At 48.1% G+C, this 57,671-nt stretch carries 50 protein-coding genes, 1 tRNA gene and 2 pseudogenes (2 of these 53 only partly in view); 27 read left to right on the top strand and 26 right to left on the bottom strand.

The features are described from left to right. Positions 1-307, top strand: the 3' portion of a protein-coding gene (locus tag OXH18_RS16480) for a calcium-binding protein (RefSeq protein ID WP_268608196.1). 482 nt of this gene lie to the left of the window's left edge; 307 of the gene's 789 nt are visible here — the last part of the coding sequence; its start codon lies off the left edge, out of view; it ends in the stop codon at positions 305-307. 246 nt (positions 308-553) lie between these two features. Next, positions 554-2,197, top strand: a complete 1,644-nt coding sequence (locus OXH18_RS16485; protein ID WP_268608197.1) for an alpha-amylase family protein — start codon at positions 554-556, stop codon at positions 2,195-2,197. Between the two features lie 30 nt (positions 2,198-2,227). Here OXH18_RS16485 and OXH18_RS16490 read toward each other — a convergent pair whose 3' ends face one another. Beyond that, complete coding sequence (locus tag OXH18_RS16490) at positions 2,228-2,422, bottom strand: hypothetical protein (RefSeq protein ID WP_268608198.1); 195 nt, start codon at positions 2,420-2,422, stop codon at positions 2,228-2,230. On the opposite strand from OXH18_RS16490, the gene OXH18_RS16495 reads away from it, so the two are divergent. The 3 genes from OXH18_RS16495 (at position 2,422) to OXH18_RS16505 (ending at position 3,789) form a co-directional block, all read left to right on the top strand. After that, positions 2,422-2,670 (top strand): hypothetical protein, encoded by a 249-nt coding sequence (locus OXH18_RS16495; RefSeq protein ID WP_268608199.1) that lies wholly within the window; start codon positions 2,422-2,424, stop codon positions 2,668-2,670. The genes OXH18_RS16490 and OXH18_RS16495 overlap by 1 nt on opposite strands. A gap of 116 nt (positions 2,671-2,786) precedes the next feature. Beyond that, a complete protein-coding gene (locus OXH18_RS16500) occupies positions 2,787-3,089 on the top strand; it encodes a hypothetical protein (protein WP_268608200.1) in 303 nt (100 codons plus the stop codon). A 475-nt stretch (positions 3,090-3,564) separates the two neighbouring features. Then, a complete protein-coding gene (locus OXH18_RS16505; RefSeq protein ID WP_268608201.1) occupies positions 3,565-3,789 on the top strand; it encodes a hypothetical protein in 225 nt (74 codons plus the stop codon). A gap of 462 nt (positions 3,790-4,251) precedes the next feature. Here OXH18_RS16505 and OXH18_RS16510 read toward each other — a convergent pair whose 3' ends face one another. After that, positions 4,252-4,785, bottom strand: coding sequence for a GNAT family N-acetyltransferase (locus OXH18_RS16510; protein WP_268608202.1), 534 nt, complete (start codon positions 4,783-4,785; stop codon positions 4,252-4,254). 97 nt (positions 4,786-4,882) lie between these two features. After that, positions 4,883-5,674 (bottom strand): IS5 family transposase, encoded by a 792-nt coding sequence (locus tag OXH18_RS16515; protein WP_268607476.1) that lies wholly within the window; start codon positions 5,672-5,674, stop codon positions 4,883-4,885. 511 nt (positions 5,675-6,185) lie between these two features. Between OXH18_RS16515 and OXH18_RS16520 the strand changes: the two genes are divergently transcribed. After that, positions 6,186-7,106 (top strand): carbonic anhydrase, encoded by a 921-nt coding sequence (locus OXH18_RS16520; RefSeq protein WP_268608203.1) that lies wholly within the window; start codon positions 6,186-6,188, stop codon positions 7,104-7,106. Between the two features lie 48 nt (positions 7,107-7,154). Here OXH18_RS16520 and OXH18_RS16525 read toward each other — a convergent pair whose 3' ends face one another. Continuing rightward, positions 7,155-8,867, bottom strand: coding sequence for an HAD family hydrolase (locus tag OXH18_RS16525; protein ID WP_268608204.1), 1,713 nt, complete (start codon positions 8,865-8,867; stop codon positions 7,155-7,157). Between the two features lie 29 nt (positions 8,868-8,896). Next, positions 8,897-9,148 carry a hypothetical protein gene (locus OXH18_RS16530; RefSeq protein WP_268608205.1) on the bottom strand — a complete coding sequence of 84 codons (252 nt, stop codon included), beginning with the start codon at positions 9,146-9,148 and terminating at the stop codon, positions 8,897-8,899. Between the two features lie 1,052 nt (positions 9,149-10,200). Here OXH18_RS16530 and OXH18_RS25555 point away from each other — a divergent pair. The 4 genes and pseudogenes from OXH18_RS25555 to OXH18_RS16545 all read left to right on the top strand — a co-directional run. After that, positions 10,201-10,386: pseudogene (locus tag OXH18_RS25555) on the top strand (hypothetical protein); the annotation flags it as partial. 154 nt (positions 10,387-10,540) lie between these two features. Then, positions 10,541-11,053, top strand: a complete 513-nt coding sequence (gene fldA / locus OXH18_RS16535; protein WP_268608206.1) for a flavodoxin FldA — start codon at positions 10,541-10,543, stop codon at positions 11,051-11,053. A gap of 182 nt (positions 11,054-11,235) precedes the next feature. After that, positions 11,236-11,508, top strand: a complete 273-nt coding sequence (locus OXH18_RS16540; protein ID WP_268608208.1) for a hypothetical protein — start codon at positions 11,236-11,238, stop codon at positions 11,506-11,508. 147 nt (positions 11,509-11,655) lie between these two features. Continuing rightward, positions 11,656-12,174, top strand: a complete 519-nt coding sequence (locus OXH18_RS16545; RefSeq protein WP_268608210.1) for a hypothetical protein — start codon at positions 11,656-11,658, stop codon at positions 12,172-12,174. A gap of 89 nt (positions 12,175-12,263) precedes the next feature. Here OXH18_RS16545 and OXH18_RS16550 read toward each other — a convergent pair whose 3' ends face one another. Continuing rightward, positions 12,264-13,214, bottom strand: a complete 951-nt coding sequence (locus OXH18_RS16550) for a cobalamin-binding protein (protein ID WP_315874742.1) — start codon at positions 13,212-13,214, stop codon at positions 12,264-12,266. A gap of 454 nt (positions 13,215-13,668) precedes the next feature. After that, complete coding sequence (locus tag OXH18_RS16555; protein WP_268608212.1) at positions 13,669-15,819, bottom strand: polyribonucleotide nucleotidyltransferase; 2,151 nt, start codon at positions 15,817-15,819, stop codon at positions 13,669-13,671. Between the two features lie 351 nt (positions 15,820-16,170). On the opposite strand from OXH18_RS16555, the gene OXH18_RS16560 reads away from it, so the two are divergent. Next, the gene (locus OXH18_RS16560) at positions 16,171-17,268 is read left to right on the top strand and encodes a hypothetical protein (protein ID WP_268608213.1); all 1,098 of its coding nucleotides are present in this window, start codon (positions 16,171-16,173) and stop codon (positions 17,266-17,268) included. A gap of 57 nt (positions 17,269-17,325) precedes the next feature. Here the strand turns inward: OXH18_RS16560 and coaE are convergent, their stop codons facing one another. Both coaE and cobA read right to left on the bottom strand, forming a co-directional pair. After that, positions 17,326-17,904 carry a dephospho-CoA kinase gene (coaE, locus tag OXH18_RS16565; protein ID WP_315874743.1) on the bottom strand — a complete coding sequence of 193 codons (579 nt, stop codon included), beginning with the start codon at positions 17,902-17,904 and terminating at the stop codon, positions 17,326-17,328. 124 nt (positions 17,905-18,028) lie between these two features. Continuing rightward, positions 18,029-19,699: a uroporphyrinogen-III C-methyltransferase gene (gene cobA / locus OXH18_RS16570; protein ID WP_268608215.1), complete on the bottom strand. Its 1,671-nt coding sequence runs from the start codon at positions 19,697-19,699 to the stop codon at positions 18,029-18,031. A gap of 457 nt (positions 19,700-20,156) precedes the next feature. Here cobA and OXH18_RS16575 point away from each other — a divergent pair, with 457 nt between their 5' ends. Together OXH18_RS16575 and OXH18_RS16580 are read left to right on the top strand one after the other, a co-directional pair. Next, positions 20,157-20,666: a superoxide dismutase family protein gene (locus OXH18_RS16575; RefSeq protein WP_268608216.1), complete on the top strand. Its 510-nt coding sequence runs from the start codon at positions 20,157-20,159 to the stop codon at positions 20,664-20,666. Positions 20,667-20,873: 207 nt separating this feature from the next. Next, positions 20,874-22,151, top strand: coding sequence for an ATP-grasp domain-containing protein (locus tag OXH18_RS16580; protein ID WP_268608217.1), 1,278 nt, complete (start codon positions 20,874-20,876; stop codon positions 22,149-22,151). 121 nt (positions 22,152-22,272) lie between these two features. On the opposite strand, the gene OXH18_RS16585 is transcribed toward OXH18_RS16580, so the two are convergent. From OXH18_RS16585 to OXH18_RS16610, 6 genes and pseudogenes are all read right to left on the bottom strand, one after another. Continuing rightward, positions 22,273-23,628: a helix-hairpin-helix domain-containing protein gene (locus tag OXH18_RS16585; protein WP_268608218.1), complete on the bottom strand. Its 1,356-nt coding sequence runs from the start codon at positions 23,626-23,628 to the stop codon at positions 22,273-22,275. A gap of 46 nt (positions 23,629-23,674) precedes the next feature. Further along, positions 23,675-23,827: pseudogene (locus tag OXH18_RS16590) on the bottom strand (Uma2 family endonuclease); the annotation flags it as partial. A gap of 138 nt (positions 23,828-23,965) precedes the next feature. Beyond that, positions 23,966-26,578 carry a DNA polymerase III subunit alpha gene (locus OXH18_RS16595; protein ID WP_268608220.1) on the bottom strand — a complete coding sequence of 871 codons (2,613 nt, stop codon included), beginning with the start codon at positions 26,576-26,578 and terminating at the stop codon, positions 23,966-23,968. A 279-nt stretch (positions 26,579-26,857) separates the two neighbouring features. Next, on the bottom strand, positions 26,858-27,391 hold the full coding sequence (locus OXH18_RS16600) for a shikimate kinase (RefSeq protein WP_315874744.1): 534 nt from the start codon (positions 27,389-27,391) through the stop codon (positions 26,858-26,860). 387 nt (positions 27,392-27,778) lie between these two features. After that, positions 27,779-27,940 (bottom strand): metallothionein, encoded by a 162-nt coding sequence (locus OXH18_RS16605; protein WP_268608222.1) that lies wholly within the window; start codon positions 27,938-27,940, stop codon positions 27,779-27,781. A 412-nt stretch (positions 27,941-28,352) separates the two neighbouring features. Next, complete coding sequence (locus tag OXH18_RS16610) at positions 28,353-28,790, bottom strand: ChaB family protein (RefSeq protein WP_268608223.1); 438 nt, start codon at positions 28,788-28,790, stop codon at positions 28,353-28,355. A gap of 451 nt (positions 28,791-29,241) precedes the next feature. Between OXH18_RS16610 and OXH18_RS16615 the strand changes: the two genes are divergently transcribed. Then, positions 29,242-30,087 carry a threonine/serine exporter family protein gene (locus OXH18_RS16615; RefSeq protein ID WP_268608224.1) on the top strand — a complete coding sequence of 282 codons (846 nt, stop codon included), beginning with the start codon at positions 29,242-29,244 and terminating at the stop codon, positions 30,085-30,087. 366 nt (positions 30,088-30,453) lie between these two features. Here the strand turns inward: OXH18_RS16615 and OXH18_RS16620 are convergent, their stop codons facing one another. Further along, on the bottom strand, positions 30,454-31,617 hold the full coding sequence (locus OXH18_RS16620; RefSeq protein WP_268608225.1) for an NDP-sugar synthase: 1,164 nt from the start codon (positions 31,615-31,617) through the stop codon (positions 30,454-30,456). A gap of 309 nt (positions 31,618-31,926) precedes the next feature. Beyond that, a complete protein-coding gene (locus OXH18_RS16625; RefSeq protein ID WP_268608226.1) occupies positions 31,927-33,321 on the bottom strand; it encodes an amidohydrolase in 1,395 nt (464 codons plus the stop codon). A gap of 228 nt (positions 33,322-33,549) precedes the next feature. Here OXH18_RS16625 and OXH18_RS16630 point away from each other — a divergent pair, with 228 nt between their 5' ends. The 5 genes from OXH18_RS16630 to OXH18_RS25210 all read left to right on the top strand — a co-directional run bounded on the left by OXH18_RS16630 (position 33,550) and on the right by OXH18_RS25210 (position 37,183). Continuing rightward, the gene (locus OXH18_RS16630) at positions 33,550-33,933 is read left to right on the top strand and encodes a RidA family protein (protein ID WP_268608227.1); all 384 of its coding nucleotides are present in this window, start codon (positions 33,550-33,552) and stop codon (positions 33,931-33,933) included. 316 nt (positions 33,934-34,249) lie between these two features. Continuing rightward, complete coding sequence (locus tag OXH18_RS16635) at positions 34,250-35,017, top strand: cysteine hydrolase family protein (RefSeq protein ID WP_268608228.1); 768 nt, start codon at positions 34,250-34,252, stop codon at positions 35,015-35,017. Between the two features lie 112 nt (positions 35,018-35,129). Further along, entirely contained in the window at positions 35,130-35,579 is a 450-nt protein-coding gene (locus tag OXH18_RS16640; RefSeq protein ID WP_268613199.1) for a cupin domain-containing protein, read from the top strand. Positions 35,580-35,756: 177 nt separating this feature from the next. After that, a tRNA-Arg gene (locus OXH18_RS16645) sits at positions 35,757-35,829 on the top strand. Between the two features lie 253 nt (positions 35,830-36,082). Then, a complete protein-coding gene (locus tag OXH18_RS25210) occupies positions 36,083-37,183 on the top strand; it encodes a bifunctional transcriptional activator/DNA repair enzyme AdaA (RefSeq protein ID WP_290428415.1) in 1,101 nt (366 codons plus the stop codon). Positions 37,184-37,431: 248 nt separating this feature from the next. Here OXH18_RS25210 and OXH18_RS16660 read toward each other — a convergent pair whose 3' ends face one another. Next, positions 37,432-38,211 (bottom strand): ZIP family metal transporter, encoded by a 780-nt coding sequence (locus OXH18_RS16660; protein WP_268608229.1) that lies wholly within the window; start codon positions 38,209-38,211, stop codon positions 37,432-37,434. 80 nt (positions 38,212-38,291) lie between these two features. Next, positions 38,292-40,259: an excinuclease ABC subunit UvrC gene (uvrC, locus tag OXH18_RS16665; RefSeq protein WP_268613200.1), complete on the bottom strand. Its 1,968-nt coding sequence runs from the start codon at positions 40,257-40,259 to the stop codon at positions 38,292-38,294. 583 nt (positions 40,260-40,842) lie between these two features. Here uvrC and OXH18_RS16670 point away from each other — a divergent pair. Continuing rightward, positions 40,843-42,702 carry a chloride channel protein gene (locus tag OXH18_RS16670; protein WP_268608230.1) on the top strand — a complete coding sequence of 620 codons (1,860 nt, stop codon included), beginning with the start codon at positions 40,843-40,845 and terminating at the stop codon, positions 42,700-42,702. Positions 42,703-42,744: 42 nt separating this feature from the next. Here the strand turns inward: OXH18_RS16670 and OXH18_RS16675 are convergent, their stop codons facing one another. From OXH18_RS16675 to OXH18_RS16685, 3 genes are all read right to left on the bottom strand, one after another. Continuing rightward, positions 42,745-43,299 carry a glutathione S-transferase family protein gene (locus OXH18_RS16675; RefSeq protein WP_268608231.1) on the bottom strand — a complete coding sequence of 185 codons (555 nt, stop codon included), beginning with the start codon at positions 43,297-43,299 and terminating at the stop codon, positions 42,745-42,747. A gap of 49 nt (positions 43,300-43,348) precedes the next feature. Beyond that, complete coding sequence (locus OXH18_RS16680; protein WP_268608232.1) at positions 43,349-43,813, bottom strand: hypothetical protein; 465 nt, start codon at positions 43,811-43,813, stop codon at positions 43,349-43,351. Positions 43,814-43,932: 119 nt separating this feature from the next. Beyond that, positions 43,933-44,151: a hypothetical protein gene (locus OXH18_RS16685; protein ID WP_268608233.1), complete on the bottom strand. Its 219-nt coding sequence runs from the start codon at positions 44,149-44,151 to the stop codon at positions 43,933-43,935. 327 nt (positions 44,152-44,478) lie between these two features. On the opposite strand from OXH18_RS16685, the gene pruA reads away from it, so the two are divergent. Next, positions 44,479-47,481 (top strand): L-glutamate gamma-semialdehyde dehydrogenase, encoded by a 3,003-nt coding sequence (pruA, locus tag OXH18_RS16690; protein WP_268608234.1) that lies wholly within the window; start codon positions 44,479-44,481, stop codon positions 47,479-47,481. 352 nt (positions 47,482-47,833) lie between these two features. Here the strand turns inward: pruA and OXH18_RS16695 are convergent, their stop codons facing one another. Further along, positions 47,834-48,844 (bottom strand): CAP domain-containing protein, encoded by a 1,011-nt coding sequence (locus tag OXH18_RS16695; protein ID WP_268608235.1) that lies wholly within the window; start codon positions 48,842-48,844, stop codon positions 47,834-47,836. A 668-nt stretch (positions 48,845-49,512) separates the two neighbouring features. Next, positions 49,513-50,523, bottom strand: coding sequence for a cysteine synthase A (gene cysK, locus OXH18_RS16700; RefSeq protein ID WP_268608236.1), 1,011 nt, complete (start codon positions 50,521-50,523; stop codon positions 49,513-49,515). A gap of 193 nt (positions 50,524-50,716) precedes the next feature. Between cysK and OXH18_RS16705 the strand changes: the two genes are divergently transcribed. From OXH18_RS16705 to OXH18_RS16730, 6 genes are all read left to right on the top strand, one after another. Continuing rightward, the gene (locus OXH18_RS16705; protein ID WP_268608237.1) at positions 50,717-52,234 is read left to right on the top strand and encodes a S10 family peptidase; all 1,518 of its coding nucleotides are present in this window, start codon (positions 50,717-50,719) and stop codon (positions 52,232-52,234) included. Positions 52,235-52,519: 285 nt separating this feature from the next. Further along, positions 52,520-52,993, top strand: coding sequence for a hypothetical protein (locus tag OXH18_RS16710; protein WP_268608238.1), 474 nt, complete (start codon positions 52,520-52,522; stop codon positions 52,991-52,993). A 358-nt stretch (positions 52,994-53,351) separates the two neighbouring features. After that, positions 53,352-54,836, top strand: a complete 1,485-nt coding sequence (locus OXH18_RS16715; protein WP_268608239.1) for a TonB-dependent receptor plug domain-containing protein — start codon at positions 53,352-53,354, stop codon at positions 54,834-54,836. Between the two features lie 13 nt (positions 54,837-54,849). Beyond that, complete coding sequence (locus OXH18_RS16720) at positions 54,850-55,047, top strand: TonB-dependent receptor (protein WP_268608241.1); 198 nt, start codon at positions 54,850-54,852, stop codon at positions 55,045-55,047. Between the two features lie 28 nt (positions 55,048-55,075). After that, positions 55,076-55,513: an ABC transporter substrate-binding protein gene (locus OXH18_RS16725; RefSeq protein WP_268608242.1), complete on the top strand. Its 438-nt coding sequence runs from the start codon at positions 55,076-55,078 to the stop codon at positions 55,511-55,513. An 8-nt stretch (positions 55,514-55,521) separates the two neighbouring features. Next, positions 55,522-56,136, top strand: coding sequence for an iron-siderophore ABC transporter substrate-binding protein (locus tag OXH18_RS16730; protein ID WP_268608243.1), 615 nt, complete (start codon positions 55,522-55,524; stop codon positions 56,134-56,136). 74 nt (positions 56,137-56,210) lie between these two features. Here the strand turns inward: OXH18_RS16730 and OXH18_RS16735 are convergent, their stop codons facing one another. Both OXH18_RS16735 and OXH18_RS16740 read right to left on the bottom strand, forming a co-directional pair. Further along, positions 56,211-57,530, bottom strand: a complete 1,320-nt coding sequence (locus OXH18_RS16735; protein WP_268608244.1) for a S41 family peptidase — start codon at positions 57,528-57,530, stop codon at positions 56,211-56,213. Between the two features lies 1 nt (position 57,531). After that, positions 57,532-57,671, bottom strand: partial view of a sensor histidine kinase gene (locus OXH18_RS16740; RefSeq protein WP_268608245.1) — the 3' end only. Its footprint extends 1,384 nt past the window's final position; the window shows 140 of its 1,524 coding nt (coding positions 1,385-1,524); its start codon lies beyond the right edge, outside the window; it ends in the stop codon at positions 57,532-57,534.

Here is a 57,671-nt window from a genome sequence, read left to right on the forward strand (position 1 = left end):
GGCAGATATCTTCAACCTGTTCACCAACTATACAGGCGGGCGGCAAGCTAGAACTCCATCTGCCCGCCCTGGTGCAACCACAGGTGATCAGTCCTTCGCCATCATCAATGACTTTAGTGCTGCTGATGGTGATGCTCTCAATCTGCGCGATCGAATTAGCTCGTATCAGTTCATTCGTGGCAACTTCCGTGATAGAACATCGCGATCAATTTCAGACACGTTCATTCTCAGCCAGAATGGAAACAATCTGGTTGCTGTTGTCGTTGATGCCACAGTCACGGCGACAACTGTTGGGCAGGTAGCGTAGATACATCGATCGAGGGGAATAGGGAGTAGAGAATAGGGAATAGGGAGGGACTGCAACCTGACCGATCGCCCATTCCCAGTTACCGACCACCCATCACCAAACACTAAAAACAAAGCAAACTACAGGTTCTCTAATAAAGTTCTCTGTAGTTTGCCTTTTCCTATTTGTTTGCAAATACACCCGTTGATAGAGTTACCCTACTGGGGTGTAACGGTAGGATGTCACTGCCGTTACGGAGACGCGATCATGATAGACCTCTGGTACAAAGGCGCTGTCATCTATTGCCTGGATGTAGAAGTGTACATGGACGGAAACGGAGACGGTGTTGGTGACTTTGTAGGACTGATCGATCGCCTCGATTACATTGCCGGTCTGGGGATTAACTGCATTTGGCTGATGCCGTTCTACCCCACACCCAATCGCGATAACGGCTACGACATCACCGATTATTACAACGTTGATCCGCGACTCGGAACCCTAGGTGATTTTGTAGAGTTTACTCGCCAAGCCTCGCATCGTGGATTGCGCGTCATTGTGGATTTGGTGGTCAACCACACATCTACCGATCACCCTTGGTTTCAAGCGGCTTGTAAGGACAAAAACTCGAAGTATCGTGACTACTACGTTTGGGCAGAGGAAAAACCCGAAAATGCTGAAGAAGGCGTGATTTTTCCAGGCTATCAAGAAAGTACATGGACGTATAACGAAGAAGCTGGAGCCTATTATTTTCACCGCTTCTATGACCACCAGGCAGATCTGAATGTGGCAAATCCCGAAGTGCGCGAGGAAATTTACAAAGTGATGGGATTTTGGCTGCAATTGGGTGTGTCAGGCTTTCGGGTAGATGCGGTGCCGTTTTTGATTGAGCTAGAAGGAATTAAAGATACGGCCGAGGCCAAAGATCCGCTGCTGTTCCTGAAAGAAATTCGCAATTTTCTGTCGTGGCGTCGGGGTGATGCCATCGTTCTCGCTGAAGTGAATGAGCCGATGGATAAGATCGCTGACTACTTTGGCGATGGCGATCGAATGCAGTTGTTATTTAGTTTCTTAGGCAATCAAACCTTAACGCTGGCCCTGGCTCGGGAAGAAGCAACACCCTTAATAGAGGGCTTGAAGGCACAGCCTGTGCCACCTGATGTTGGTCAATGGGCATATTTTGTTCGCAATCATGATGAACTAACCTTAGACAAGCTTTCAGACGCAGAACAGAACGAAATTCTGCAACGTTTTGGACAAGATAAAGAACAAGTTTGGATCTACGATCGCGGTATTCGTCGGCGGTTTCCGCCGCTCGTTGACAACGATCCCCGGCGAATTCGGTTAGCTTATAGCCTCATGTTAACCCTGCCCGGCACGCCAGTTTTGTTCTATGGTGAAGAGATTGGCATGGGCGATGATTTATCGATCGAGGAACGCAACGCCATTCGTACCCCAATGCAATGGTCAGACCAACCCAACGGCGGGTTTTCAACGGCTGATTCAGACAAACTGGTGCGATCGGTAATTAACGAAGAACCTTATGGTTATCAGCAGTTAAATGTGATTGCTCAACGTCGCGATCCGGGTTCACTGCTCAACTGGATGGAACGCGCCATTCGGATGCGTAAAGAATGTCCAGAGTTTGGCTGGGGGCAGTGGGAAATTATTGAAACTGATAATCCTGCCGTGTTTGCCCATCGCTGTGAGTGGCGCAAAGGGACAGTCATTGCTCTCCATAACCTATCGAGTCAGTCTTGTGTCGTCAGCCTTCAACTGAAGGACGAGGATGCAAATTGCTTAACAGATGTTTTGGAAGATCAACCTTATGAAGGCGTTGAGCAAGGCTGTCATGACATTGAGCTAGAGGGCTATGGCTACCGCTGGTTTCGCGTTGGGGGCGTGCACTTATAAGTCTGTAATCCAACACGCTGTGCCCTGCAATTAGCTCAACTCCTCATCGGTTGCAAGAACGCTTGCTTCTACCATACGATAATAGTCGTCAACGCTGAGTAAGCGCAAATCTGCAACAGTCACAATTTTTTGCCTTCTACTAAGCTGTTTAAGCAATTCTTTTACCTTGCCCTCGGTTTCATGATACTTCAACGAATTGACATCCCCCGCGTTGGTGATGCTCATTGGGTGAAATTTCGGGCAAAATGGCGTTAACGGGCGCAAGGAGCCAAGCAGCGATGAACGAGGGGACGATCGTGCAACTATCCGCCTACCCGGGTTGGATTGTTGGCGTCAGCTATGGCGGCAACGATCGCTACTTATCTTGGGTAATCAGTCCAGACTTGCACGTGCTGTGCGATCGGCGTACTTATGAAACGAGTAATGCGGCCATGTTAGCAGGACGATCGTTTGTAGAGAGTCGCCTATCCTAAATTTGGCTTTAACTAGCCTGTTGAATGAACGATTCGTTTGCTGCTCAAGCTTTTGCATAATCTTCGCCACAGTTGCCGATAAGTCTGTATCTTGTCATCGCAAAGTGGTGAACCTTATGAAAACCAAGCAAGGCATTTTAGTCCATCCTTCATCCAGATTCGCAGATGATGTTGGGTACAAAGGTCACGCTTTTCAATCGGAGCGGGGTCCACCCATGATCAGTGGTTACAAAGAAACCGATCGTGGCAAGGAAAGCAATCACACACTATCTATCACTTCTCTACCAGAAAACCGATTGCCTCTAATTAACGTTACGGGTGAAGCAGAAGTAGGCAAAACCGTAGCAGTCAATACCCGAACTCACGCGATTGATGTAGCTGACTTGAATCTATGGGCGATACTGGATTCGAACCAGTGACCCCATCCGTGTGAAGGAAGGAGAAATAGGCTTAAAAGCCTTGTGCATAAGGATTTAATTTTGACTATGCCCACTTCATAGTCATCTCATAGTCAGAACCGATCGAGGTAAATTTTGAATTGTATAACCGAATACAAAAAATAATTTTAAAGTTATTTTCTTTGAACAATCCAAAAAACAGCAATAGTCACCCCATAGTCACGGATTGACTCAATCGATCGAACTCGCTACTCTGCTTTGTTATGGGCAAATGATTTGTTTGCCCTGATGTTGTTTGAATCTCCCTCAGAAGTCTAGCGAGGCTAGGCAAAGTTACCAGCGATGCCTGAGCCTCTAACCCCAGACTGTGACCTTTAAGCGCAGGACAGTCTGAAGCTGTGAATGATCGTAGATCATTTATGGCAGCTAGACTCACAGTTACCAGAAGGGTAACTAGACTTCTGAGTTTCCTACTTACACAAACTCAGGAGTGACTATGAGTGAAGAAAATCCCATCTTAAGTGGGTTAAATGCGCCATGTACACCCAACCGAGAACCTGTCAAAGTCGTGCTGATGAGTTCTCCAGCAGGTGTTAGAGAAGCCATTCATCAGTTGCATGATGCCAGGTTTCGAGAAGCAACTACCTGGAGTCCGCTGCTACCGACGCCGGAACCCGGCATCGTTATGAGCATCAATACGCACTATCGAATCACAAGTTAAACAGTTTGAGTTCAAACATGGATGAGGCTAGGCGGTAATTCACCTAGCCTTTTCTTGTGTCTATAGAAAATAAATGATTTATTAAATGTTTTATTTGTCAGGTACACAGAACCAAGGAGACGATCGCTCTGCACAAGGGTAAAGCAGCCCATGTACATCTTGGCTTGCAGTTAACCTGCGATTGGTTCTGGTGCAGTCGGTTCATCGGTAACGATCCAACTGTGAACAAAAGTCTGATCAGATGACATGTCTTAGTTTGGTTTAGTAAGAGAGGTTTCGCAAAATAAATGATTTAATAAATTATTTATTTTGAAAAAACGTACTGGCTAATTCGTCTATTACCATCACCGATCGCTCAATGAACGTTGTGGAACAGCCCATCGCCTCAACAACGTGTCACATCCGATCGCTCCATGGTCTTTTCGGAAGGGGCGATTGCTTACCAATTGCTGCTTTGAGTTCTTACTTGCTCACTGCATAGCAATAGCAGTCTCGTGGCTCTTTAGACATATTTGGATGAATGAACCACCGCTTTAATATACCTTCTCTATGCATTCCAACTTTCTCCATTACCCGCACTGATGCGGAATTTTCGACATCACAAACCGCCCAGACCCGATAAATCTCATCTTGCTCTAATGCCCAATCTGTCAATACTTGGACGGCTTCTGGCATATATGCTTTACCCCATTCTGATCTCGCAAGAACATATCCTAAATCTGCTTTAAAGTTATTGAAGCGAATTTCTACCATGCCAATGAGTTGAGCATCTTTCTTACGAATCAGAACATAAGGAAATGCAGATGCATCAGCCCACACTGAGACACATCGGCTGAGCCATTTATGGGTTTCTTCAATCGATTGATGAGGTTGCCAACCTGTATATTTAGCTACTTCTGGATCTTGCGCATACTGCTTGAAGATTAATGCTGCATCTTCAGCAACTGGTTGCCTTAAGGACAAGCGTTGAGTTTCAAAAGATAGTGGCGGTTTCATACACACTCCTCTATTTTCAATCTCAACTTGCAGATTACTATGCTCTCTACCTTCAATGAACCTAAGAGGGTGTTTGAAAAGATTTGAGGTGTCAAATTTATGCCAACCGCCTCACCATAATCCGAATCATGGCAAGGTAGATCAAGGTTTCTGATGTCTCTGGTAATAATTCATAGTCTCTGACCAACCGTCTGCATCCCATTAGCCAACCAAAAGTTCGTTCTACCACCCACCTCTTTTTGAGCAAGCTAAAGCCTTTGGTTTGCTCAGGTCGCAGTACAACTTGCACAATCCAACGACAAACATCCATCACCCACATCAGAAAAGGGGCGCCATCGAACCCGCCGTCTACCCAAATGGTGATTAAGCGTGAAACCTTTTTCTTCATCCGTTTGACTCGTTTGAGGACACGTTTGCCCCCTTCGCGTTCCCCCAGGTTTGCCGCACTCACAAACACCCGCAAAACCAGTCCTAACGTATCCACCGTTAAAAATCGTTTGCGTCCTGTAATCAGCTTGCCTCCATCAAAGCCAACTTGTTGATGAACTCCTGCTGCACTCTTGATGCTTTGGCTATCGATGATCGCTTCTGATGGACTAGGATAGCGTTGCGCATCGATGCGAACCCACTGGTGCAACTGGTCATGAATGGAAATCCAGGTGCCGTCCAATCGCCAGTTGCGGAAGTACGTGTACACCGTCTGCCAGGCTGGGAAATCACCAGGTAAAGAACGCCAACGACAGCCTTCAACCAGAACATAGAGCATGGCATTGAGCACCTCCCACAGGTCAACGCTGCGAGGACGACCACCTGGCTTTGCTGCTGGAATTAATTCACTCAAAACCTCATATTGGGCGCGGGTTAGGTTACTGGGATATGCTTTACTCATCTGACTCACTCAGGGCTGTAGATATTTGCTATTCGCAGCCTACACTGAGTGAGCTTTTTTACGACCTTCCTGGCTTCTCAAACACCCTCTTAAAGCACCGCTAAATCAATAACTCTCGCTAACTTGACCTTAACACTAACGGATGAGCGATCAATTGCCCGTCTACTAATTTGAGCCGTATAACGTTCCCAATCACCCACCGTAGATAACCTCGAACGCTTACAGATAACCAGAAGTGTTGAATCCAGATATAAAACTTTGATTTGACAAGCGTTGGAAATGAAGCTATCGCCAGACGTCATTTTTTAATTAGATGGGGACAGAATACTGCATTCTGCCCCCTTTTTTTGCCGCTTAATCTAACTTTCAACCCTTCTGGCAATCACCATCTATTTCACTAGAGATAACAATCTGTAGTTCCCTGCCGCAGAAGACGTAATTTGGGAGACAATGTAAGGATGGCAGCCTAGACCAAAAGCGGCCATCACTGTTTTGGCAAGGGGAAGGGATTATGAGAAAACTGATTAAAGGGTTGGAAAAGTTTCGATCGCAATATGTTTCCACTCATTATGATTTGCTAGAGCAACTTTCTCATGGTCAGAAACCCAGGGTTTTGTTCATTACCTGTGCCGACTCCCGCATCGACCCTAATCGGCTGACCGATACAGAATTGGGGGATTTGTTTGTCATTCGCAATGCTGGTAACATCATTCCTCCCTATGGAGCGGCAAATGGAGGCGAAGGAGCCACAGTCGAGTATGCAATTCATGCCCTAGGTATTGATCAAATCGTCGTGTGCGGTCATTCTCACTGCGGCGCCATGAAAGGCTTGCTACAAATTGGCGAACTAGAGCAAACCATGCCACTGGTGTATGATTGGCTCAAACATGCAGAAGCTACGCGAAGGCTGGTGGTAGACAATTACCAAGGCGAGTATTCAAAAGAAGAACTGCTAGAAATCATGGTGGCGGAGAACGTCTTAACCCAAATTGAGAATTTGGAAACCTATCCCGTGGTGCGGGCAAAACTATTTCGTGGCACGCTCAAAATTTACGCTTGGATCTACTTAATCGAAACTGGCGAAGTGCTGGCTTATGATCCGGAAACCCATGCCTATGTGCCACCGCAATATCTGCTTTCGGAAGATGTAGGTGCGTTATCTGGAGACTATGTAGACAGTAATCATCTCCCTCCAGTGGCTTGCACCTTGCCATGGGCACCTGAGAGCGAAGATGAACCAAAATTTAAATCGCCAACTCGTAAACAAGGACAAGAGCAAGTATCTATTGTGACCAATCGAACGGCTGAAGCGAGCCGGAATGGAAACCGTGCTCCAGCCGCCGAACAGCAAGCACAGCCCCATTCCGATCCATTTTCCAATTTGTGGTTGTCTCCGGAACAAGCCGATCGTATCTATCGAGGTAGCCGATAGATATGCACTCTCGACTTGTCTTATTTGTCTATGTTCAGACAGTGAAGGTTAAGCAGGCAGAGTATAGCGTCGATTGATTGCGGCTTTGATTCGATCGCGACTTTCACTTGCAGACAGATCATTCGTCGTTTCAACTTCGGCAGCTTCCTCTGCTAGTGTTTCGTCCTTGACATCATCTCGGAACCAGCGAGAATAATCCTGCTGTCGCAAGTGGTGCAACCAGGTTTCATCGTCCACACCTTCTGCCAATTGCACAAACATCACCAGATTTTGAACCCGGAGGTTTAATTTGGCATCGGGGCCTCGGAAGTAGAAAGATTTGTCCTTACCCAATTCCCCTTCCGCATACTTTCGCGTATGGCGTTGGCGTTCGGTACGGGGTGGCGCAATGTGAAAGCGGAACGGCGGTTCGTCTGTTTGACGAAACCAAGCCAAAACTTCGCCAGCTTCTAATCGATCGGGCAACGGGTCAGGGGGACAGGAACCCAGAGGTTCACAGAAAGCCGCGATCGTTTTATTGGGCGTTTGTCCAACTGCAATGATTGTATTCACCAACTCAAGGGCCGGAACTGCCACATGATCAGGGTGTACAGTAATCATCAGCAAATTTTGGAGGGCTTGCGGTAGTGTCAGCGATGCTGGATTCCAAGAAGCTGGCAGCATATGATGAGCTTCATCCACAACCAACCAGTGCGGTCGTCCGGTGCGGGCCCGCATTTCCAGCAGGGCTGGCAGGAAGCCAGCAAAGAAGGAGGGGCGCTCTTCCAGCTTCACCCCCAGCAAATTGACCACCACATTTTGAGCGGGATTGCTGAGTAAATCGAGCACCTCCGAAATATTAGGCGGTTGCTGCGCGCTTCCTAACACTGTTGAACCAGCAAAATCGTCGTAGTCTCCCTCCGGATCGATGATGCAAAATTGATAGTCTTGTTCAGCTAACCGTTCCAAGATTCCTGTTGCTAAGGTTGATTTGCCGCCGCCTGATGTTCCTGCAATCAGTAAACTTGAGCCATAGGAACGAAGAGACACCTCGCTGTTATCGGCTTTTGTTCCCAGCAGAATTTGATGTCGGGTAATTGAAGGAGCGATCGCTTCCAAATCAGAAGATATTAACTGATCGATCAATTCCACCACGCCTGCACCTCGGCTTGCTTGCGTCACCCAGTCAGCACGTTCCTTCAGCCCAGGCAACGCATTCGCAACCGCAACCGAGCATTCGCAAATATCGAGGAAGGCATGATCATTTTCGGCATCCCCAACGGCTACCACATTGTGCACCGATAGCTCCATGCGATCGAGGGCTGCCTTCAAGCCAGTAGCCTTATTGATGCCTGATGGCAAAACCATGACCGCCCCTTTGTTGAAAATAACTTGCAATTCCAAGCCCAGATCACGAATGGTTTCCAATACAACCGTTTCGTGGGGTTCCCAAGTAGAGACAATAACTCGCCCGACTTCGAGTGGCTCCACGTTGTGGGCTTGAAGAGCTTGAATAAATGCGTCCGACGGCCGATCGCCTAATAACTGTGTTTCGCGAGTGGCTGGGAAATATAACAACGCACCATTCTCTGCTACAACACAGTCAAACCAATCTATGTGGGGAAATACCTGCTCTAGATCATCGAGATGACGACCTGTAACCAGAAGCAGTTTGCGTCCGGATTCTCGCAAACGCTTAAGCGCGTCTAAGGTTTCTGGATCAACTTGACCATGGGTGGCCAACGTTCCGTCATAATCGGTTGCAAGGGCAAAGTAGCGCATAGTTAGAACTTTCTATAGTCAGAAATTTTTTACAGGTCACTAGGGGAATCAGGAGCAACATCAATTCCCGTTTCTTGACGATCGCTGGCTGAATGAATCAAATCTTCAAATCGATTAATTTCAATACCGAGATGTTCGCCAGCCTGATGTAAGGCTGCTTCAAAGGCGGCAATATCTTCACCATAGCCACAGCGAGAAGCAGCAATTTTTATACCTTTAGGACTATTTGCCCTTGCACAATCAATCAATTCAGAACCCGTTAGGGGTGCCGTTGAAGCCATAAGGTCTCCTCGATTCTAGATATCTTTGGGTGGCATAAATAGAAATAACTTGTTACCTAGTTTTAGACTACTAACCAGATTTTTCAACAGATGTTTAAGTCATCTTCTGATTAATGAACCTAGGTTAGAAATAGATTAAAAAACTGTAACTATCATTTCTTCTGACTCGCGAAATATTTTTGGGTAATATAGCTCAACCAGTAGATAGACTTTGTTTAAGTAGGTCGATCGAGTAATCTACAAAAAAAAGACCATTTCTATGATTAGAATAGATTGATTCGTAAACTTGCTCAAATTACTTCTCAATCTTGTTTAACTTCAACCCGCTGTACAAGGTTTAGCACAAAGTGTTTCTACTGTTAGAGTCAATAACCTCTTAGACTGAGTTAAGAAGTTGGCGTGGCTGAATTCAAATAGAATTGAGCGATCTTGATCTCGACTGTCAGAGAGTTTTGCGAAATGCCCTGACGTGATTCATCCAATCAGCAACGCTCAGAAGTTAAAGCAAAATTGATGTAGACAAATGCTAATCATTGCCATTATTTAACGACCGAGAAGCCTACATCCAGATCTGACTTTCAAAAAGATGAGCCGATCGCACTATCCCAGTTTTGATTAAAAACACGCGGCGCTGCTGAACAAAAGGCAGTCCTCACCCTAGCCCTCTTCCAAAGCAGAGGGAACAACAGGTCTGGCTCCCTTCTTCCTGGGGAGCAGGGTTGGGGATGCGGGCAATTCATCCTGCATTCAGCAACGCCAAAGCGCGCTTCATCAGGGATCTAGCTAAGTTTAAGGAAATGTGGGCACGTTTTGCTTAGCGCCCAACAAAACGCGCCATTTTTACAAAATTTAACTCTGAGTTAATGACAAAGACTTGCAATTAATGCTTTACTTCAACACAGGAGCTTATTGCACAAGATTCGCAATAAGTGCGGCCGCCTATGAAGACCACTCGCTGGATTAAAACTCAGTGGCAGGACTTAAAACACCCAAAGCGCTGAGAACTATGAAGCGTTGCTATTCACTCTGACGACTGTTCATGATGAGGAACCATTCATGCAAACCCACGTAATCCGAAGGTCAAGTACGACTGGTGGGCAGATAATGGCCGGTTTGCTAAGCTTAACAACTAATTATCTGGATTGTTTATTTCTATGTCTGTAGCCCAAGCGTCCATAATCACGTTTTGGGCTGGAGCCTTTACACTCTTTGAAATCTCTCAGCAGGATTTGGAGGTAGCAGATAGATGACAGGTCGTGAGCACCTATGAGATTGATTTTAGATGAATTAAACGAACTTTACACGTAGTATAAGTTGAATGGATAAGCTAATTAAAATAGCACAAAATTTGATGCGCTACTTTGATTAAATTTCTGCAAATAGGGAGGCATTATGGCGGCGATAGGTTTATTTTTTGGAACTCAAACTGGAAACACTGAAACAATTGCCGAGATGATTCAAAAGGAATTTGGTGGTGATGATATTGTGGAATTGCATGATATTTCAGGTGCAGACCCCAGTGATTTTGCAGATTACGCTTGTTTGATTATTGGTTGTCCCACCTGGAATGTAGGAGAATTGCAAGCTGACTGGGAAGGCTTCTATGACGAGCTAGACACGATCGATTTCAGTGGCAAGAAGGTCGCGTATTTTGGTCCCGGCGATCAGATTGGCTATTCAGACAATTTTCAGGATGCCATGGGTATCTTGGAAGAGAAGATCTCACAGCAAGGAGGAACGACAGTTGGACATTGGCCGATCGACGGCTACGATTTCAACGAGTCGAGGGCAGTTAAAAGCGGCAAATTTGTTGGACTAGCGCTAGACGAAGATAACCAGTCTGAGCTTACCGAGGAGCGAATTAAAACCTGGGTGGCACAACTGAAAAATGAGTTTGGAATTTAAAGAGTGTAATCTGTTGTAGGTTTAGATGACGGTTGATCCCCCTTGTAACGAAGGTAGAGGGGGATCTCAACGGCTTTGTTGTTACGTGTTAACAATGCTGAATTGCCATTTTTCTGTTTAAGCACAATCATCATGGTAGTATGCCAGCTCAAATCACCCAGGCAATCACAGAATTATGTTGCATGACTGCAATTTGGTTACTCTTAGTCGGTCTGTTTTGGGCTATAGGTACAGCTTACCAAGACGGAATTCAACGACTGAAGCAGTTACATCGGATTCCATGCCACCGCTGTCTTTTTTTCACAGGTGAGTATCATTTAAAGTGTACAGTTCATCCGTTTAAAGCCCTCACGGAAGATGCGATCGATTGTTTAGATTATGAGCCAACGTCTCAACGTCCTGCGGCAATCTGGACTGCTTGTTCTAAATCTTGCTCTAAAGCCGGCAGACAATAACCTCACTTGTTATTGACTCAAGTTTGATAAAACAGAAAAGCCCACAAGTAAATTTATTCGGGTTGCGTAGCAAAATAGCTTAGTCGATCTATTATAGGTTCGCAGCACCTTGCATTTACTCGCTTGAGTCTCTTAAGGAGTATGCCAATGTATTCCACTGTTGAAACTTTGAGATCAATCAACTCGAAACCATTCTCTAGCACTCGATTCAGCATTATGACCCTTTCTGCCTGTGCGGGGATGCTACTGCTAGGGCTATCTCGTCCTGCGCAGGCAACTCCTGCTTCGGTGGTTAAGGAGACCTTCTGTGCTGTGCCGACTGACCTGTCTGCTCGTCCAGCGTCCGTTAGCCTTGCTCCAATCACCGATCGCTCTCTCATTGCCTCAATTAGTGGCGCAACTGAAGCAGCGACTGAGTATCCGATGATGGATTTCAGCGCGGCCGAAAGTGATGCGGCAGTGGCATTGTTTGGTTGTGACTGTTTACCCTGTATCAATGCCCTGCGGCAATTGCGCAATCAATCGTTTGCTCAAATGGTGATACAGTCCGGTACCCTACAAGCAAGTAACCAGGGGCATTGTTGGTCATCGCTTCAGCAACGCCGTTCTTCGCAGGAAGTAGAAGATGTCTTGCAGCAACTAGAGGCAATCGAGATGAATTCTTAGTTAGCAGCAATTTTTTGGGGGCGATCGACTGAGCCCCCTTCCAATTTCCTGCTCATCAAGATTTCGTTCGCCATTCAATGAAATAGCCATTAAATTAACACGAAAGGGTTCGCGGCAAACTGACGGTAGGCAGTACCGCTATATCCAAATTGAAATCGATTGGGATGCAAGATTTCAGCCAAAATTTCCAGCGAATTCACCAAGCGCGGACCTGGTCGGTTGAAGTACTGATTGCCATCGGTGACATAAACTCGCTCGGACTGTACGGCTTGCAAACTCAACCATTGTGGGTGCTGTAAAAGCTGCAAGGCTTCCTGGTGCGACCGATCGAGATCAAACCCACAGGGCATAATCACAATCACCTCTGGATTGGCTGCCACCAAATCATCCCACTGCAACCAAGGCGAATGTTGCCCGATCATACCAAATTGGTTAATCCCTCCTGCTAATTGCACCAATTCAGGGATCCAATTGCCCGCTGCCATCAAGGGATTGATCCATTCAATACAGGCGACAGTGGGGCGATCGGACTCAGCCAGACGATCGGTAAACGTTGTGCAAGCCTCCACCCGTTGATTGACAGCCGTGAGGGAATCAAACGCGCTGACGCCGAACAGAGACGCCACTCGTTCTACATCCTGCCACACAGCCATGAGGGTATTGGGCTGAAGCGAGAGAATTTGTACAGAGGCATGAGTCAGCGTCGAAACGGCTTGTTCTACATCCGTCAAGCTAACAGCGCATACATCACACTGAGCTTGGGTCAGAATATGGGTCGGTTGCAGAGTTTCCAGCACATCGGTTTTCACCTGGTACACACTAAGGGCGGATTGCAGGAGATCGGTAACGCGATCGTGAATTTCGCGGCTTGTTCCTTCAGGGTTAAATTTAGGAGCCGTGCAAACTGGCAGTGACTGCACGACAGGGGGATAGTCACACTCATGAGAGCGCCCAACTAGCAACTCGGTGAGTCCCAAAAATGCCACAATTTCTGTTGCACTGGGAATCAGCGAAATAATTCGTCGATCGGGCGTTTGCATGATTCTCTCCTGCACAATGCTTATGGCTGGAATTACCTCTTCACTACCATGCAGCAAAACTTCGATCAGATCAACCAACGCAGGATAGAGGATGTGCAACTATCTTTCCCTCACCTTCCTAACCCCCCTCTTCCCAATAGGAAGCTAGAAGCCGGGCTGAGGATGAGAGCGATGCACAGGATTCCTCCACCTCTGTTAAACAATGGCAACACCCTGCCGCCTTGACATAGAAACTTGACAACTTGACATAAAAAATGGGGCAATTGCCCCGATTGTAAATGGCATGGCTGCTGAATCGAGATCTGAACCGGGCTGCCTCTCCCTCACCCGAGCCTCTCAACCAGCGGGGAAGCGCTCCGGCTCTCTGCTTCCGAAGGGAGCAAGGTGGGGGATGAGGGCAACTCTGACGTGAATTCAGCCACGCCGTAAATTTCTATAGTTCCTGTCCTCGATGCTAGGTTGTCACCGCCGATCGTGCTGCCGCAGCTTCATCAGGATGAATGCCCAGCCGAGTGAGGTTAATGCGACCGCGACTGTCAATTTCTCGCACTTTCACAATCACTTCATCGCCGATCGCTACTTCATCTTCCACTTTGCCAACGCGATAGTCGGCCAGTTGCGAGATGTGAATCATTCCTTCTTTGCCAGGCAAGAACTCGACAAACGCCCCGATCGGAATAATCCGCGTTACGCGCCCCACATAAACATCGCCTGCATTCAGTTTGCGGGTCATGCCTTCAATGATGCCGCGTGCTTGTTTGGCCTTACTGCCGTCTACGGCTGAAATTGTCACAGTTCCGTCGTCTTCAATATCAACCTTTGCTCCTGTTTGTTCAGTAATACCTTTGATGGTTTTGCCACCTGGCCCAATCACTAAGCCAATTAAGTCTGGATCAATCTTGATAGTGAGTAGACGTGGAGCAAAGGGAGATAACTCCGTGCGGGGTTGATCAATTGCCGCCAGCATTTTTTCTAGGATGTGCATTCGCGCCGGACGCGCTTGATTGATGGCATCGGACACAATGTTCATGGGTAGTCCGGTAATTTTCATGTCCATCTGCAAGGCAGTGATTCCCCCATCCGTACCGGCCACCTTGAAGTCCATGTCGCCCAAAAAGTCTTCAATACCTTGAATGTCGGTAAGAATTCGCACTTCCTCTCCTTCTTTAATCAACCCCATCGCTGCACCACTCACTGGTTTTTCGATCGGCACCCCGGCATCCATCAACGCCAACGTGGAACCGCAAACTGACCCCATCGAAGTTGAACCATTGGACGATAGAACTTCTGAAACCACCCGAATCACATAGGGAAATTTCTCTTTAGGAGGAATGACAGGAACCAACGCCCGTTCTGCCAAAGCGCCATGCCCAATTTCGCGCCGACCAGGCGATCGCATCGGTTTTGTTTCTCCGACTGAATACGGTGGCATATTGTAGTGATGCATGTACCGTTTCTCTTCGTCTGGATGCAGATCGTCTAGCTCTTGGGCTTCACCGGGTGTTCCCAGCGTCACGACTGACATCACTTGGGTGAGTCCACGTTGGAACAGGGCACTGCCATGCACTCGGGGCGGCAAGATTCCAGTTCGGCAAGAAATGGGACGCACCTCATTCAGTTTGCGCCCGTCTACGCGCACCCCTTCCTCGATAATTTGCTTGCGCATCAGTTTTTTGGTGATGCTTTTGTAGGTGTTATCCAACGCCTTGGAATCGGAGGAAACCAGTTCTTGAATGGGGTCATCTTCTGGCAATTCAGCGATCGTTGCTTCCAGCGTTGCTTTAACCTCATCTAACGCCTGGTCGCGTTCCGGCTTGGTCAGTTCAAACCGGGTCAGAATTTGCTTCACCGAATCTGTCACCCGTTCGCTGATGAAATTCTCTAGGATTGGTTCAGGAGGGGTCGGCGCTTCTTCAGTCACTGTAATGCCCAACTCGCTGAGCATGTCGCGCTGAGCCTGAATCAAATCGCGCACAACTTCATAGCCAAAATCGATTGCTTCGATAATATCTTGTTCGGGCAATTGATTCGCGCCTGCCTCTACCATGATGACACCATCGGGCGAGCCAGCCACAACCAGATCCAGATCACCCTGTTCAACTTCGTCGTAGGTGGGGTTAATGATAAAATCATCGCCAATCAACCCAACGCGCACCGCTGCCATTGGGCCATGAAAGGGGATTTTGGCTAGCATCACGGCAATAGAGGCTCCCGTGACAGCTAAAACATCGGGCGGCACGCGCTCATCCAACGACAACGTGGTAGCCACGACTTGAATATCATCTCGTAGCCAACTGGGAAACAGCGGTCGCAACGGTCGATCGATCAAGCGACTGGTTAGCGTAGCCCGCTCAGGAGGGCGTCCTTCCCGCCGCAAGAAGCCTCCCGGAATGCGCCCGGCAGCATATAGCCTCTCTTCATAATCCACAATTAGCGGCAGAAAATCGATCCCTTCTCTAGCAGGTGCGCGAGTTGCCGTAACCAAAACGGCTGTATTTTCAGACTGAATCAATACTGAACCGCCTGCTTGAGGCGCAAGCAGACCTACTTTGAGTCGAATATCCCTACCATCAACGGATATTGACTTATCTATTTCTCCTAGCATGAAGCGGTTTATCCTTAAATTAACGTCCTCTTTTCTTCTTCTGTCGCAATCGTAGCATCGATATTCCAGTCCTGATATCGATCGCGCAATAGCTGCAAGCCTCGATAGCAATCTTTGTATTTTTTAACAAAAGTTAACGCTTTTGTGGATTTCAATGCAACTATCAATGTCAAGGAAATAGCGATAACCCTTATTGTGCCTCAGTTTAATCATATTACCAGACTTGGTAAACCCGATAAAAATAGCAATTGCGGCCAAAAAGCTTTAGACTCAACTAGGAATCATTTTCAATTATGATTTTGATTCTTGTGACAGTAATGTTGTTCTCATCTAGGGCTTGGTTAACGCACGGTGGCTTGGCTTTACTTCAAACAGCTTCCTCCCATCATTCGCTGGTTTATTCGTCCGGCGTTGTTTCTCTCACTGGGGCTACATGCCCTAGTGCTGTTGCTACCGCTGTTGCCCGATCGCAGCACTGAATCAGACGCGGATGACTCGATTGAGATGGAAGAAGCTGCTATCAGTCTCACGCCGCTGCCAGCAGAGCCAACCCCATTTCCTACGGTGGCCGATGCCTCGCCGATGCCCACACCAACCCCTGCACCAACCCCTACACTAACCCCTACACCAACCCCGGTCCCGCCCCCAATTCCTACGCCAATTCCTGCGCCCGCACCCACCGCCGAGCCAACGCCTTTAGTTAGTTCTGAATCCCAAGTAGAGGAACCCCAAGTAGAGGCAGATCCAGATTTATCTTCTCCCTCTCCAACGCCGTCGCTGCCACCCCCACAAAATCAAATCGTAGCTCCTTTTACAAATTTTCCTCATTTGCTGGAGTCCACTGCTTGTGGCAACCAAGCACCAGAGGGGTGTCGGCAGGTCAGCGGTAATTTTCGGCAAGTGAGTCAAGCCTTGAGAGAGCAACTGAGGCAACAGGGCTATACCGTGAGTTCTCGGGACGACTTAGAAGAAACAGGGCGACAAGTGTATACCGTGACAAAAGACGATCGCACCCGATATCTCAGTATCATTTCGTCGGATTTGGGTGGAACCTCCTACGTGCTAGCGGCCGAACCTGTCACCCAAACAGAGATTGATCAAATAGGGACCGTACAAGCAGACCTGGAGGCTAGCTTAAGCCAATTGAGCACAGACGCTCCTGCTGCTATAGTGCAATTTGCTTATCCAGAATTTTTCCTAGTGAGCGATCAACCTCGCCCAGAAATCCGTAATCTATACTCTGTGAATGACACAGCACCGATTGCTTTGGTCGATCGGCTAACGCAGACCTTGCAAACCAATGGATTTCAACTATCGCCTATTGGTGAGTATGGAGGCGGCCCTGTCTATGAAGTGAGTCGTCAGGCGTTTCTTGGATATATAAGTATTGCTCCAACTCTCGATGGCAACGGCTCAATTATCGTGCAATGGCACCAATTGCCAGATTAAGATGAAGATGAAAGCAAAGGGAACCATCTCCCCATCTCCCCGTTCCACTGCCTCAGCTTAGTCCATTCTGCAAGCGTGAACTGGCTTCAACAAGGCGTGGTCAATTTCACGAAATAGGCTATCTAAGCTGGAAAAATTATTGATGACTACATCTGCTTGAGCAATTTTTTTCTCGATCGGCATTTGACTGTCAATGCGGGCTTGAATTTGCTCTAGATTTAGCTGATCACGCTGCATTAACCGCTTTCGTTGTTGGTTGGCGTGCGATCGAACGACCCAAATTTCGGTGACTAAATCCGTCATACGTGCCTCGAACAGTAACGGCACTACTAGCACCACCGTTGTTTGGGCTTGGGCAGCCAATTTTTGTAAGTCTGCTTCTATTCGATCGCGCACATAGGGATGAATTCGTTGTTCTAGCCAAAAACGCTCAGCGGAACAGTTGAATACAATGTCACCCAACCGACGGCGATCGAGCGTTCCATCCGATTGAAGAATGCTGGAACCGTAGCGCTCAATGATGTCAGCCAGTACCTGCGAGCCGGGTTCTACGGCTGAGCGAGCATACACATCAGCATCTAGAATAGGCAGGCCGTGTGTTTCTGCCAAATAGCTAGAAACGGTGGTTTTACCCATACCTACGCCACCCGTCAATCCGATAATGCGTTGTGGTTTTTTCGTCGCTTGCTCCGGCTGAAAATGCTGTGTCAAGTTGCCCTCGTTGCCGCTCTATTTCTATAAGTTAAGCACCGTCACCCACCTACTCACCCACCTGATTTACCCACTTTACAATAGCTTGAACTAATCCTTCTAGAGTGTACTCTCCGGCTTCAACATCAACCCGATTCAGCCATTCTCGACATGCATCCGAGGTTTGGGGACCGATCGACGCAACACACATCGTCTCTGCAAGAGGCAGAAGGGGACGCCCTTGGCTAGCTTCCTGTTGCAGCAGGTGATAGAAACATTGCACCGTTTTAGAACTAGCAAAGGTAATGATATCGATCGTCTGTTGTTGCAATGCAGCGATTGTTTCGGCAGTCATTTGCTGGGCACATCCAGACTCGTAAGCCGCCACCTCCACCACATTAGCCCCTTGGTTGGTCAGTTCTCGCACTAAGACATCCCGACCGCCCGATTCTACCCGGGGAAACAAAATGTTGAGTGTTGGCAAGCGATCGCGCTCTGGAAAATGGTCTACTAGCGAATCTGCCACAAAATTAGGCGGAATGAAATCTGGTTGCAGTCCATGCTGTGTTAGGCTAGCGGCTGTTTTCTTACCCACCACTGCAATTTTGATCCCGGCAAGTGCTCGGGCGTCTTTTCCCTGCTCAACGAGGCGTTGAAAGAAATAATCGACGCCGTTTGTCGAGGTCAAAATCAGCCAATCAAACCGATCGAGCGACTCAATGGCGCGATCGAGAGACTGCCAACTTGAAGGTGGGGTAATTTCCAGGGTCGGCATTTCAATAACCCTGGCTCCTTGCTCTTGCAATAACGTGCTAAATTGGCTCGATTGCCCGGCGGCACGGGTGACTAAGATAGTTTTGCCAGTGAGTGGCTTCGAGGACATAGGCGTAGCAGGTAAGGTGAAAGCAGACAAAGGTGAGGACAGGGACAAATCCGCGACATGGGATTGGGAACGATTGGGTGGAGCGAGTACTGTTTGCGAGAACTCAAGCGGAGCGTGTGCTGTCTGGGAGCGTATGGGCTGAAGATAGGGACGCAGTCTTACCACTTCTCCAATCACAATTACACAGGGGGATAAGGCTTGACGGCTAGTTTGCTGCACGATCGTTTCTAACGTGCCTGTCCAAATCTGTTGGTGGGGTTGTCCAGCCCAGCGGATGACCGCGATTGGAGTTTGAGGCGATCGGCCATGGCGTTGTAGTTGGTCTACAATCACCGCTAATTGCTTCGCTCCCATGAGAATCACGAGGGTTTCCAAAACAGCCAAACTTTGCCAATTTAAGGCAGCAGCGTCATGGGCAGTGAGCACCGCAAAGCAGCGGCTGAGCACCGGATCAGTGAGAGGAATCCCGGCTAGCAATGGCGCCGCTAACGCGGACGAAATTCCTGGCACTACTTCAAAGTCACACTCGGCTGCAACTAACGCCTCAATTTCTGCAACACAACGTCCAAAGATGAACGGATCGCCACTCTTTAAGCGCACTACCTGCCGTCCCCGCTGGCAGTACAGCACTAGCAGCCGATTGATTTCAGCTTGAGGTGGGCTGGGTTTGCCGCCGCGTTTGCCTACATCAAGTTTGGAACACGATTCAGGAACCCATTGTAACAGCGCCTCATCGACCAGCGCATCGTATATCAATACATCCGCCTGAGTGAGCAACTGGTACCCCCGCATGGTCAAGTAGTCCACGCTACCAGGCCCTGACCCAACTAGATAAACTTTGCCATTGCCACGTGTCATTGCGAAGGCGGTCTGTCCTTACAGCCTCTCACTATAGCGTTTTGCAGTTGTTTGAACAAACCGCTCAACGTTAGTAGGAATAGAAACGACTGAAGAAAAGCATGGCTGAGTTTAAAAAGAATTCGTTCTCATCCTCATTCTTTGTCATGCTGCATAGAGTTCACCCCACTGCCGGTGGCGCCTCCCCTTGGGAGAGAGAGGTTGGGAGGGCATCATAGTTAACCTCATAGTTAACCTCATAGTTAACCTCACAGAGAATTCGTTCTCAGTCTCAATTCTTGAGCATCTGAACAGAAATCGATCGGTTTGACAACGCTACCCAGTAAAATTAGAGAGTCTTCTCTATACTGCCCCCATGCCACTTATCTCCTTGCTTCGGTCTTCTTTCTGCCGTATTTTTCCAGGAATAACGAAGGCAATTGCTGGTTGCCTCATCGTTTTGATTGGTGGCGCTGTTATGTTCCTTGCGGAGGGGGCGGCGATCGGTCCTGTTCAACTCGCTGCATTGGCAGCCACCGGGCAAGTGATGTTTCAAGGAACGAGTGAAACTAGTGCTGTTTCTGGCATTGCAAAATTGCAAGATACCGAAGCAGGATTGCAAATTACTCTCGATTTAGAAGCTCCGCCTGGTGAACATGGATTTCATATTCATGAGTTTGGGAGTTGTGCAGATGCAGGCAATGCCGCAGGGGGACACTATAATCCCGATCGAGTCAAGCACGGGTATCTGCTCAGCGATGGCTTCAGTAATGCTCATGCTGGAGATTTGGGGAATGTTAGGGTGAATAGCGATGGCAAAGCCACTTACACCGCTACGGTTTCAGGGTTGAGCCTCACTCAAGGAAAATATTCGGTGGCAGGACGTGCCATGATTGTGCATGAGAAACCAGATGATTTCGGTCAGCCAACCGGCAACGCAGGGGGAAGACCAGGTTGCGGCACGATTATACTGACCTCAGCTAATTGAGCATTTCAAGAATCGAGCTTTTGGTTTCTTCAAGCTATTTTGATTCTGTCATCGCTTTCATCTTCAATTAGTTTTTCAATCTCTCTCCAAATCATCTCCTTTTTCGGTATAAAATAATCTATCTATTTGTGAAATTTGGTGATTGGTGAGTCAACCAGGATTTGGTAGAGTGCTATGGTATAAATTACATCTCCATCTCAATAGTCAATGACGACTTCTCTGCCGGACTTTCAATTCTTTCAGGGAAATTCCTTGTCTGATCTGTTTACTCAAGATATTGCGGATAAGCGCGTTGCCCTGATCCTAAATTATCCAGCGACAGCCAGTTGGGCAGCCTATCCCAATACGCAACGTTATTTTCTCCAAGATGGTAGTAGTGAGGCGACCAAAACATCGTTTGACAAAGTTTGTCAGAAAGAACCCTGGAAAAATTTGGCGGTATTAGGAGACGCGCTACCAGGTGTGGTCATTCGTTCACCACAAGCGTTGTTGTTGCAATATTGGCGAGATTCTTTTGGCTTTTGCTATCCTCATCTGGAGATCATGGATTGTTCAACGTATTTAGATGACCTCAACCAGAGCGATCGCATCGATCAAGTGATTACGCTGTTCCCATTTGACCAATTGCGACCCGAAAAACACGCGATTGATCCAAATACGCATTATCGATTGCTGAGCAAGGCCACATTAAACGAATTGGGAGTGCCTTGTCCAAACTATCAGACCTACCATTTGGATCAGGTGACGCTCAACCAACTTCAGCTTCCTCAACACTTTCCCTACTTGATTAAAACCTCGCATGGTCTTTCCGGTGAAGGAACCTATATCATCCGCAATACTGGCGATCTTAACTACTGTCTAGAAGAACTGAAAAAATATTTGGACATTCATCTACTAAAAACAATTATTGTCTCAGAGTTCGTCAAGAATGAAATTAATAATTACTGTGTACAATTTTATGTAAATCAGAATGGCGATATTGCATTAATTGGTGTCACTCAACAACTGGTTGATGCAGCGGGTAATTATTTAGGTGGTTTAGTTGACTATAACAATGATCTAAGCAAGTTTCTGGGAATGATTACAGCGGTGGGGCGTTATGCCCATCAACAGGGATATTTTGGTGTCATTGGTTTTGATGTATTAGAAGATCAAGATGAACAACTCTATGCAATCGACGCCAACTTCCGCATCAACGGCTCAACCCCCCTGTGTTTACAGCGCCATCAATTGTTGAAACTCAACAAAGCGATCGCCAAATACTCTAGTAGTTACCGAATGGAGGGAACATTAGACGAAATTCTGACTACCCTCAAATTCCATCTCGATCGCAAAGATTTTCTCATTCTTTCAGCCCTGGAAAAAGTGAAATACGGTAAAATCTACACTGAAATCTACGGCATAGTAACTGGAGAAACTCGAGAGGACATGCAACAGATCGAGCGAAATTTATACACTCAAGGTTTGCATTTGACAAACTGGTGAGTCGCTGGCAACTGGAAACCGCCTGTGCCACTAATGTGGTACTTTGCATCATTTTGCATCACTTGAATGGACTCACAAGATCATTGACGTACCGAAAAAATTCTATAGTTGGCTCTCTTTTTTAGTTGGCTCTCGTCAGAAATGAAGTTTTGGCTTGAAACCCTTCCCGTAATAAGGCATTTACCGTAGACTGATGATCGCGCACACGAAACTGAGCACCAAACCGGACAATTTCTCGCCGATTGCCGCCGTTGATCACTGCTAAGACAGGGACTTTACCCGTGTCTTCTTCACCACGTTGTTCAAGTAATACCGTTCGAAGACGATGTTGTTTGGTGATGTCTCTGGCAATGTCTGGTGCAATCTCTACCATTACCATGCGCACATCATCAATCGGTTCCACATCATCAATGATAAATTGTGCCCGATCGTCGCGGCGATCGACTTTGCCCCAAATCATCAGGCGTTGATCAACTTGCAGATAGTGACCAATGCGCTCAAAGGATTTGGGGAACACCACTGCATCAGCTTGTCCAGTCAGGTCTTCAATTTGCAACACCGCCATTCGATCGCCTTTTTTAGTGACAACGGGCTTGATGCTACTGATCATAACGATCGCACTCAACGTTACGTTATCCGGTTTATTATCTAGATCCCCGATGTTAATGGGAGCTAATACTTTTGCTGCGTGTTGCACTGCCTTTAAAGGATGATCGGAAATATAGAAACCCAACAATTCCTTCTCAAGTTTGAGTTTTTCAGGTGGCGGTAAATCAGCAACAGGGGCAGCTTTAGGAGCACTCTCAAAGCCACTCGTTCCAGTATTGGTGGTGGTTGTGTCGCTACCAAACATCATGTCGAACAAATTGCCTTGTCCAATTTCCCGGTCTTTAGCTCGCGATTGGGCCCAGTCCAATACCAATTCCAGATCATGAATTAATTGATTGCGGTTAGGGGCAATGCCATCAAGCGCCCCACACTGGATTAAGGCTTCCAGAGCACGACGATTGACGGTACGAGGGTCAATGCGATCGCACAAATCCGCAAGCGACTTAAACGGGCCGCCTTCATCCCGTGCTTTGAGGATATTCTCCACGGCTCCCTCGCCCACATTGCGTACTGCTGATAGCCCAAACAAAATACTGCCCGACAACGGCGTAAAATCCACCCCCGAGCGATTGATATCCGGTGGCTCCACAGTGATGCCCATATTCAAGCAGGTGGCAATGTAGCGCTGCACCTTGTCTTGATCGCCTTTGTTGGCGGTGAGCAGGGCCGCCATATATTCCACCGGATAGTGGGCTTTTAAATAGGCAGTTTGATAGGTGACATAGCCGTAAGCGGTGGAGTGCGATTTGTTGAAACAATTAGAGGCAACCAGTCCGTTGGCTAATAAAAAATTATGGTCGATCGATTCAACCCCAATATCATAAACAGGTTGAATGCCAAGTGATTTGCGATCGACAATTTTTACCATTATTCTTTACCTCTAAAGCACTCAAATTTTAACTTGAATAATGAACTTAAAGTGATTGAAAAACAGACTGCATATTCAACACAAAACCAGGTAGAATGTCTTCTCCTGACAAGAATTTGGGATTATCGAGCGTTTCAGTGGGGCGTTGCGATCGATAAATCTCAACCTGTCGATTTTTGGGATCAATTAGCCAACCCATTAGTTTTATTACCGGATCAAGCGCCAGAACAAAGGAACTTTTCATATCTTTCTCCGACTCCTTCATGCGTTGCTACACCCATTGTTGCAGAGACTTACTTAATGAATTGGTGAAAGGCGAGCTTAACCCAGAGCAATGTTAACAACTGGATGCAAGTGGTTTAACAAAACTACCAGAGATGGGCGATCGAACCTCTATTTGCTTTAAGTCTAAACCGCGATTGAAAATTTCATCGATTGGCAGCATTTCTCCCTCTATTGTCATAAATCGATGATCTTTGGTTGCCTGAATGATGGAACCATCTTCTAATAAATATTCAAACAGTTCTTGCTTACCGCGATCGTGCCATTGAGCGATCGGTTGAGCATAGATAAATCCATTGGCATCCACACTGTAAACGGCACAGTTGATCTGCTGTTCCACAATTTTTCCGATCGGTAAGGCTCCGTATTCAACAGTGAGAATTTCAGTTTCGTAACTGAGGCAATACTCGGCAAACTTGACCATTTGCTCAAATAAATTTGCCGCCACTTTCGGAGGAACACCAGTCTTTTTTGCACCTTCGACAAAAATACTTTGGTGCTTTTCCATCTCCTCTTTCTTTTTCTTACCCATCGCCCGCCGCAGCAGATCGGCCTGTCCTAAGGAATAGCCACCCATATCTTGAGCAATCTTCATGATTTGCTCTTGATAGACCATGATTCCGTAGGTTTCACTCAGGATTGACTTTAACAAATCGTGGTCATATTCAATCTTTTCAAGCCCGTGTTTGCGGTTGATGAACTTGGGAATTAGTCCAGCATCTAGCGGGCCGGGTCGATACAAAGCTAGCACTGACGAGATATCTTCTAACCCAGAGGGTTTGAGATCGCGGACAATTTGCCGCATTCCTGAAGATTCTAACTGAAAGATGCCTTCCAGTTCTCCCTTGGCTAACAGTTGATACGCCTTTGAATCATCCATTGGCAAATGATCTAGATCGATCGTCACCTGATGGGTTTGGGCGATTAACTCCACCGTTTTTTGAATCATCGTCAGGTTCTTTAGCCCCAAGAAGTCCATTTTTAATAGACCCAGAGCTTCAATATCTTCCATGTAATATTGCGTAAATACGGCTCCATCCGCGTTACGTTGCAGGGGCACAATTTCATCCAGTCGCTCAGCCGAAATCACCACCCCTGCCGCGTGAATCCCCACACTTTTGTTGGTGCCCTCGATCCGCATAGCCATGTCAATCCAATGCCGCACCTTGGGATCGTTTTCATATTTCTCCTTAAACTCGGGAGCCGGAGTTTGCTCTGAGATCATTACCTTGAGCTTGGTGGGTTTGCCGCGCACCACCGGAATCATCTTCGCCATCCGATCGGACTCTGCATAGGGAATGTCCAGCACCCGCGCTACATCTTTCAGCACCGCTTTCGAGGTCATGCGGTTATAGGTAATGATTTGCGCCACGCGATCGGTTCCGTATTTTTCTGTAACGTATTGGATCACTTCATCGCGACGATCGATGCAAAAGTCAGTGTCAATATCCGGCATTGATTTCCGTTCGGGGTTGAGGAAGCGCTCGAACAGCAGACCGTGATGCACCGGATCAATATTGGTAATCCGCAATGCATAGGCCACCAGTGACCCAGCGGCTGAACCCCGTCCTGGACCTACAGGAATCCCTCGATCGCGGGCAAATTTAATGTAATCCCACACCACCAGAAAATAGGCATCAAAGCCCATCTGGTGCATCATTTGCAACTCATAATCTAACCGCTCTTTATAAACAGGCTCGACATCATCGTAAGATTGCAACTCGAAGCGCTCAACCAGTCCTTGTCGCGTCATTTCTTCCAAGTAGGTAGATACGGTAAAGCCGTCAGGCACTGGATAGTCGGGAATGCGCGGAGAGCCAAGAATTTCGTAGGGTTCGATTTTTTCAGCCACTTCTAGCGTGGTGGCGATCGCCTCTTCAATTACGTCATCCGTTAGGTGATCGCGGAAGAGATAGCGCATTTCCTCTGCCGATTTCAGAAACTCAGTGCCGCTATAGCGCAACCGTTGTTCTTCTACAATTAGCTTGCCCGTTTGAATACAGAGCAAGGCATCGTGGGCTTCTACGTCGTAGCAAGAGGTGAAGTGAGAATCATTGGTGGCAATGATTTTGATCTCTAGTTCGCGAGCAATATTGACCAGTTCCACATTGATAATCCGGTCTTCTACATAACCGTGATCTTGAATTTCTAAATAATAATCCTCACCGAACAAGTCTTTGTACCACTGCGCTCGCTGTCGGGCAATATCAGGGCGGCCTTGCAAAATCGCCTGCGGTACTTCTCCGGCTCGACAACCACTCGTAACGATTAACCCTTCGTGGTATTTTTCCAAATACTCTTTATTAATGCAGGGGCGCGAAAAAATACCCCGCCCTTGTATTCCTTGCAAATGCGAGATTGTGGTGAGTTTAACCAAGTTCTTGTAGCCTTGGGTGGTTTTGGCTAAGACAATTTGATGGTAGCGAGGGCGGCGTTCTTGCTTGGTGATATCGCCGTTGATGACATACATTTCGTTGCCGATGATCGGCTTCACGCCTTTGGCTTTGCATACCTTTAGTAGTTCGATCGCTCCATACATGACGCCATGATCTGTGAGGGCAATCGCAGGCATTCCTAACTCAATCACGCGATCAACTAGTTCTGGTAGCTGACTGGCTCCATCCAGCAAACTGTAGTCACTATGGGTATGTAAACCGACAAAGGACATAGACTCTCTCACACCACACGTAGGGTTGAGATTAGATTAACCGATTTTGCTCACTATATCTAGCGTTTTTTAATCTTTGACGCTAAATGTAACTGACGAAGATTTCAAGCTTTCAATAGAGGTCAGGACGCCGTCGAACAGACAACATTATGGCAGGATACAGTGAGATCACAAGGCGTGACGAAATGTGACTATGACCCAGCAATGCTTACCGGGATAAAGCAGACGAACAACCACTGGCCTGAGTATAACGCAGGTCTTAACGACAAGGGATGGGCCTTAGTTTTTCCAGCTTTGTGAGGCTTGCTCGGAAGATGCGATCGTGGCTTTGAGGACTGAAGGAATTTGCGACAGGATGCGATCGGCAACTTGGGTAGGCGACTCCTGGTCTTCTACGTGAATGTGGAGATCGGCTTGGGCATAGAGGGACTGTCGCTGGTGTAGCAAGTCTGTTAGTTTCTGCCGAGGATTGTCGCCAGCCAGCAAGGGACGAGTGCGATCGTGGCTCAACCGTTGAGAAAGCTGATCAACACCAACATCCAGCCAAACAATTAATCCATGCCGTAAATAGCTCCAGTTCATTTGTTGCAGAACAATGCCACCGCCCGTAGCAATGACTAGCTTTGTATAGGCAGATAGTTCAGCCAAAACTTGAGATTCTAGTTCGCGGAAGGTAGGCTCGCCCAAATTGGTAAAGATGTCAGCGATCGACTGCTCAGCCGCTTGCTCAATCACCGCATCTGTATCAAAGAAGTGATATCCCAACTGCGTAGCTAAAATTTTTCCAACCGTTGATTTTCCCGACCCCATCATGCCAATGAGGTAAAGGTTGAGTCCCTGAAGAAGATTACTTGACAAAACACCGTCCCTAATCACAGCTGCCGCTCAGTACCAGTGCACTTGCGCTTGGACTTATTGTACTGACTCCGACTGCCTTTTGCTTAATCTGGAGAATTGAACCGTGGACATGGCTGAAGGGCAACTCCGACTTGAATGCAGTAATGCCGAAACATGAAAAGGGAGCGATCGGGGTCAATTCAGCCAATTAGACAGCATCAACTTTGCCCGGTCATGCCCCCCAATCTCACGCTCGGCAGTTAGCGTACTCAATCGGCAGGCTTCATCAGTGCACCAATAAATATTCACCGCCTGAACCGATGAATATTTATTGACAGCACCAATCAACCTTCGATCGAGTCCCTAACATCCACAACCTGAGTGACCACAACCGTCGCCACTTTGATGACCATTAGCACAGGCTTCGCTGCAATAGTGCTTACCGTCTTTTTCGATCGCATCACTGAGATTGACGACACACAGACAGGGTTCGCAGGCACACTTCATTTGAGTCACCGTTGTCATGGTGTTACTCCTTGGTAAATTCAGTTCATCTCCATTACTATAACATATGAACATACATTCAGATATAGTAAATTGTATTGTTGCTACATAGAACAACCCTTCGGACCGTTTTTGTGTAGATGTTGAAAACCCTTGCCACGTCGCAAATTTCGACCCTCACCCTCAATCCCTCTCTCAACATGGCAGAGAAACTCCAATTCGGCTCCCCTTGGTCCTTTTGGAGAGCAGGGGTTAGGGGATGAGAGCGTTTTGCACAAAAGTGTCCGGACTATTGACAAAAATAGAAGGCAATCTGCAAATTGCCTTCTAATGCAGAACGAACGTTTGTTAACGCTGATGGTCTCTAGAACATTTTGTGAGCCAATAAGTTACGAGCCAATATATTGTGATTCACATTGTTCATCGGAGTCCACTACGGAGAGGTTTCATGGATGGGGGTGTGCATTCCAGCATTATCTGGCAATCGACGCCACTTGCCGTCTTCTCCCCGCTGATAATGCTCATTCAGTTCGATCGTCTGCCAAGCAACCTGTGCGGCAGTCTGTTCATCATTATTGCTTGCCATGATGCTGTTATAAGCCGCTAGGAAAAGGCGCTGCGCTTCTTCGGGTAAAACCTCTTTCACGTCTTGAGGTAATGTATCCATCGTTAAAGCATTACTGCTTTCCTGACGGGCCATGTTTGACTCATCTGCCTGCATGTTTGGTGGAGAGTTATCCGTTGCCTGCTGATCTTGAGAAGCTTTTTGGCGTTGCTCTACCTGATCTTCAAAACCAATCGTTTGGTCTTGCCGATCGTGATCAGTCTGATTAGTTTGTGCTTGACCAGAACCAGAAGAATTCGCTGTCATGGTATAAATTCCTTTCAAGGCTTTATATGATTTATGTGTTGAAGTTTATGTTAGTTCTAGTTCAATTACTTCACCTCTGTCTAATGAAAGAATGAAAAATTGTGTTCAATTACGATGTGATGCTCAATTCAAAATAGCGTATTACTATCTCAGTCAAAAGACATAGATGCTTCACTGATTGATTCACAATTTAAGACTACATCTATGACAACAGTGTTAACTAAAAAAGTTACTTGATTAGATCATGCGCTTTTTCTTTCTTCTCCCTTGGCTTGAAAGACATCACGTCTTTCCTGAAGAGGTTTGCGATAGAATCAATCGCGCCTCTTCTTGCACAATGGGAGATTAACATAGGAGATCAATGACCGTAGAATTGCGAACGGTTGTGTTTAGGGCTGCACGACATCATTACATACAGTGGTAATCTTTGTAGAAAAAGTAGATCGACGTTATGTCTCCTCGATCGCAACCTGAGCGTGAACCATCAACGGCTGAAGAATCCTTGGCTAGCCCGTTGGGGGCAACTGATCTAGCCGACGTTATGCAAGCCATCATGCGGATTGGGATATTAATGTTGCGCAGTGGCACGGTCAGTTTTCGGGTAGAGCAAGCCATGCACCGATCGGCGAAAGCATTGGGGGCCGATCGGTTGGATGCGTTTGTCACCCTGACGGGCATCATGGCTTCTGTTCACTGCAACAATCAGCACTATACGCAAATCGCTCGCGTTAAAAATGTAGGAGCAGATATGAATCGCCTCAGTGCAGTAGAACGGTTGTCGCAAACCATCCCGCCTCACACGACGGCAGACACCGTTTGCCAAATTCTTGATCAAATTGAAGCGGCACCCCTACTCTATCCCAACCCCTTGAGAATCGTCTTGGTTGCAGTTGCGTGTGGGTGCTTTGCGGTGCTGAATCAGGGTGACGCAATCGAGTGGCTGGCTGCCGCTGGGGGGGCGGGTGTGGGGCAAACCGTTCGCAGTTACCTTCAGCAAAGCCACCTCAATCTCATCGCTGTCACAATTCCCTGTGCCGCTATTGCTACGGTTGTCTGCCATCTCATCATGCAGGGGGTCGCGCTCATTGGCTGGACACCAGAGAACACCCAGGCGGGGTTTCTGGCAACCGTGCTGTTTTTGGTACCAGGAATGCCGCTGGTGACAGCGGCTTTAGACTTAGTGCGCTTTGATTTAAGCTCTGGCATGGCGCGGATTGCTCATGCTCTGATTGTCATGTTCAGTGTCGCGATCGGCATTTTGCTAGTTGTTCCCTTGATTGGACTATCGATTCTATAGCCGCTTAATTTGCAGCAAGCAGTTGGCTACAGAAGGACAAGTTCATGCCGTCAACCGGCATCACAACGCTAAGTAGCGCACTCAGTAGACAATCCTCCTAGTTTGGTTCGATCAATCCATCGAGTTGGCTCAGAAAGTGGAAATATAGGAAAAATCAGGGCCCGATCGCCGTGCCCTGACACCACACAAATCTGCACTCCCCTATTGCTCAGGGATAAGGAACTGACAACATCACCAACGATGACGTTTCATAGCGTTTCATAGCGTTTCCGATATGTGGCTTCTGTTCCCCCGACGGTCGCCGTCCCCTTAGGCAGGGAGAGGATAGGGGTCATCAAGAGATATCACCAGGTTTGAAACACTATCTTACCGACCGTTACTGAGCAATTCGGCAATCACCCGATGTTCATCTGGAGGCACACCGGGATCGGTCTTACGGGCATCCGTAATCAGCCAATCTAACGCTGCCGCTTGCACATCGATCGCCGCTCCGGTTTTGTCTACACAATAACGACCAAAAACCAGCTTATCAACCAAGCGCACGCCTGGGCCTAACCGCGAATATTCAAAAATGACACTGTTGTCCACGGTGGCGTTGCTGCAAATGTGGCAGCTTGGCCCAATCATCGATGGGCCAATAATTGTGGCACCATCCTCGATGCGAGTCATCGCGCCAATATAAACCGGCCCACGAATGTCTACTTTGTCCCAGTTCACCACAACATTTAGCCCCGTATAGATTCCTGGGGCTACTTCCTTACCCGGAATGGGTACATTTTTGACCTTGCCCAGCAATACATCGCGAATTGCTTGCCAGTAGTCGGGCACTTTCCCAATATCGACCCATTCAAAGTCCATTGAGACTCCGTAGAACGGTGCACCCATTTCTACGAGTTTAGGAAACAGTTGTCCACCGATGTCATATTCTACGCCTGAAGGAATATAATCGAACACCTCGGGTTCAAAGATATAAATTCCAGTATTGATGTCGGTGCTGAGGGCTTCGTCTATGGAGGGTTTTTCTTGGAACGCTTTGATACGTCCTTCTTCATCCGTCACGACTACACCATAGCTAGACACTTGATCACGCGGCACCGATTTCATCACCACCGTCGCGATCGCCCCTTTACTGCGATGCCACTCTACAGCCTTGGTTAAGTCTAGATCAATGAGCGCGTCTCCACAGAGCACGATAAACGTGTCATCAAAGAATGGATAAAAGTCCTGAATGCGGCGCATTCCACCAGCAGAGCCTAGCGCCTTGCCCACCAATTCGCCATCCACAATATTTCCTTCAAACGAGTAGGCAATTTTCACCCCAAACCGCTGTCCATCTCGAAAATAGTTCTCAATTTCGTTAGCCAAGTGGCTGACGTTAACCATAATTTCGTCAAATCCGTGCTGCCGCAACAGTTCCAGCAGAAATTCCATAACAGGCTTCTGCAAAATTGGAATCATGGGTTTAGGGATGGTGTAGGTGATGGGACGAACGCGAGTCCCCTTACCGGCTGCCAGAATCATGGCTTTCATAAACTTCTATCCCTCTGTACCTGAGATGAAAACACAATAGGCATGAATCACGAATGCGTGAGCAATTGTGAGAAAACACTCTCCAATTTTCCACGAACTGTGAAGATAACCAAGATAAAATCTTGATTTTGTGAAAAAATTTGCAGAATCTATACTTAAGTAAAATTACGGAAGATTTTAACGCAAACTTCCTGCTCTATCAGAAAGATTCCCAACGAGCGGATTCCACAAACTTCTACAATCAGCAGTTAAATCAGTTTTTTTGATTCATCCTTTCATAATGACTGATTTCAGCTTATGAGTGAAGGGTTACGTTGACAATCCCATGACCGATCGATAGTGCTGTTCTACATCCACAACGCTGGTGGTTGAGTATTGCTGAGGGGGTTGGCTGTACCTCAACAGTTCTTGTTTTAGCATAGTCACATCTACGGTTTGAATCTTGCCATCGGCAACAATTCGTTGACCATTCACCCAGACACTATCCACTGCTTGGGTTGGCCGCCCCAGAACCAACAGCCCAACGGGATCAGTTTGAGGAAGCAGCGAGAGACTCGTTAAGTCATATAGCACAAAATCGGCTTTTTGCCCGATCGCAATGCACCCCATCTGCTGCTCTAACCCTAACCCCTTTGCCCCGCCAATACTAGCCATCTGTACCGCTTCGTGAGGCGTAATCCAGTGGCGATAGTCTGAGTCGGTGATGTTGTGGAGGATTGTGCCGATTTTGATAGCTTCCAAAACATCTTGGGCATCGTTGCTAGCAGAACCATCACAGCCAAAACACACATTCACCCCCGCTTGACGAAATTTCAAAATAGGAGCAATGCCACTACCTAAGCGCAAATTGCTCAACGGGTTATGAACCACTGTTGCTCCTGTAGCGGCTAGAATATCAATCTCTGCATCATCAAGCCAAACGCAATGTGCCAGAGATGTGTGTGGCCCCAAAAACTCAAGACGCTTGAGATGTTCTACCGCGCTACAGCCATATTTCTCCTGAGCCAAGATCTGTTGTGCTCTCGTTTCCAGTAAGTGCGTATGACGGCAAAGCTGGTAGCGTTCGCTCAATTCAACGCCTTTTTGCACGAGTACATCACTGCAAAGCTGAAGCCCTGTCGGTGATATGACGAGATTGATGCCGCGATCGGGGCAATGGTGCATTAAGATGGCTTCCTCTAGCAGATCTAGCACAGCTTTGGTTTGGCGCTGGGGATCTGGCGCGGTGCCATTAGAAGGCAGGCTAGTGGGGAGAGACTGGTCATGCACTAAGGGCGCGACAAATGCTCGAATTCCCACCTGTTGATAGGCCCGCACAGCGGCGTCAATCGTTTCTCGTTCGCGACCAGGAAGTAACAACAAGTGATCCACGATCGTCGTTCCACCTGATAGCAGCGTTTCTACGGCTGTGCCCAGCGCACTTAGGTATATCTGTTCCGACTGCAATAACTTCGGGCTATATAGCTCAAACAACCATAGCTCTAGCGGTAATGGCGGAATGCGCCCGCGTTGCCAAAATTCTGGTGAATGCGTATGAGCATTGACAAACCCTGGCAAGAGCAGCTTATTTTGTCCATCGATGGTGTCTCCAGCGATCGGTAAATTGACACCAATCGCGGTGATTCGATCGGCTTCAACTTGAACATCTAGCGTCTTATATCCCTGATCGGTTAAGACTAGGGCATTTTGTATCGTAAATACCACACAACACCTTATGTCTGGTTATATCTGATGATTGATCAACTGATTCTTTTCACAATAAAGGATTTTTAAGGTGAATGAATGCTTTTTTATGGTAGTCATCTGAGTAGCCATTTGTGGTAAACATTCACCCTAGAGAAATCATCAATGTTTATCAATGGTAAGTGTTAACTCAATTGAGATTTATCATCACTTTTCCATCAATAGAACATATCAAGTTGGAGAGAAATCGTGTTTGAACGTATTACATTACCTGACATGCCTTTAGTTTCTCCCTATTGTCATGCTGTACGCGCCGGAGATTTTCTGTTTGTCACCGGGCAATTGGCTCAAGATCCACAAACTGGAGCGATCGTCCGGGGAAGTATTGAAGATCAAACTCGCCAGGTCATGGATAACCTGAAGCGCGTTTTAGATCATGCTGGAACTAGTTTCAATCGCGTCACGATGGCTCGGATTTTCCTCACCGACATTCGTTTTATTCAGACCGTTAATCAAATTTATGCCTCCTACTTCCATTCCGATGAACTGCCTAGCCGCACAACGATTGGCATTACGGGCTTGGCAGGTTTGGGAGACATTGAGATCGATCTGATTGTGTATTGTGGGGATTAGGGATTAGGGATTGGGAGTTGGGATTATGAAGTTGGGAAATACTCATCCACCTGGTTGACTGATTGGTTGACTAATATATTTTCGCCCCTCATTCCCCAACCCCTACTTCCATAGGGGGCAATGGGAAGTCGAAACGATGGGGTGAATTTCAACGTCCCTCGCTGGCTTTGACAGAGAAATTTAGGGTGAGGACGGAAACCTTGGGTCAGGCAATTAGTTCATTCACTCAACCTCTCTTCAAAACGTGGTATTTAATACTGAATTGAAAGTGACTTTTGCATTAGGACAGCAGTACATCAAAACAGTAGGCTAGTGTATGAATCAATCGCTGCGATCGCTGGGAATTCCACCTAACGCTTGGTTGGTAGATGCTGAAACAGCAGATCTAACTCGACCACCGTTGATTCCGCGCCCCATTATTCTTCCAACCGACACGAAACAATTGCGTTTAGACCTGGCTAAAGCAGCTATGGTGGTGATTGACATGCAGAATGATTTTTGTCATCCCGACGGTTGGTTAGCTCATATCGGCGTAGATATAATGCCCGCCCGCGATCCCATCAAACCATTGAAACAGCTATTACCAGAACTGCGCAGCGTGGATGTGCCGATCGTCTGGGTCAATTGGGGAAACCGACCGGATTTGCTCAACATCAGCCCAGCTTTGCGCCATGTTTACAATCCCACCGGTGCAGGGATTGGACTAGGCGATCCCTTACCCAAGAACCATGCGCCTGTTTTAACGAAAGGGAGTTGGGCCGCCGCCGTAGTGGATGAGTTGACGATCGAACCGACCGATATTCAAGTCGATAAATATCGCATGAGCGGATTTTGGGACACCCCGCTCGACAGTATTCTACGCAATTTAGGCAAAACCACCTTGTTCTTCGCAGGAGTCAACGCCGATCAATGTGTCATGACCACTCTGCAAGACGCCAATTTTCTCGGCTACGATTGTATTTTGATTCGCGACTGCACTGCAACAACCTCTCCAGACTACTGTTTGCAAGCAACCTTTTATAACGTCAATCAGTGCTTTGGATTTATCACCGAGTCTCAAGCCCTATTGACCGCTATTCAATAGCTCAAATCAGCACCGAGTAAATTTGTTCGGCTTTTCTCTTTTCTTGTCCTAACCCCCAACTCTCAACTCCCAATCCCTAGCTCCCAATCGGAGGAACCGCTCTATGAATGCAATGGCAACAACCTGTGTCATTCCTGTAGTGAAAACGCCCAAAGATTATCAGGCGTTTCGGATCAGCCCACAAGATACTAACCGCTTGGCGATCGTTTTTGATCCAGTCATTGCCAACATGTCCTTGACCTACTGTGTCGAAATTTTTGATGTAGGCGGTAAAACACCCCCCAACCGTCATCAATTGGCTGTGGAAATGTTCTTTGTGCTGAAGGGCGAAGGGATAGCAACCTGTGACGGTAAAACGGTTCCGATCCGGGCAGGAGACAGTATTTTAGTGCCTCCGACTGGAACCCATGTCATTGAGAACACCGGCTCAGGACGGCTCTATGCCCTCTGCATCATGGTTCCCAATGAAGATTTTGCTGAATTAATTCGCAGTGGCACTCCAGTAGAATTGGACGAGGAGGATCTATCGGTGTTACGGCGATCGGACAGCTTGTTAATCTAGTGCTAAGGTACTGTTTACTGCCATCATTTGCACCACACTTAGCCATCTGTAATCAGTCATCTGGTTGCTCTGGAAATGTGCGTGCTGAGCAAGCAGGGAAGAAGATTGAGTGCTACCATGGGATAGAGTTTTGTCTAATCTAGATTAACTCAGGTTAGAATTAAGAACGATCGCTAAGGGCATGTAGCTCAGGGGATAGAGCACCAGATTCCGGTTCTGGGTGTCGCAGGTTCGATTCCTGCCATGCTCGTTTAGATGAAAATGCCTGAACTAAAGTACCAGTTTCTATCCTCGGTCTTCTATACGATTCGGGGGAATCGAGTGGCAAGTTGCTGGTTTGCCATAGGAGAGGGACTCAGAGCCAAGGAGAGCAGAAGCGCCACCAATGCGTGAGCTTCTTTAAAACCCGTTGTCGCTTTTTCGGTGGCAGAAACCGGGTGAAGTTGTCACAATGACGACATCAAGCGCCCCGAATCAACCGATTACCTCGACTGACTAGACCTATGAAATCGATCGCTGCTCAGATGGCTGCTCAGATGAATCTGCCGTTGCTACCGTCTCGTACTGAAATGGAACAAGCGGTAGCCAACAAAGATGCCACTTATGATGGCATGTTTTTTGTGGCCGTTCGTACCACCGGAATTTTCTGTCGTCCGTCCTGTCCGGCTCGCTCCAAACCGGAAAATAACGAATTCTTTTTTACCATTCGTGAAGCTGTTTTTGCTGGATATCGCCCTTGCAAACGCTGTTGTCCCACCGAAGTATATGGTGCACAGCCCGATTGGGTGGTGGCGCTGATGCAGAAAATGGAAGCAAATCCCGATACTAAACTCACTGGCGACGATCTGCGGGCATTGGGAATTAGCCCGGAACGGGCCCGGCGGTGGTTTCGCGAGCAGTATGGCATGACTTTTGCGGAATGGTGTCGCGGCCGTCGGTTGGCTGATGCCTTTATTCAAATTCGTGCAGGAACAGCGATCGATGATGCTGTGATGAACACAGGCTATGAATCGCATAGCGGTTTTCGAGACGCCTTTAACAAAACCTTTGGTGTGCCGCCTGGACAATGCAATGCGACAGATTACATCGCTATCCAGATGCTAGAAACGCCGTTGGGGCCGGTGCTGGTGGGGGCAGTGCGCGATGGCCTTTGCTTAGTGGAATATACCGATCGCCGCCTGTTGGAACACAACTACACCACCATGCAGAAGCAGTTTGGCTACCCAATTTTGCCAGTCACGAATGACGCGATCGAACAGTTGCGCGACGAGTTGACCCGCTATTTTGCTGGTACCCTTTCGGACTTCACAGTCCCCCTCGTACCCCATGGAACTCCATTCCAGACAAAAGTATGGGCAGAACTATGCCGCATTCCTCAGGGCGAAACCATTTCCTATGATGAACTGGCGCACCGCATTGGTCAACCTACAGCCGTTCGGGCTGTGGCCAGAGCGAATGGCATGAATCGCATCAGTATTTTGATTCCCTGTCATCGCGTGATTGGCAAAGATGGACGGTTAACTGGTTATGGCGGTGGCTTGTGGCGCAAGCGGCTCTTGCTGGAACTGGAGCGATCGGGGAGGTTTCCAGGGATTGGGGAGTAGGGAGTGGAGAATTGGGAAGATCGATTGATATTTAGTACAGATATTTCGTTCAATCCTTCGGACAGTGTTTATGAGAACACTGTCCCCCCTGGCATGCTGTCAGTTTTAGCCCTCACCCTCAATCCATCTCCCGTGTTGAGAGAGGAAAGTTGATCTGGCTCCCCATTGCCCAGCTTGGGAGCAGAGGCTGGAGGAGAAGGGCGGTTTGGCATAAAAGGTCTGGACGCTTGTTAGTAAAGAACGTCACGCTATCCCAAGGTTACATCTAGAAACATCATCAATATAAAGCCGCTCATTACGCCGATCGTGCCTGCTTTTTCATAGCCCAAGCGGTTGGATTCTGGGATAATTTCATCACTAATTACAAACAACATTGCCCCGGCTGCAAACCCCATTGCAATTGGTAATACAGGTTGGGCAAGTGACACGGCTGCGGCCCCAATGATGCCTCCGATCGGTTCGACTAAGCCGGTCAGAAAGCTAATGCCGATCGCCTGTTGCTTAGAATATCCTTCCGATACCAGTGACAACGCCACAACAAGTCCTTCGGGAATATTTTGTAACCCAATTCCCACGGTGAGCGCAATACCATTTGCAATATCATCGCCACCAAACCCCACGCCAACGGCTAAACCCTCAGGAAAATTGTGCAAAGCAATGGCAATCACAAACAACCAAACGCGCTTGAGGTTGACGATATCCGAACCTTCTCGTCCCTTAAAGAAATGCTCGTGTGGAAAGTATTGATTACTAAACCATAAAAAAGCGCCACCCATGATGATACCGATTGTCACCATTAATGCGGCAGCAATTTCACTACCCCATACTGTATCACCCGCCTCAATCCCTGGCACAATGAGCGAAAAGGCGGTTGCTGCTAACATCACTCCTGCACCAAAGCCCATCAACACACCCTGCACCTGTTGAGTGATGCGGCGAATAAATAAAATGGGCAATGCACCAAGCCCTGTTCCAAGACCGGCGATTGCGCTACCAATTAGACCAAGATAAACCGTGGGAAGAGACATAATTAGCAGACTAGCAGATAGAGTAACCTGCTTGCATTCGGTCGGTATCAAAGTGACATTCACCCGTCCCGTTTCAAAGTTCAGTTCGCCTGCTGTTGCGGATGAAAGTAATCGTAAATTTGCTGCGCCATTTTAGGTCCAATGCCCGGAACTTCGGCAATTTGTTTAGGGCTGGCTTCTCGGAGATAATCGATCGATCGAAAATGGGCCAGCAGTTGTTTTTGCCGATGATGTCCCAGTCCGGGGATTTCGTCTAGGCGAGACCGCCGCATTCGATCGCTGCGCTGCTGCCGGTGAAAGCTGACAGCAAAGCGGTGAGCTTCGTCGCGTAACCGTCGCAATAGCTGTACTCCAGGTTGTTCAGCTTCAGTGGTTAAGGGCAATGATTCACCAGGCAAGAAAATCTCTTCCCGCTGCTTGGCTAAGCTCACAACCTTCACATCTTCCAGCAGGTTCATCTCCCGCAGCACCTCCACCACCGCTGAAAGCTGCCCCTTGCCGCCGTCAATCATCACCAGATCGGGAAAATCAGACGCGGCGTTGGGGGTGAGGTGTTGAGGACTGGCAGAGGTGTCCAATGCCTGATCTTTGCTCCCTGATCCTGACTTGGCATACTTGCGAAAGCGACGGCGAATTACTTCGGCCATGCTGGCAAAGTCATCCGAATGGCCCGATCGCACGGTAGGATTTTTGATCTTGTAGTGGCGATAGTGCTGCTTGGCAGGAACCCCATCAACAAACACAACTTGCGACGCGACGGCGTCAGAACCTTGAATGTGCGAAATATCGTAGCCCTCAATCCGGTGCGGCAGATCGGGCAAATCAAGAATGGTGGCCAGATCGAGCATGGCCTGGTTATTGCGATCGGCAAAGCGCTGAGTGCGGGCTAGCTCATACCCTGCGTTACGTTCCACCATTTCAATCAAATCGGCTTTGGTTTGTCGTTGCGGCACATCAATCGAAACTTTTCGCCCCTTGCGCTGCGACAGAAACTCTGCCAGCATTTCGTGTTCGGGCAATTCGTGCTGAGTCAAAATTTCGGCAGGAATTTCCACCGAATCTACCGTAGAGTAATGCTCTTCCAACGCCCGCTGCAAAATTGCTCCTGGTGTACCCGATTGAGCATCTGCCATGAAGCCTAATCGACCAACTAACCGCCCCGCCCGAATTTGGAAAAGCTGAATACAGGCAAACTGTTCATCAGCCATCAGAGCAATCGCATCTCGTGATACGGTGTCATCGGGCAACGCCACTTTTTGATCGGCCGTAAGGGATTGCAACCCGCGAATTTGATCGCGCAGTCGCGCCGCTTGTTCAAAATTCAACGCTTCAGCAGCTTGTTCCATTTGTGCCGTCAGAATATCTTCTAATTCTTTGGAGCGTCCCTGGAAAATCATCGCAATTTTGCCAATCATTTTGCGATATTCGTCGGCTGACACCATTTTCTGACAAACGCCCAAGCAGCGCCCAATATCAAAATTCAGGCAGGGGCGATCTTTAAACAGGGGTTGGGGACGCTGACGCAACGGAAAAATCCGTTTCACTAGTCGCAGGGTGCTCTTGAGCGCAAACACATCAACATAGGGCCCATAGTAGCGATCGTCCTTCTTACCCAAGTGCCGCTTGCGCGTAATAAAAATGCGGGGATATTCCTCAGACCAGGTGATGCAGAGGTAGGGATATTTTTTGTCATCTTTCAGCAGCACATTGAAATGGGGCTGGTGCTGCTTAATTAAATTCGCTTCCAGTGCTAGGGCTTCGGCTTCGGTATCGGTGACAATAAACTCGATTTCTGCCACCTGCATCACCATCAAGGCAATACGAGGATTGTGTTCGTGCTTGTCGCGAAAATAGGATCGCACCCGCGATCGCAGTTTCTTCGATTTACCGATATACAGAATGTTATCGACCGCATCCCGCATGAAGTAAACCCCCGGTTCCGGCGGAATTTCCTTCAGCCGAGCTTCGAGGCGATCGGGAGTTTTGATCAGGGGAGTGATTTTGGATGGGTTAGGGGTTGGAAGATGGGGGTTGGAAGTTGAGGATATAGTCACAAGCGCGGGCTACTCAAAGATGGGGCAAGATCTAGATGTAGCAAGAGGTGCAATATTCTCAGCATACTCTATTCGATTGCCAAAGGAGGGACAGACAACCGTTGAAGCGGGTAGAAAATCACGTACTTGAATTACGTACTTACGTACTTGAATTACGTACTTTAAGACAGTTGTTGTTTAAGTTCCATAGATTGAGTCCCATAGATTTTAAGTTCCATAGATTGAGTCCCATAGATTAAGTCCCATAAAACTTTAAGCTCTGGGCGATCGCCCAGAGCTTGTTTTTTATAAGTACTGGCTTTATAAAGCTGCCAGCGGTTTTAAATGCAACCTATGTTTGAATATGGTTTAATCATCTCCCGATTTTAGGTTTAGGGATAGCGGCACTCCACCCAGTTTTCTACCCATTTCGACTGGGTAACGTCTTAATGATCTCTCAAGATTTTTGTAAACAAGTTTAAATGATTGTCGATATACCCAAGCCTATCCACAAAAGTCATGACAGATAGTAATGAGTCTGTGATCATCAGTCACAATAAGAAACAGCAGCTTTTTCCCTCTCGTCCTGCCAGCACGAATGAACCTGACGTTCAACCTCAGAGACGTTGCCCGCTCTGAGTCAATGCGATCGAATACTTCTGCCTCTCGACTCACTCAGTTTTTCAGTTATCTGCATCCCAGTCCGGCGACGCTCGTGCTCCTGTTATCGGTTTTAATTGGCACAGGAGCCGGATCGGGGGTTGTGTTGTTTCGCGCCCTCATTCATGTGGTGCATCACCTCATGTTTGGTGAGGTATCTGGATTTCTTTCCACGTGGGGACACTGGACGTTGGCGCTGATTCCGTTACTAGGTGGGTTGCTCGTAGGGCTAATGCGCTGGCGAATGCGAGATTTTGGGCCAGGATTAACGACGCTGTTGGAAGTGGCGCAGGGCGATCGCGAGCTTGTGTTACTGAACCCCATTACTAAAATGACGGCCGCCTCCATCTCCCTCGGTAGCGGTGCATCGCTAGGGCCTGAGGGGCCAAGCGTTGAGATTGGTGCTTACTTTAGTTTGTTGCTGGGGCAAGCCCTCAAGGTTTCCCAAGAGCGCCAGCGGTTATTATTGAGTGCTGGGGCAGCGGCTGGACTGGCGGCTGGGTTTAATGCGCCGATCGCTGGCGTGTTCTTTGCCCTAGAAGTAGTGATGGGATCAACCTTTGCGGCTTCGGCCGCCAGTGTGGTGCTATTAGCCGCGGTTGTGGCTGCGTGGATTGCCCAAATTGGACTAGGGGCACAGCCTGCTTTCGACCTACCAGTTTATGAAGTGCGCAGTCTATTGGAACTGCCACTTTATGTGGGGTTAGGACTACTCGCCAGTTTGGTGTCGTTGATTTATGTTCGGCTGCTGCGCTTTTCTCAGCAATGCTTCAAGGGGGACGTGGCAGGCACAGATTGGTTGGCTCGGCTGCCCCGATCGCTGCATCCAATTTTGGGCGGCATCGGTCTGGGGTTAGTGGCCCTATGGCTACCGCAAATTTTGGGGGTGGGATATGAAACGGTGGAATCTATGCTGCAAGATGTACAGTTTCCACTGCATTTGGTGCTGGCGCTGCTGGTCATCAAGCTGCTGATGACAGCAATCAGTTTTGGTAGCGGCTTTGTCGGTGGGGTGTTTGCTCCAGCGCTGTTTCTAGGAGCATCGCTCGGCTCGGCCTATGGCAAGGTGTTGGCAATCGTTCTTCCTAACGCCAGTGCATATCTGGCTTCCTCTCCTGCCTATGCCATGGTGGGAATGGCAGCTGTGCTAGCAGGCAGCGTGCGTGCTCCCCTCACGGCAATTTTGCTACTGTTTGAACTGACTCGTGACTATCGGATTGTCCTACCGCTGATGATGGCAGTGGGGCTAAGCATCTGGATGGTTGAGTACCTGCATCCGCAAGTTGTGATCGACAATACCCCTGAGCCGAAACCAGCGATCGACCCAACAGAACCCGTTTCATTCCCTCTTATCAAGGTGAGGGAAGCGGTGCAACCGATTTCATTACAATTATCTGCTCAGGAATCCCTGACGAATGCTGGACATGCTCTACTCACCCATCGTTGTCATAGTGCCCTTGTGATTGATGAAAATCAGCACTTGATCGGTATTTTAACTCTGTGCGATCTGCATCGACTCATGTCCCGCACAAAGTCCGACGAGGAGTTAAATGAACTGATGCAGCAGCCGATTCGTGAGTTATGTAGCACTGAACTGATTTTTGCCCATGAGGATGAACTACTATCCGAGGTGAGCGATCGTCTCTCTGTCAGAGGACTGCACCAACTGCCCGTGATGACTCGTGATGACCCACCGCAGGTGATTGGTTTACTTTCTCAAGAAGATATCGAGTTGGCTAACAGCCTCGCCAAAACGCGCGAAGCCCTACACCGACATTTGGGAAAGGATGAAGAATGAGAAGAAAGACCAAAGGATAAACCACCTAACCCCCAATCCCCTTTACCTCGCCCCAATCGACTTCTGAAACCCAGGGCGTGCCACCAGTTGTTTCACATAGCGATCGACAGCAGCATAGTCTTCAAAGCCCAGTTTGAGCATAATTGGCATATAGGCTAGGAAGGAACCGACTGCGATATCAGCGGCGCTCAATTGATCGCCAATTAAAAACGATCGTGAATCGAGATATTGATCGAGAAACGTCAGATAGCGGGACATTTCTCGTTCACGGTTGGCTTCTATAAACACACCGGGGCCAAAAGTAGCATTCGCAAACAAGATCCATTGGGCAATTTCGGCCCGTTGTTCGATCGTCGTGACAGCGGCATCATACTTATCTGCCAAGTACAGCAAAATGGCGCCCGATTCCCACAATTTAAAATCGCCATCGACGATCGCCGGAACTTTTCCGATCGGGTTAATTGCCAAAAACTCTGGTTGCCGATGTTCACCTGCTTGCAAATTCAGCGAGATGTACTCATAGGGAACGGATAATTCTTCCAAGTACCACTGAACAATCGAGGCGCGGCTACGAGCGCCACCATAAAGTTTCAACATAGGTAGGGAAAAGATGTAGGGATCAAGGATGAAAGAGGAAGGCTAAGGTTTAGAGTACTTGGTGGGTATAGGCGTGTTGTTTAACGTTATCTTCAGCTTTGACAATTCGATCGGAGTTGAGAACGCGCTTGCGATCGGTGGAGAAATTGAAGTCGGATTTGCTGGTTCCTGCGGGAATTAAGGACTGGGCAGCTTGGCTTTTTTTGTAGGTGCGAGCCGCCGCCGTACTGCGCTCGGCAAAATCGTCACAAAGTTGTGTGTCTGTGGGAAATTCAGCCGGAAGCGTCACCGTTTCGCCGTCGAATATAGCACCTAGGGTTGTGCCACACGCCAGTTGATAGGATGTGGGAATACCCTTGACAAGGGCTTCGATCGCAGCAGCAGGAATCGGTTCGGCAATTTGCACCGAATGCACTTCGCCGTCTTGTTTAATGAAGCAGGTGGCCAGTCCAATGACCAGGTAATCCTCAGCGGCAAGATCGGGAACGTTTGGATAAACAGTGGCAGTTGACATAAGCGAGTTAATAACCAGAATCCCAACTGTCTGATTTTAAACCGTTGCTGGAATGGCTGGCGCATCGTTTAGCGTTTCACAGGGTGGCGATATTGCGCGGCGAGGTTGATAGAGCACCACTATTCAGAACGGCTGCTGAAGATAGCCACCCCAAGTAAGAACATTAGACCGACGGCGATCGCAATTTCCTCACTCATGGGCAGTAGGGTATAGCGTGTCCAGTTGGATAAGCCGATCAAGATGGTTGCCAGGCTCCCTAATAGCCAACCCGACAAACGGAGCAATAAATAGCAACTCGCTGCAATGCCAAGCGCTTGCACAAAGATATTTCTGGTCATGTCAGTATACTTTTCTTGACTGAATTCACCGCTGCACAGACTGAGCAGGGATAGTTTTATAGTTCCCAGCCGCCAAACCAATGCTCAAGCCAATACTGATATTGTTTGCTTTGGACAGGTATTGTTTGCTTTGGACAGGAATTGCCACTAATCTCTGGAAACCTTGACAATAGAGAAAGAGACTGTCTGCGGAACTAGAGTAAGATTTGAAAATTGGTGGTCACTCGTACAAAGACTAGGGATTGCAAGCGGTTTCGTGCAAGGTTGCAGCACCCCTCTTCTGATTTCGCTGAGCCTTGCCTTCATTGAATGAGGGAGTTTATTACTGTGGTTACATACGTGTCTCAAAGCCAAGCTTCTCAAAATCCTTATGAAGCTCATACCCAAACCATTGCCCGTCAGCTTTTAGAGGCATCACGGGAAAATCGATCGTTTTTTGCTCAAATGCGCGATCAAATGCGCTGGGACGATAAGCTATTGGGCTGGGCCATGGCCAATCCGGGACTGCGGGTACAGTTGTTTCGCTTCATTGACTGTTTGCCCTCACTGCAAAGCAAAGCTGAGATCGCTCGTCACTTGCAGGAATATTTAGGCGATGAGTCAGTGGAACTGCCAGCTGCCCTTAAGGGACTGTTAGGATTTGCCAATCCTGATTCGTTGCCTGGACAGGCCGCTGCCACCACGGTCTCCACCGCTGTTGAGACCTTGGCGCGGAAGTACATTGCTGGAGAAAACATTAAGCAAGTGATCAAGGCGATCGAGCAACTGCGCAAAGAAAAAATGACGTTTACGGTCGATCTGCTGGGTGAAGCGGTGGTGACGGAAGTAGAGGCGCAATCTTACCTCGATCGCTATCTAGACTTAATGGCACAACTCACGGAAGCCTCCAAGCGCTGGCCAGTCGTGCCGCAGATTGACCAAGCCGATGGCGAACCGTTGCCACGGGTGCAAGTAACGATGAAGTTAACGGCTTTCTATTCGCAGTTCGATCCGCTGGATGCTAAAGGCAGTCAGGCACGTGTCACCGATCGCATTCGTACCCTGCTGCGTCGCGCCAAGGAATTAGGAGCCGCTGTTCACTTTGACATGGAGCAGTATGTCTACAAAGATCTGACGATCTCTATCTTGCAAGAGCTATTGATGGAAGAGGAGTTCCGCGATCGCACCGATTTGGGCGTCACCCTACAAGCCTACCTGCGCGATACAGAGAAAGATTTGCAAAGCTGGATTGACTGGGCGAAACGGCGCGGCAAGCCAATCACGGTGCGGCTAGTGAAGGGGGCCTATTGGGATCAAGAAACTATCAAAGCGACGCAGCACGAATGGGATGTGCCCGTGTTCTCACACAAATCGTCTACGGACTATGCCTTCGAGAAACTGACCCGAATGCTGCTAGAGCATCACGAATACTTGTATGCCGCGATCGGGAGCCACAATGTTCGATCGCAAGCCCTAGCCATCGCCATTGCCAAAGAATTGAAGATTCCTGCGCGCCGGATTGAGTTACAGGTGCTTTATGGCATGGCAGACAAACTGGCAAAAGCCCTGGTCAATCAAGGGTTTCGGGTGCGCGTCTATTGTCCCTACGGCGAGCTAATTCCCGGTATGTCCTATTTAATCCGGCGTTTACTAGAGAATACGGCGAACACTTCATTTCTGCGGCAAAATCTAGAAGAACGACCGATCGAGGAATTACTTGCCCCTCCAGTAATGGAAACGGTAGGGACAGGTCGCAGCGAACTATCCGTACAAAACGGACGATTTCACAATGCTCCCGACACAGACTATTCCATCGTCGAGAAGCGCGATCGCGCTTTTGCGGCCATTCAAACTGTGCGGCAGCAGTTGGGTCAGATGTATCTGCCGTTGATCAATGGTGAGTATGTCAACCCGTCAGAGGTTGTAGAGTCGGTGAATCCGTCTAATCCATCCGAGGTTGTGGGTAAAATTGGGCTGATTAGCGTCGAGCAAGCCGAACAAGCTATCCAAGCCGCCAAAGTTGCCTTTCCGGCTTGGAAGAAAACGCCTGTGAAAGAACGAGCGAATATTCTGCGCAAAGCCGCCGAGTTGATAGAGGAACGCCGAGATGAACTCAACGCTTGGATGGTATTGGAAACAGGTAAACCCTTGGGGCAAGCCGATCCGGAAGTATCAGAGGCGATCGACTTCTGCCGCTTCTATGCTGATGAAATGGAACGGCTCGATCGAGGAGTGAACTATGATGTAGCGGGCGAAAATAACCGCTATCATTATCAACCCAGGGGCATTTCAGTGGTGATTTCACCCTGGAACTTTCCTCTTGCTATTCCTACAGGTATGACTGTAGCCTCACTTGTAGCAGGTAACTGTACGTTATTAAAACCTGCTGAAACGTCTTCTGTGATTGCGGCCAAGATCAGCGAAATTTTAGTGGAAGCAGGCATTCCCAAAGGGGTGTTTCAGTACGTTCCTGGAAAAGGTTCTGTTGCAGGTGCGCATATGGTCAAGCATCCGGATGTGCACCTGATCACGTTTACTGGATCGCAGGAAGTGGGTTGCCGCATTTACCGGGAAGCCGCTGATGTTCAACCTGGACAAAAACACCTGAAGCGCGTTGTGGCAGAAATGGGTGGCAAGAATGCCATTATCGTAGACGAAAGTGCCGATCTAGATCAGGCGGTGCAAGGCGTTGTCTATTCAGCGTTTGGCTATAGTGGACAGAAATGCTCGGCTTGTTCGCGGGTGATTGTCATGGAGCCGATCTACGATACCTTTGTGAATCGCTTGATCGAAGCCACCCGATCGCTCAATATTGGAGCCGCTGAAAACCCCAGTACGCAGGTAGGCCCCGTCATTGATGCTGCTGCCCAGAACCGGATCAAAGCCTATATTGAAAAAGGCAAAGAAGAAGCGACCGTCGCACTAGAAATGCCAGCCCCAGATACGGGGTATTTTGTGGGACCTGTGATCTTTACCGATGTGGCTCCCACGGCCAAAATCGCCCAAGAGGAAATTTTTGGCCCAGTGCTGGCGGTGATGAAGGTCAACACATTTGATCAAGCGTTGGAGATTGCCAACGGCACAAACTACGCCCTGACTGGGGGACTGTACTCTCGCACCCCATCGCACATTCAGCGTGCCCAAAACGAGTTCGAGGTGGGCAACCTGTACATCAACCGTCATACCACCGGGGCGATCGTGGCTCGGCAGCCATTTGGCGGCTTCAAAATGTCGGGGGTTGGCTCTAAGGCAGGCGGACCAGATTACCTACTGCAATTTCTAGAACCACGTCACATCAGCGAGAATATCCAGCGACAAGGCTTCGCACCGATTGAAGGAGCCGAGCAATAGGTGAGTGGAAGAGTGGGAGGGTAAATGAGTGGGCGGTTCATTTGCTCCTCTGCTCCCCGCTCTCCAGTGCAAGAGTAGCTTTGAGAGGAGGAGCATGATTCAGACGCACCGCATTCGATACCTGGGTACAAGCAACCTGGAAGGAGTATCTTCGAACGATCGCGCGTGTCTTCTGAAATGAAGAAAGCCAAGGGATATTACTGGAGCGATCGAACCAAGGAGAAGTGGTGGCTTGGATGCTCGCTAGTTTCAGGGGATCGGGGATGGGGAATCGGGAATCGGCAACTGGAGAATCAATGTAGAATCTAGATTTCATCACCCATTACCTAACCTACTCCCCACTCCCCCTCTGCTACGCCACAATCTGGAAATCCGATCGTGTCAGAGCCGGAGGCGCGGTGGCCGCATTGTTATCACTATCGACAATGGCAAACTGTCCACCTGTGCCAAATCCCGCTGCGCTACCGTTTTGATTAAAGACGAGCTTTCCGGAACCACGGCTGTAGACAATAGCTGCATTGCTAGTCGCTAAGCCAGCATCGTTAGCAACGATCGCAATCTGGTTTGAGGTAATAGCACCAAACGTAGTTTGATCAAGCACAATTTTGTCTGTACCACGGGTAAAATCCACGATTGTGTCAATCCCCAAATCGGTTGTCCGAAATGCCGCCTCGGAATTGAATTTAAAGGAATCGCGTCCACGTCCACCAATCAACGTGTCGTTACCGGCCCCACCGTTGAGGATATCATCGCCCGTGCCGCCATTAAGCAGGTCATTACCGGCAGCTCCAAACAACACGTCAGCACCGCCACCCCCCAGCAGCGTATCGTTGCCAGCTTGACCACTCAGGCTATCGTTACTACTGCCGCCAACCAAGTTCAACCCAGCAGATGGGGTAGATGGTGACGGAGATGGGGATGACGACCCGATCGACGAATTGGGATTGAGGTCACCACTGCCAAACAGTTGTGTCCAATAGCGCTTGTAATTGACGCTGCCTGTATCATTTTCTAGGTAAAAATAGCCAACTCCCAGTTCTGTGTAGTTAGGGTTGAGGAGATTGGCACGGTGTCCAGGACTATTGATCCACCCCTGCACCACAGCTTCAGGGGTGGTTTGACCTGCCGCAATGTTTTCTCCCATCGAGCGAGCTTCATAGCCAACCACCTTGGCTCGATCCCACGGTTTGGAGCCATTCTTACCCGTATGGCTGAAGTAATCGTTTTGCGCCATATCTTGAGAATGTGCTTGAGCCGCCGCATTCAACTCGCTATTCAGTTTTAGAGGGGCTAATCCATTCTGTGCACGAAATTGATTGGTTAACTCTAGAACTTGATTGACGAATGTTGCGTTCGTTGCCAAATTTCTTGCTCCTTACAACTCGTTAAAAGCAAGCCAGCCTAGGCATAGCGTGTTCACATCAGCGCTGTTTGTGAATGAATGCTGATAGATGAAATACAGAAATCAAATCTAATTGAAATACTGTTCTAGTTCTGCAAGATTTCACTGATGGAACACACAGCGGGAAAACATAAGACTCAGGGAACATCCACGCTTATCAATATGCCATGACCTGAAACTTGCGGTTATTTAATCTTGAGACTGAATGAAAACCATTCCTCTGTACATAGAAGGATGGCCATTTCCGGATGAAGTTTTTCTAGATTAGTTTCTACAATGTGAGTTGATGGTATTGTTCATAACTTCTAAACAAGCGATCGATATCAGTGACAAATAGAAGGTTATGTGCCGTACAAAAATTAACTGCAACGATTAAAAATACTAAAATCAAAATTTCACTATTAAAAAAATTGCCTACGAATATTAAAATTCATAGGCAATCCATAGATAGAGAATGCTGTAACGAACTACAAACAGGACAAAAACGGCTTGCAAAGCACAACCAACAAATCACAACCAATCATTTTCTGCCAACCGTTGCGTCTTCCCAAATTGATTGAAAGTCATTGAAAGTCAACGTTTTGTTGCTTTAGAAGCCATCAACAATCTTTATCTTTTCATATATCTTTTCATAACGGTGAAGGAAGCCGATCGATTGGTTCCAACCAGTGCCCATCTGAATGGGAATCGCTGGCGGTAGAAGATTGTTCCGGTTTAAACAAAATCGTACTGAGATAGCGTTCTCCAAAACTTGGTTGAATCATGACGATCAGCTTATTCGCAGTATCGGGACGTTGTGCTACCTGAATCGCTGCACATAAGGCGGCTCCGGACGAAATTCCTGATAACACTCCTTCTTCTCGGGCTAACCGCCGACCGTAGGCAATCGCATCTTCATCGGCTACCTGAATCACCTCATCAATCAACTCTGGGCGAAGAATGTCTGGAATAAAGCCCGCGCCGATGCCTTGAATTTTGTGTGCTCCGGGTTGTCCTCCTGAGAGAACAGGGCTATTTTTAGGTTCCACGGCGATCGCCTGAAAGGTTGGCTTTCGAGCTTTCAATACCTCTGCAATTCCTGTAATCGTCCCTCCCGTACCCACACCTGCAATCAAAATATCCACCTGTCCGTCTGTGTCTTGCCAAATTTCCTCGGCGGTGGTTTCCCGATGAATTTGCGGATTGGCAGGGTTCTGAAACTGTTGCGGCATAAACGCATTGGGAATGCCGGAGGCAAGCTCAACCGCGCGGACGATCGCTCCTTTCATACCTAGGTTTCCGGGTGTAAGCACCAACTCGGCTCCATAGGCGCGTAGCATGGCGCGTCGTTCCAAACTCATCGTTTCTGGCATCGTCAACACCAAATGATAGCCTTTTGCCGCCGCTACCATGGCCAAGGCAATGCCCGTATTCCCTGATGTAGGCTCTACAATCACCGTTCTACCAGGCTGAATCAGACCTGCCTCTTCAGCTACCCGAATCATATTTGCCCCAATGCGATCTTTCACAGACGCCGCTGGATTCATACTCTCCAACTTCACCACAATCCGCCCTACACACCCTTCTGCTTGCGGAATGCGGTTCAATTGCACGAGGGGCGTCCGACCAATGAGTTCAGTAATATCTTGGGCAATTCGCATGGCAATGCTCTAGGAAAATGCAAGGAGAGAAGGAATCAGACAGGAGCGCGGGGGCAGAGATGCCTGATATGCTTGTGCGTACTAGATTAGCCTAATTAAGCTAAGGCTGACATTGGCAGCACGCTGAAGTAAAAGCCGATTACACTAGTACCAGCTTTTATACCAGCTTTAACGGTTAGATTCTGTAACTTCCATGTCTGATGCTCCTAAATCCGCCCCGGTTCGTCCATCCAGCACCACTGACCATAGCTTAACTATCGGCGATCGGACTGTTCGCTACACCGCCACTGCCGAATGGCAACCCTTGTTCCAACGGGAAAAGCCAGTGGCCGAAATGTTTCATGTGTCTTATCTGGTAGAGTCTACTGAACCTGCGCAACGACCGCTCACCTTTGTTTTCAACGGAGGTCCAGGGGCAGCGTCTGCCTACCTACATATGGGAGCCTTGGGCCCGAAACGTATTGCCTTTGGCCCCAATGGCAGCTTACCAAAACCGCCCGTCAAACTTGTGGACAATGCTGAAAGTTGGCTCAGTTTCACCGATCTTGTCTTTATTGATCCGATCGGTACTGGATTCAGCCGCAGCTTCACGCCAGAGCACTCTCCTGCAAACAATGCTGAGAATGTTGAGAAATCAAGCGAAAAATCGTCTTCGGAGCCAGACAAACCCAAAGAAACTGAATTTTGGGAGGTAGAGCGTGATCTCAACGCCCTCGGAGAGTTCATTCAGCGGTTTCTGTCCCGCCGCAAGCGCTGGCTGTCTCCAGTATTCATTGCCGGGGAAAGCTACGGGGGCTTTCGGGTGGCTAGGTTGGCTCGCAAACTTCAGCAAGATTTTGGAGTGGGGTTATCGGGAGCGATTCTAATTTCTCCAGCGCTGGAGTTTAGTTTTCTCGATAGCAATGATTACAATCTCACGGCTTGGGCAACTCTATTGCCCTCGTTTGCAGCCTCGGCCGCCTATCACGGACGCGCGCAATGGGCCGGAGAACCGGGCGATCTACAGGCGCACAGAACCGCAGCCGAGCAGTTTGCTCGCAAAACCTTAATTCCTATGCTGGCACTGGGCGACACAATGCCATCGGAAGAACGACAAGCCGCATTCCAGCAGTTGGCTGGCTTGATTGGGCTGCCTGTGACCTTAGTTGAGCAACAAGCTGGACGCATTAACATCGAACGATTTGCGCGAGAACTGTTGCGCGATCAACAGCGAATTGTGGGATTGTATGATGCTTCGGTGACAGCGATCGATCCGTTTCCCGATCGGTTGACCTATCAAGGCATTGATCCAACGCTGGACGGGCTAGATCGACTGTTTACTGGGGCCATCAATAGCCACCTACGAGATACACTAGGCGTTGAAACCGACTTGACCTATCAACTGCTCAACTTAGAAACCTTCAAAGCTTGGAAATATGACTTGAGAGGTGATTTCAAGCAGGGATTTATTGGCTCGGTTGATGATTTACGTGTGGGAATGACACTGAATCCGCACATGCGCGTGTATATTACGCACGGCTTTTTTGATTTAGTGACGCCCTACTTCGCGTCCAACCATTTAGCCGACTTGATGAAACTTGATCCAGACATTCGCCCCAACCTCAGCTTAAAACACTTTCCCGGTGGTCATATGTTCTATACCTGGGATGAGTCGCGACAGCAGTGGTTTAAAGAAATGCAAGCGTTGTATGCAAAGGCGATCGCCTATTAACTCGGCAACGGCTGCGAATCCCTCTACCCTCACCCTCGATTCCTCTCCCAACTAGCGAGGAACTTTGATCCGGCTTCCCTTGTTTGGGAAAAGGGCTTGGGAGAAAGGGCACTTTGGGAGGCAAGATCAACGATTACCAGGCGAATCGCGAGAGAGACGAACAGCAATTTCACACCCCTTTGCCTGCTTCGATCGTTCGATCGCATTTGTGCCAGCCAACCACGTAAAATTTAATGAAAAAGATTCCCATTAATTTTACGATTGCGGCCGAATCCACACCATACCATGACTTTGATTCTTGACGGAACCGCCTGGGAGGAACTGTTTCAACAATTTCCTGGTTCTTATCCTCCTGATCTTATACTGGATGATTTTGAAACCGTTGAGAGCTTTCCAGCCTGTCTGGGACGCGGTTATACTCGCTCAATGGAACTGTTGCCAGGAATGTGGCTAGATGTGTTTGATCGCACCCTTTACCAAGATTGGATATTCAGAAGCTCCGTCTGTGATCATGCGGTACAGTATTCCGTCTTGCTCACTGGATTCATTCATCATGAAGACACCTATCCTACCCTAGGAGGGCAGCGCAGCTACGTTTCTGGCAGTGGCATCTCCCCCAGTTACACTGCCAAATATGAACGATCGCAGCGATTGGCAGGCGTGAGCATTCATTTATTGCCCGCTGTGATGGAGGAGTTTCTGATGGAAATGCCAGATTCACCTCGATCCCTGTTGAAGGTGTTATTAAAAAATGTTTAATGGGTAAACTCTCTAAGCAATGGCTAGATTCAGTCGCAGATTGATAAAGTCAGTCACTTGCTCATGAAAACCCGTTGATTCCATTTCAATGAGTTCTCCGTCAATCAGTTCGTGCCGTAAATCGTCAATTGGGCGACGATTTCTTCAGCGGTCAAGGATGCCGCATGACAACGAATGGGTGGCGCAACCGCTAAATCAGCTTTGCCCTAAATTTTTAGCCTTGGTGAACGTTTAATTGTGTATCTTGTCCGTATTGGGATAGACAGGCGGCGATCGACTTCTCTACACTCCTTTTCATTGACTATTAAGACCAATTTTCAATAAGTGTTAGATTCTGTTGTGAGGAGTTGGAATGCGCGTGCGGCAAGTTTCGGGTTCGGTGGCGTGGATGGTGGTGTTGTCAGGAAGTTTGATAAGTGCCTTGGCGTTGCCTGGAGAGGCTTCAACTCCACACCAGTTCTCTTCTTCAGACCTCCGTCTTCTGCAAGAGGGGAGCGAGGGGGGTATGACAGAATCCTTGCTCACCCCACCCCAGCCCTCTCCTGATCGAGGGGAGAAAGTCATCCCAACTGCCACAACGGTTACAGAGTGGATTGCCCAAATTGAGGCGTCTATCATTCAGATCACTGGAATCCAAGTTGAGACAACGGCAGCAGGCTTGCAGGTGGTGCTGGAAACGGTGGATGGAGCGTTGGAGGTGCCGGAAACCCGATCGATCGGCAATGTCCTACTGGCAGATATTCCCAATGCGGTGATCACTGAAGCGTTCTCACAAGCGAACCCAATTGCCGGAATTGCGCTGGTAAGTGTCTCCCAATTGCCGGGTGACAGAGTACGCGTTGCCATTACCGGAACGGATGCGCCACCTGTCGCTGAGGTGCGATCGGAAGCACAGGGACTCGTGCTGGCGGTGACACTGGGCGAGGCAGGAAATGTTGCAGAAGACGATGCCATTCAAGTAGTGGTGACGGGGAAGCAAGATGAAGGCTATAACCCATCTAGCGCAACCACCGCAACGCGGACAGATACGCCCCTACGAGATATTCCAGCATCAATTCAAGTGATCCCTCAACAGGTGATCGAAGATCAAGGCGTTAATCGTCTATCGGATGCCGTGCGAAACAATGCTTCAGGTGTAACCACCTCTAGCAGCTACGCTGGAACTGGACAAGGAGAATTTATTATTCGAGGATTCCAGCAAAACTACAACTTTAGAAATGGGTTCCGTTTCGGTAAGTTTGGTTATATTGCCGATCTTTCCGAAGTTGAGCGAATTGAAGTTCTGCGTGGGCCAGCTTCTATTCTATTTGGGCAGCTACAACCGGGTGGTGTGGTCAATTTGGTGACAGAACAACCGTTGAGCGATCCGACTTACACCCTTCAATTTACAGGTGGGCAATTCAGCTTTTACCGTCCAGAACTTGATTTTTCTGGACCGCTGACTGATGACGGGTCGCTGCGCTATCGCCTCAACGCGGTGTATCAAAATGCGGGCAGTTTTCGGGATGAGGTCAACTCAGAACGAGTATTTGTGGCTCCGGTTCTTCAGTGGAATATTAGTGAAAATACAACCCTAACGGCTGATTTTTCCTATTTGTACAATGATCCCGTCTTCGATCGCAGTCTAGTAGCACTCAGCGACGGTTCTTTGCCCCTACCCATCAATCGTTTCTTGGGCTATCCGTCGTTAGATGATTACGCTGAAGAACAAGTGCGAGCCAGCTATCAGCTTGAACATCGCTTTAATGAAAACTGGGAGATCCGCAACGCCTTTTCCTTTTCTTCGATTCTGCGGAGAGTTTCAAGGATTAGGAACTGGATTCGGTTTAGTCTTTGTCGATGAGCAAGAAGGAGAATTGCCCAACAGCAATTTTCAACTTCCTAGTTATGTTCGGGCTGACGCGGCTCTGTTCTATCGCCGCAACAATTGGCGAGCCGCTATCAACATTCGTAACTTATTTGATGTGGAATATTATGAAACAGCCCAAAGACGCGATACTGTTTTCCCGGGTGCACCGTTGAGCGTGACGGCTTCTCTCTCCTATACGTTTTAAATTTTCTCTATTTTTAGAAAATGGCTACATGAAACGTTCCTTCGCTTGCTTCACAAAGAGAATGGATTTACGGCTTAATCGTTCCTTTTACCGTCGCCAAGATTGGATAAAGCGATGTCTATTTTTGGTACTTACAGTTGCAACGATCGCTTTCATTTCAGCATGTAGCTTTTCCACAAAAATTAGTTCTTCACAATGCAATATCGCTTCAACCGTAGAGCCATCTGCGGAGGTTCGCATTGTTCAACATGTTTTAGGAGAAGCAGCCATCCCGATTCATCCTCAACGAATTCTGGCGCTGACAGGAACAATGGATTTAGATACGCTTCTGGCTCTAGGAATAACCCCGATCGCCGCAGGCGTTGATCCGAACTATCATGCTGACCATGGATTCTTTCCACATTTCCAAGGAAAAGCGAATGGTATTCAACCACTTTCAGCCTGGCCTCAGATCAATTCAATCTAGAGCAGATCGTGACTCTCAAACCCGATTTAATTTTGGGACAGCAGAGTTACGTTGAACCGATTTACAGTCAGCTATCCCACATTGTGCCCACATTTGTTTATGAAAACGCCTCTAGAACTCCAAATTGGCGACTCCTGTTTCGAGACATTGCCGCTGTAATGGACAAGTCAGTTGAAGGTGAACAAGTTCTGAATGAGTTAGAGCAACGCATCAGTCAAATCAAAGACGCTTTGAGCAAACTATCTAAGCAACCCAAAATATCTGTTATTTTTTACTGGACACAAGATCGTAGCACCTACGCCATCTATGGCAAGCGCTCCTTTGGTGGTAGCCTTTTAGAGGAATTAGGATTGCAGCGTCCTCCTGCCCAACAGTTTGATGCTTATTCGCAAAACGTGAGTGTAGAATTAGCCACTCACGCTGACGGTGACATCATGTTTCTCCTTGATTACAACGAATCTGAAGAGGTTGAACAACTGCTTGCCAACCCCCTCTGGGGTCAACTCAAAGCAGTACAAAATAATCGAGTCTATTCAGTGAACAACATTTACTGGTACATTCCGGGTGTACTGGCGGCTCATGCAGTTTTGGATGATATTGAGCGATATGTGTTGAATCAATAACCCTTGGCTATAGACGATCGGGTACAAACAGCAGGGATAGCATTACAAGCAGAATTGGTTTGATTTCAACCGCCTTATTGAGTCACTAGAGCGGCCGCCACCACGATCGCCTGTTCTTTCTGTGGATCTGCCCCTTGGGCATACTCCAACGTTACTGGAACCTCAACATCCGGCGTAATGCCCACTCCTTCTAGACGAACACCATTGTCGAGATAGACATCTGTAACAGCCACATACAACAAACTGCCGTCTTGCATTAAAAACGGGCTGCCAGCTACTACGGCTCCAGCGGTTTTACTGCCTACTACGGGACCAATTTGAAGCTGCTGAAAGCCATAGGCTAGAATTTCTTTACCGCTGCGACTGCCTTCATTGACCAACATCACCACAGGTTTTGTCCAAGCCGACTTAGATGTATAGCGATCGCCATTCCGAAGAATGCTCGTTAGGTTGAGGCTACGCGGATGATATAGGTTCAAATAATGAGTGCTGGCTCCTCCCCAACCTTCGCGTAAATCAAGTACCAATGCATCCGCCTCTTTAAGATCACCATACAGCAAATCACGTTGCAATTGCTCGTGGTATTGATCGCCTGCATAGGACCAAATATGTACATAGCCGATCGCTTTGCCATCTTGTTCAATAATTTGAGTACTGGCAGCCTGCGCTTCCAGAAACATGGTTGTGGCATCAAAGCGTTTGGGGGTTACGGTAATGTTTTCAGGGTCGCGCTCGCTTGAGCGTCGAATAGTTACTGTGACTGGTTGATCGGCTTTATCAGCAAACGATCGAATCGGGTGAAAGGGTTGTCCATCGACACTAATTATTTCATCGCCAATCTGTAGCCTTGATGTCATCGCTGGACTTCCATCGAGTAGTGATTTAATGAATACTTTATTATTCAAAACTTCAGTCACAATTCCAATATCGGTATAAATACTTTTTCCATCTGGGAGAAATGCAGTCAGTTGTTTCTGTAGTTCAGTCGAACGCGGCAAAAATACACCCAGAAGTTGGTAATAGGCAGGTTCTTCTGGTGTATAGAATCGAGTATGTGATGTATTCAATTCAGACAGCATTTGGTTAATCACAACAGCCGCTTGTTCTGGAGACGAAGCTTGTGCCACTTGCGATCGATACTTGTTGCGCATGGCTGACCAATCGACGCCATTGAAGTTGGGGTCATAAAACTTTTCATTCACCGTTTGCCAAACTTCCTCAAACACCGCACTGGTAGACGGTTGGGCTGCGAGTCGGGGTGGACTGATTCCAATCAACACTCCAGCAAACGCCGCAATTAGAAAACTGGCAAACCAAAAATTGACAGATCGCGATCGCACTGAATAACGGCGCAAGCAACCGCGAGAAACCCAAGACAGACAACGTTGTAGCATATCAATTCTTAAAACTCGTATCTTCAAAACCAGCGACGATTGGCAGTGTAAACCAGAAGGTTGCTCCTTGATGCGGGGCACTGATGACGCCAATTTGCCCCCCGTGTGCTTGAACAATTTGCCGACAAAGATACAGCCCCA

Origin of the sequence: Thermocoleostomius sinensis A174 (assembly GCF_026802175.1) — a bacterium.
GTDB lineage: Bacteria > Cyanobacteriota > Cyanobacteriia > Elainellales > Elainellaceae > Thermocoleostomius > Thermocoleostomius sinensis.

Coding starts and splice junctions, on each gene's coding strand:
- OXH18_RS16485 (WP_268608197.1), top strand. CDS start 554: ATGATAGACCTCTGGTACAAAGGCGCTGTCATCTATTGCCTGGATGTA.
- OXH18_RS25210 (WP_290428415.1), top strand. CDS start 36,083: ATGAAATCGATCGCTGCTCAGATGGCTGCTCAGATGAATCTGCCGTTG.
- OXH18_RS16640 (WP_268613199.1), top strand. CDS start 35,130: ATGGCAACAACCTGTGTCATTCCTGTAGTGAAAACGCCCAAAGATTAT.
- OXH18_RS16675 (WP_268608231.1), bottom strand. CDS start 43,299: ATGTTGAAACTTTATGGTGGCGCTCGTAGCCGCGCCTCGATTGTTCAG.
- OXH18_RS16520 (WP_268608203.1), top strand. CDS start 6,186: ATGAGAAAACTGATTAAAGGGTTGGAAAAGTTTCGATCGCAATATGTT.
- OXH18_RS16620 (WP_268608225.1), bottom strand. CDS start 31,617: ATGAAAGCCATGATTCTGGCAGCCGGTAAGGGGACTCGCGTTCGTCCC.
- OXH18_RS16670 (WP_268608230.1), top strand. CDS start 40,843: ATGAACCTGACGTTCAACCTCAGAGACGTTGCCCGCTCTGAGTCAATG.
- OXH18_RS16585 (WP_268608218.1), bottom strand. CDS start 23,628: ATGGTAAAAATTGTCGATCGCAAATCACTTGGCATTCAACCTGTTTAT.
- OXH18_RS16605 (WP_268608222.1), bottom strand. CDS start 27,940: ATGACAACGGTGACTCAAATGAAGTGTGCCTGCGAACCCTGTCTGTGT.
- coaE (WP_315874743.1), bottom strand. CDS start 17,904: ATGGGTAAAACCACCGTTTCTAGCTATTTGGCAGAAACACACGGCCTG.
- OXH18_RS16545 (WP_268608210.1), top strand. CDS start 11,656: ATGTATTCCACTGTTGAAACTTTGAGATCAATCAACTCGAAACCATTC.
- OXH18_RS16595 (WP_268608220.1), bottom strand. CDS start 26,578: ATGTCCTTTGTCGGTTTACATACCCATAGTGACTACAGTTTGCTGGAT.
- OXH18_RS16505 (WP_268608201.1), top strand. CDS start 3,565: ATGAGTGAAGAAAATCCCATCTTAAGTGGGTTAAATGCGCCATGTACA.
- OXH18_RS16555 (WP_268608212.1), bottom strand. CDS start 15,819: ATGCTAGGAGAAATAGATAAGTCAATATCCGTTGATGGTAGGGATATT.
- OXH18_RS16710 (WP_268608238.1), top strand. CDS start 52,520: ATGACTTTGATTCTTGACGGAACCGCCTGGGAGGAACTGTTTCAACAA.
- OXH18_RS16610 (WP_268608223.1), bottom strand. CDS start 28,790: ATGACAGCGAATTCTTCTGGTTCTGGTCAAGCACAAACTAATCAGACT.
- OXH18_RS16540 (WP_268608208.1), top strand. CDS start 11,236: ATGACTGCAATTTGGTTACTCTTAGTCGGTCTGTTTTGGGCTATAGGT.
- OXH18_RS16660 (WP_268608229.1), bottom strand. CDS start 38,211: ATGTCTCTTCCCACGGTTTATCTTGGTCTAATTGGTAGCGCAATCGCC.
- OXH18_RS16525 (WP_268608204.1), bottom strand. CDS start 8,867: ATGCGCTACTTTGCCCTTGCAACCGATTATGACGGAACGTTGGCCACC.
- OXH18_RS16705 (WP_268608237.1), top strand. CDS start 50,717: ATGTCTGATGCTCCTAAATCCGCCCCGGTTCGTCCATCCAGCACCACT.
- OXH18_RS16685 (WP_268608233.1), bottom strand. CDS start 44,151: ATGACCAGAAATATCTTTGTGCAAGCGCTTGGCATTGCAGCGAGTTGC.
- OXH18_RS16515 (WP_268607476.1), bottom strand. CDS start 5,674: ATGAGTAAAGCATATCCCAGTAACCTAACCCGCGCCCAATATGAGGTT.
- OXH18_RS16575 (WP_268608216.1), top strand. CDS start 20,157: ATGTTCCTTGCGGAGGGGGCGGCGATCGGTCCTGTTCAACTCGCTGCA.
- cobA (WP_268608215.1), bottom strand. CDS start 19,699: ATGACACGTGGCAATGGCAAAGTTTATCTAGTTGGGTCAGGGCCTGGT.
- OXH18_RS16615 (WP_268608224.1), top strand. CDS start 29,242: ATGTCTCCTCGATCGCAACCTGAGCGTGAACCATCAACGGCTGAAGAA.
- OXH18_RS16510 (WP_268608202.1), bottom strand. CDS start 4,785: ATGAAACCGCCACTATCTTTTGAAACTCAACGCTTGTCCTTAAGGCAA.
- OXH18_RS16600 (WP_315874744.1), bottom strand. CDS start 27,391: ATGATGGGGTCGGGAAAATCAACGGTTGGAAAAATTTTAGCTACGCAG.
- OXH18_RS16500 (WP_268608200.1), top strand. CDS start 2,787: ATGAAAACCAAGCAAGGCATTTTAGTCCATCCTTCATCCAGATTCGCA.
- cysK (WP_268608236.1), bottom strand. CDS start 50,523: ATGCGAATTGCCCAAGATATTACTGAACTCATTGGTCGGACGCCCCTC.
- fldA (WP_268608206.1), top strand. CDS start 10,541: ATGGCGGCGATAGGTTTATTTTTTGGAACTCAAACTGGAAACACTGAA.
- OXH18_RS16490 (WP_268608198.1), bottom strand. CDS start 2,422: ATGAGCATCACCAACGCGGGGGATGTCAATTCGTTGAAGTATCATGAA.
- OXH18_RS16725 (WP_268608242.1), top strand. CDS start 55,076: ATGAAACGTTCCTTCGCTTGCTTCACAAAGAGAATGGATTTACGGCTT.
- OXH18_RS16580 (WP_268608217.1), top strand. CDS start 20,874: ATGACGACTTCTCTGCCGGACTTTCAATTCTTTCAGGGAAATTCCTTG.
- OXH18_RS16530 (WP_268608205.1), bottom strand. CDS start 9,148: ATGGCTTCAACGGCACCCCTAACGGGTTCTGAATTGATTGATTGTGCA.
- OXH18_RS16735 (WP_268608244.1), bottom strand. CDS start 57,530: ATGCTACAACGTTGTCTGTCTTGGGTTTCTCGCGGTTGCTTGCGCCGT.
- OXH18_RS16680 (WP_268608232.1), bottom strand. CDS start 43,813: ATGTCAACTGCCACTGTTTATCCAAACGTTCCCGATCTTGCCGCTGAG.
- OXH18_RS16550 (WP_315874742.1), bottom strand. CDS start 13,214: ATGCAAACGCCCGATCGACGAATTATTTCGCTGATTCCCAGTGCAACA.
- OXH18_RS16635 (WP_268608228.1), top strand. CDS start 34,250: ATGAATCAATCGCTGCGATCGCTGGGAATTCCACCTAACGCTTGGTTG.